The organism is Weeksella sp. HMSC059D05, assembly GCF_001809725.1.
In the GTDB taxonomy this organism is placed as follows: Bacteria; Bacteroidota; Bacteroidia; order Flavobacteriales; family Weeksellaceae; genus Weeksella; species Weeksella virosa.
On the sequence record NZ_KV798518.1, the window covers coordinates 1 to 57,671 of the forward strand.

Here is a 57,671-nt window from a genome sequence, read left to right on the forward strand (position 1 = left end):
AACCTTTTTTTAAAGTTTTATTCATATTACCTAAATATCAAATACTTACATCCTGAAATATTTCTAACTAAACCCTATTTCATCCTATCTCGAAAAGTTTTTACAATTTCTTTGTAACCTTTAGTTACCTCTTGCATCTTATAATTAGAACAACAAAGCGTGAATTTACTGAAGCGACATAATAATAAAGAAGCAAAACAAGTTGCAAGCCTGAAAACCGGATGTGCAAAAGCACAGAAAGAGGTTTTTGATTTGTATTCGCCCAAAATGCTAAGTATTTGCAAGGCGTACATCAGTGATTTTCATTATGCAGAAGATTGTTTGTTGAATGGATTTTGCAAAGTATTCAATAGAATCGAGCAGTTTCAGGAGAAAGGAAGTTTTGAAGGTTGGATAAGGAAAATAATCGTCAACGAATGTTTGTCCTTTATAAGAAGCAATCAGACGTTTATTTTTTTGGACGAAAGTTTTTTGCCTCCGATCAGTGAAACCATAGATGATGAAGAAATTTTCGAGTTTGATGTTCATCAACTTTTAGCACAACTGGATTATCCGTATCGATTGGTTTTTAATCTGTATGTGCTCGAGGATTATTCTCATCAAGAAATTGCAGACCAACTCAACATCACGGTAAACACGAGCAAAACCCAACTACATCGCGCGAAAGCGAAACTAAAAGAAATCGTCACACACCTCAACTACATTCGTCATGAAAAAGGATAAATTAGACCTATATATAAAGAAGCAACTAGAAGAAAGCACCATTGAGCCCAGCAAAACTGCTTGGAATCGACTGGAAGCGAGAATGGAATACTCTACCAAAACGACCCAAAATTTCTCTATGGTTTGGATGAGCGCAGCAGCGGTAATTGTTTTTGGAGTGATGATTGGATTATTTTGGATGAATAAGCAAACCGAAATCCAGCCGATGGAACTTGCCCAAGAGAAGAAAACAAACGAAATCATCAACAATAGCGAAACAAAACCTACAGAAAAACAAGTTTTTCATCCTACCGAAAACTTTGTCAGTTCGACTGAAAAAAGCGAGCCGAAAGAAAACACACATCCGAATCTAAAACAAAAACCAGAAGAGGAAGTATTGCTTTCGACTACCACCGAGTCACATGAACAAAGCAAAGATTCGTCGAACATCAAAATAGAAGTCGGAAAAGAACAAGAAAAACTTTTGGCGCATTCGTCGAGTGAGCAATCGTCTAGCGAGAATCCTCAGAAAGAAAAAAAGAAAAATTATGTTGATCCAGAAATGCTTTTGTATTCGATAGAAAATAAACAAAACATCGAAAAAAGCACAACACAAAGCGGGAATGCATTCATGATTTACAACTTCAATCGATAAAAGAAAAATTACTAATAAATAAAAAAATAAACCCGAGAATATGATAAAAAAATTTATTGTACTGAGCATGCTGTGTCTTTTTGGTATGCAAATAAATGCGCAAAGAATTTCGATTGACCTGAACAATGAAAAGGTGTACGATGAAAAAGTGAGTCCGAAAGTGAAAGAAGAAATCGAAGTATTTTCTACACAAATCAAAGATATTGTGAATAAAGAGAAAGTAAAAATGGATGAAGAAATTGCAAAAGTAAATCTGCAATTATCGGAAAAGAAAATCACGGAAACACAAGCAGACGAAGAAAAAAAGGCGATTGCCGAACGTTATGCAGAACAAATCAATACCAAAATTACTTCTTTAGGATTTGACTTGGACGATGTGATAAAAAAGCAAGTGAATTATGCGATCATGGGAAAAACAGAACCTTTGAGCGAAAAAACAATTTCTAATCTGAAAAAGAAATATCGTTCGGTAAACGAACTCAACGGTTATATGTCTTGGGGAATTATGAGTTTTGCCAACAATGACAACGAAAAACTCAACCAACATCTTGGCTTCTCGAGCAACTTAGAAGCTGGCTTGGTGTATCATCGACAATTCAACCGAACGTCTCCTTTCGAACTATTGACAGGTTTGGTCATGTCTTGGCGAACAATCCGTTTTGATGATAATCGCTACCTAACAAGAGAAGCGGACGGAAACGTAGATTTAATAGCTTCGACCGAATCGCTGAGCAAAAGTAAATTACGCGCCACTTACCTTATGGTACCTATTGGCGTAAAATACCACATGACTAGCAAATTGAAAGCGATTGGTGATGATTTTCAATATCGAAACATCAATAAAGGGCTTGCAGTAGGATTTAATCTCTACGGCGGTGCGAAAATATCCAACAATAATATCGTGAAAAGCGATCTGATAAAACAACGAGATAAAGACACCAATTACAACCTAAATCCTTTTGTTTACGGAGCTCAAGTAACACTTGCATTGAATTCGGTTAATATTTTTGCTCGTCAAGATTTCAGTTCATATTTCAAAGATAATACTTTCGATGACCGTAGAATGCTTCAATTTGGTTTGAATTTCGGTTTTTAGAAAAATTCGTTTTTAATCAAAAAAGTTCTTCATCTCTGAAGAACTTTTTTGCTTTTTATTATTTTTTTTGATTTCTAATAATCAACAATATATGTTGAACCATTAACACAGACCCAATGCATAGTAAGAATGTAAAACCAGTGTAAATGACAATTGTTTTGAAATCTGAACCAATCTGATTGAACAATATCCACCCCACCACAGTTCCTATAATTTGCATCACAGCACTTTGTAGGCCAATCGAATTTAATTGTTTCCTTTCTTTGGCTCGAAATCCCATAAAAAGCTGGTATAGCACTGGGAGAAGCAAGAATACAAAAACGAGTATATTCATCTAAAATGTTATTTTTTTGATTATTTTTTTTAAACCTTCATCTCTTTCATCATTTGTTCAACAACTTCGTAAGTTGCTGGACAAATCAAATTGTTTTTGAGGGTTAAATGATTGATTTGATGAAACTTCTTACGGTCTGTATGCGGATATTCTTTACACGCTTTCGGTCGATCTTCGTACACCAAACAATAGTTTTCTGAATCTAAAAACGGACAAGGCAATTGTTGTAACACATAATCATTATCCTCATCTATTCTAAGATATTTCTCGATGAACAGACTTGGTTTCATTCGAAAAACTTTTGCCAAACGTTCGATATCTTTTTGGGTAAAAAGCGGTCCGGTCGTTTTGCAACAATTTGCACAAGACAAACAATCTATCCGATCGAAAACTTCATCATGTATATTTTGCATCTGCTGATCCAAATTCTTGGGTGGCTTCTTTTTTAGCTTTGCTAAAAAAGCTTTGTGTTCTGCCTGCTTCTGACGTGCTTTCTGGTAGTATTCTTCTAAATTCATGCAATAATCTCAATCGGTTCATCCCCTCCTATCATCTGGAGAATTTCCAACAGTTATGCTCTTTTATAATTATTTAATTTTACTAGAATGATTAGTTCGCTTTTTTTATTTCATTAGGATGATTTACTCCTCTCAATCTACAAAACTCATTGATCACCGCATGGTGAGAAACTGTCTTATCTTTGAAATAATTCACAAAATAATGCTTCTCTTCTTCAGTTGCCTCTAATTGATTCAAGATATTCATCAAATGCATTTTCATGTGTCCTTTTTGGATTCCTGTTGTGACTAACGAGCGTAGTGCACCAAAATTCTGAGCCAAACCTGCAACTGCAATAAAGCCCATCAATTCTTTGGCATTTGGTTTACCTAAAATATCCAACGCTAATTTCACCAACGGATGCAAAGAAGTTAATCCACCAATTGTGCCAACAGCTATAGGCAAATCGATCCAAAACCTAAAAATTCCATCTTTCACTTCGCAATGCGTCAACGACGAATATTTACCATCTTTCGCAGCGTATGTATGCGCACAAGCTTCCACCGCTCGGAAATCGTTTCCGGTTGCAATCACTACTGCATCACAACCATTCATTATTCCTTTATTATGCGTTGTTGCACGGTAAGGTTCTATTTCTGCAATGCGAACTGCTCGGGTAAATTTCTCAACAAACTCTTCGGCCAAAACGTTTCCGTCTTTTAGTTCTTCTACCGCACAAGAAACCTCTGCACGTACGATACAATCGGGTGTATAATTCGATAAAATACACATCACAACTTGTAGAGAATCTTTTTCTTCGGCAGTAAATTCGGTTGCCATAGCCATTTCGTTTTCCATGGTTTTAGCAAATTGTTCTAAACACGAATTGATGAAGTTAGCGCCCATCGAATCTACCGTTTCGAATGATGCTTTGAGTTGGAAATAATCTTCTAACTCATCTGTTTTATCAACAAGTTCTATCGACATAATTCCCCCTCCACGAGCGCGCATATTGTGGGTAATCTCGTTGGTTTCTTCGATTAGTTTTTCTCGCAAATGTTTTTCGAAAAAGGACGTTAATTTTTCTTTATTTCCTGTGAACATAAAATGTACATGTCCTAATTTAGTGGTCGATAAAACCTCTGTTTTGAATCCGCCACGATTCAACCAAAACTTAGCCGCTTTTGAGGCAGCAGCAACGACAGAAGACTCTTCAATCGCCATAGGAATTGTATACAGTCGATTATTGACAAGAAAATTAGGAGCAAGACCGAAAGGCATATAAAAATTAGAAACGGTATTTTCCGAAAACTCGTCGTGCAATTGTTGCAAAGCTTCGTCTGTATTCCAGTATTGCTTAAGAGTTTCGATGGCTTTCTTTTCTCCTTGTAGAAATTCGTTTACCAACCATTCTATCTTTCCTTCTTTAGAAAGCTTCGAGAAGCCTTCGATCGGTTGTTTGTTCATAAAGGTGTTTTTTTTATGCAAAAATAAGAAGTCTCTTTCAATTAGATCAAAACTATGAAGACTTATTATTCTATTCAAATCCAATGCTAAAATTAGAACATTAAACTATGATATCCATGATATTTTTATATATTTGATAGTTTCTAAAGAATTTTCTAAGACAAATGATGAAAAATATTCTGACCATATTTTGTTTCATTCCTGCCGGCTTATATGCTTACGGACAAACAATTACTGTAGACAAAATCTACACTGGTCGATACTCTGAGAAAGGATTATACAACATTTTACCCATGCAAAACGGTGAAGATTACACCACGTTAACGTCGCAAGGAATCCTAAAAAATGCTTACACAAAAGTGGCAAACAACTCTACTGCGAGCTATGAAATTACGGGAAAATACGATAACTACACTTATTCTAAGGACGAAAGATACATTCTTTTACAAAGCAATACGAAGCCAATTTACCGAAGATCGTTTACTGCTACGTTCGAGGTGTATGATAAACAAAACAAGAAAAAAGTAAAAGTTTTTGGTGGTAAACCCATTCAAGAGCCACTTTTATCGCCCGACAACAGCAAGATTGCTTTTGTGTACGAAAATAATTTATACTACCAGAATCTAGATAATTTACAAACGACTCAAGTTACACAAGACGGAGAAAAAAATAAAATTATCAACGGGATAAATGATTGGGTTTGGGAAGAAGAATTTGGCTTTGTTCGCAATTTCGATTGGAATAGTGACGCTTCTGCTTTGGCTTTTGTTCGTTTGGATGAGCAAAAAGTGAAAGAAGTTTCCTTACCGATTTATTACAACAATTTGTATCCGAAAGAAATGCGATTCAAATACCCAAAAGCAGGAGAAGATAATTCATTAGCGAGTTTGCATGTGTATCATTTAGCCGATAAAAAAATAACGACTGTTGATCTTTCTTCGGTAGAAAATTATTATCTCCCAAAAATAAAATTTACTCCTCAAAAGGATGTACTTTCGGTGGTGAGCAGTAATCGTCATCAGAACAAAGTCGATATTTCGCTGTATTCGCTAAAAGACAATAAAATCCAAAAATTATTTACCGAAACCGATAATGCATGGATAGAAACCGATCAGCTCGACTTAGAATTTTTGCCCGACAATTCTTTTATTTGGGCTTCTGAGCGCGACGGAAATCGTCATTATTATTGGTATAATGCCAAAGGAAAACTCATCAATCAAATTACCAAAGGAGATTGGGAAGTGACAGATTTTTATGGTTTTGATGAAAAAAGCAAAACTTTGTATTTTCAGGCAAATGCATTTAACGGAAAAAGAACTTCTACCGAAAGACAAATTTATTCGATTGAGATGAACGGTAAAAATCTCAAAATGCTTTCGAAAGAGGTTGGGACAAACTCGGCTCGTTTCAGTGCAGACTATCGTTATTTCATTCAAACATTTTCATCGGTTAATCAACCAAAAATCATCAGTCTTATCGAGACTAAGAGTGGAAAAAATTTAGGAACGATAATCGACAACTCATCTATAAAAAATGTATATGCAACAGACAATGCCGGTAGCAAAGAACTTTTTACTTTGACAGCGGCTAATGGACAAGATCTCAATGCATATATCATAAAACCAAAAGATTTCGATCCTACCAAAAAATACCCTGTACTAATGTATCAATACAGTGGACCAGGCTCTCAGACAATCGCAAATACATGGCACAACGCAAATGATCAATGGCACATGCTTTTGGCACAGAAAGGTTATTTGGTTGTAGCTGTAGATGGGCGTGGTACTGGTTTCAGAGGTGCGAAGTTTAAAAAACAAACCTATTTACAACTAGGGAAATACGAGGTAGAAGACCAGATTGCAGCCGCACAAGCTTTGGCAAAATTACCCTATATAGACGCTTCGCGTATCGGAATTTGGGGTTGGAGTTATGGTGGTTTTATGGCATCGAATGTATTGTTCAAGGGTAACGACACCTTCAGGATGGCTATTGCAGTTGCTCCGGTAACCAATTGGCGATTTTACGACACAGTGTATACAGAACGATTTATGAGAACTCCACAAGAAAACACCAGTGGTTATGATGATAACTCGCCAATAAATCATGTGGATAAATTCTTGAAAGGAAACTTGCTTTTGGTGCATGGAACGGCCGACGACAATGTTCATGTACAAAATACATACGAACTAGCAGAAGCATTGACTCAAGCCAACAAACAGTTTAGTATGCATATTTATACCGATAAAAACCACGGAATTTATGGTGGAAAAACGCGTATACAACTATACGATATGATGACCAACTATATCCTCGAAAACTTATAAGCTCATTGCATAAAAACTAATTCTCACCCAGAAAAAAGCTTTAACCCATTAATCCACAATAGTTTTCGAAACAAAAAATAAAAATCAATAATATAAATTTAATATAATGAATGAGGATAAGAATTTAATTAGCCATCTACACAAATTGGGAATGGACGAAAAAATGGTCAATGGTCACCCAGCAGGTTTATTTGTATTGTTCTTCACCGAAATGTGGGAGCGATTTAGTTATTACGGGATGCGGGCTTTACTCACCCTTTTTCTCATTAGCACTATTGCAGAAGGTGGATGGGAGTGGATGCGTGAAGACGCAATGCATCTCTACGGCTGGTACACAGGTCTTGTTTATCTTACCCCATTGATTGGTGGTATGATTGCAGACCGATTAACCGGTGCTAAAAAAGCTATCTTACTTGGTGCACTGATTATGACCCTAGGGCATGCTTCGATGGCCCTCGAAGGCGTAGCCAACACCTTTTTCTATATCGGTTTAGCATTGATGATTTTAGGTAACGGGCTATTCAAGCCAAATATTTCATCTATGGTCGGGAACTTATACCCAGACAATAGCCCGAAAAAAGATGCCGGTTACACTATATTCTACATGGGAATCAACGCCGGAGCTTTCATCGGAATGATGCTTTGTGGGTATATCGGTGAAAAAGTTGGATGGCATTACGGATTTGGTTTAGCAGGTGTTTTTATGTTTTTTGGTATGATGCAATTCTACTTTGGCCAAAAAATATTCGGAATCACCGGCGAATCACCTGCCGAAGTAAAAAAATTCCAGGAACAAAAAGTAGCTAATCATGAAGAAGAAGTAGAAATCCCTACACCAGCAAATGTTGTACGTGATCGATTAATTGTAATCGTAGTACTCATGTTGGCAAGTATCGTTTTCTTCCTTGCATTTGAGCAAGCCGGAGGTTCTATGTCTATCTTCGCCAAAGATTACACACAACGCGTACTCGATGGACATGCTGCAACCACCTTCAAATGGGTCGATGCAATTCTCACCATCTTACCGATTGCTATAGTAACCGTTGTATTGAGTGCATTAGCTAAGAAAATTTACAAAGAATACCCACTAACCATTATATTTACAGGTATTTCTTTCGCCATAATTTGGGCACTAGGTTTATGGAAAATCTGGAAAGAGTTCGGTGCTGAACAAACCGAAGTTGCTGCATCGTGGTTCCAAATCCTAAACTCTTTATTTATTATCACCTTGGCATCAAGCTTTGGAAAGTTCTGGGAAAAGGTTTGGAATCCTTCTGGCCCAATAAAATTTGCCTTGGGACTTCTACTGGTAGGACTTGGTTTTGCGATTTTAGCCTACGGATCGATGTCTATTCCGCAAGGAGCTAAAACAGCTTCTGTTAGTATGCTTTGGTTAATCGTTGCCTACTTCTTCCACACCTCTGGAGAATTGTGTTTATCACCTGTAGGATTATCGTATGTATCGAAACTATCGCCCAAAAAACTACTTGGTCTATTGTTCGGATGTTGGTTCGGAGCTTCGGCTATCGCTAATTTCATCGCAGGACTATTAGGATCGACAATTGATAAAATTACGGCTGAGTATTCGATGTCATTTTTCTTTATGATTTTTGCTATCGTACCAGCTATTACCGCCTTGATATTGGTATTACTCAACCCAATGCTAAAACGCATGATGCACGGGATTAACTAATCAAAACACTTCTCATAAAAGCCTCCCTAGTAGAGGCTTTTATGTATAATCGGAAAAATATCACTTAATTTGGCAACATTAACATCAAAACAATATGGAAGAAAAAAAAACTATTTGGGGAACCTTAGGATCTTTCAATAAAAACTTCTGGACAGCAAGCTTCATGGAACTTATGGAGCGTTGGGCTTGGTACGGAATCTACACCCTTTTTGGTTTATACTTGGTAGGATCAACAGACGATGGAGCTTTAGGATTTAATCACATCCAAAAAGGTAGCATCATGGGAAATATTGTAGGAATTCTCTACTTTCTTCCACTGTTTTTTGGAGTTATTGCCGATAGAATTGGCTACAAACTCTCGCTAATTATTGCATACATCATCTTGATTATCGGATATTATTTACTTGGCGAAGTTACTTCATACTGGAGTGTGTATATGGTTTTCTTATTGGTAGCAGTTGGAGCAGCTTTCTTCAAACCTGTAGCTTCGGCCATTGTGGCTAGAAACACCAACGAAGTCACCGGGACTATGGGGTTCGGGATTTTTTATATGATGGTAAATATTGGGGGCTTTATTGGGCCGTCTATGTCATCCTACCTAAGAACAACTTATGGCTGGAAGCTAATCTTTATACAGGCAGCTATTGTAATAGGAATCAATCTTTTAGTAGTTTTGTTTTTTTATAAAGAACCAAAAGTTGAAAGACCCAAAGAATCGATTGGGAAAGCTTTGAAAGATTCTGTCTTGAACATTTTCTTAGCCCTAAAAGATAAAAAACTAAGCATTCTTTTAGTCTTGATGATTGGTTTCTGGACAATGTTCAATCAACTCTTCAATACATTGCCAAATTTTATCGAGGATTGGGTAAATTCGAGTGTAATTAGCCATTGGATCAATGCCAATTTACCTAGTATAGCCAACACTTTTACCGAGAACGGACAAGTTAAACCCGAATGGTTTACCAATATAGATTCGTTTATGATTATCATGCTGCAAGTAAGCATCTCTTTCTTGGTTATCAAAATGAGTCATTTACAAGCTATGATTCGTGGAGCAATTATAGCCTCTATTGGTGTTGGACTAACATTTTACACGCACAATGTTTGGTTTACAATTATAGGAACAATGATTTTTGCAATCGGTGAAATGATGTCGAGCCCAACGCTATCGTCTTTCATTGCCTTGATTACACCAAAAGGAAAAGAAGGACTTTACCAAGGAACCTATTTCCTCCCAGTGGCAGCCAGCTACTTTGTTACCAAATTTATCTCAGGAGATCTTTACCAAGCTTGGTCGGATAAACTTTCTCTTCTACAGCGAGAAATGAAACAACGCAACATCGATATGCCCAATGTCGTGAGTAAAGAAGAATATATAGAGTCGGGAGCAAAAGCGCTCAATATGTCTATTACTGACTTCGAAAATACTTTCGGAATCAAGGAAAATAATTTGGATTGGATTTCTATCGGACAAAAAGTTAACGAATTTGGTTTGCAAAAAGGTATCGATGTAAGTCACTTACAATTGCCTTTCTCTAAAAACGATTATTTTACCCTGGCAGAACAAAAACTAGGTATGGATCATTGGCAAGTAGTCGAAATGTTGTGGACGACATATCAACCCAATAAAATTTGGATGGTTATTTTTGGGATAGGATTATTCTCGGTAATATCTTTAACTATCTACGATCGCTTAGTCATTAAACCAGCCGAAAAAAATAGGCAATTAACAACTAAAAAATAAACAGAATTTATTAATATTCGACAAATAACTCACATGTTTTTCATATGAGTTATTTTTTTTACAAAAAATCTTCCTATTTTCGAGCATTCAAAATAAAATAGAACGAATAAAATGAATGTTGCTAAAAAACAGAACTTTTTCGACTCGAATGTTCTTGGTCATCCCTCAGGCTTATTTGTCCTTTTCTTTACGGAAATGTGGGAACGCTTCTCTTTTTACGGAATGCGTGTTTTATTAATACAATTTTTAACTGCAGCTGTTATAGGATCTAATCCTGGCCATGGCTGGTCTATAGAAAGTGCCACAGCTCTTTATGGTACTTATGCTATGTTGCTCTATATTACCCCTATTTTTGGTGGAATAATAGCCGATAAATATATTGGTTATCGTTGGGCAGTAGTCGTAGGGTCAATCATCATGACACTCGGACACGCTTTCATGGCTTTCGAAGGAATTAATTTTCTCTATCTCGGGCTTGCATGTTTAGTCATTGGTACAGGTTTCTTCAAACCCAATATGACATCTATCTTATCAGAAATGTACAAAAATTTCCCAGAAAAAAAAGACGGAGCCTACACCATTTTTTACATGGGTGTAAATGCAGGTGCGTTTTTTGGTATGATGCTGTGCGGATACTTGGCAGAAAAAGTTGGCTGGCACTGGGGCTTCGGATTAGCCGGAATCTTTATGCTCCTAGGTACGTTACAATTCTGGCTTGCAAAACCTCTTTTTGGCCATATCGGTGAAGTACCTTCTAAAAATAAAGAAGAAAACAAAGACAATACTCCTCTATATGGGGAAGACGAGAAACCAAACCCTTTTACAACCATAGAAATCATCCTGATTGCGATTATGACAGTATGTGGTTTAGGATATGCTTTTAGTGACCCTTTACGAGAAATAGCCGGAATAGACTTATTCCATGCTATGTCGATAGGTAAAGTTGCCGGACAAAATGTAGTGGCACTTTTGGCCTTGGTACTTTTCTTTTTTGTTGTAATCAAACGTCTAGCAAAATACACCAAAATCGTTAGAGATCGGATGATTGCCGTAATTATCTTTGCTATTTTTGTAGTATTCTTTTGGATGTCTTTCGAGCAAGGAGCTTCTTCTTTAGTAATCTTTGCTCGTGACAATATCGATCGCTCTTTAGAAGGAAATACAAAAACTATTTTCGATATTGTAAATATTTGTCTAACGATTATTCCACTAATCATCATAACCTATGTTTTGGTACAACTGAAAATCAAAACATGGACGGTTATACCTTTCTCTAATATCGTTTTAGCAATTTGTTTCTTAGGAATTTGGGGTGTAGCAATTTGGATGCTGAACCGTGAGTTACAATCAGAAACTTCAGAAATTACGGTTTCTTTCTTCAGTACGCTGAATTCTTTTTTCATCATTACTTTAGCATCTTTTGTTTCGAAAATTTGGGATTCTAAATATAATCCACCTGCAACCGTAAAATATGGTATGGGATTAATTATCATGGCATTAGGATTTGGAACCTTATATATCGGTACGAATGGAGTTGCAGAAGGCGTGAAAATTAGTTTCATGTTCCTTGTCGTAGCTTACCTATTCCACACCTTGGGAGAACTGTGCTTGTCTCCGGTAGGATTATCGTATGTGTCGAAATTAGTACCACCAAGAATGATTGCTTTCATGTTCGGAATGTGGTATCTAGCAGTAGCAATCGGAAATAAATTAGCAGCTTTGTTAGGAGGGCAAATCGAAAATATTACCAAAGAATATTCTCTATCAACATTCTTCCTTATCTTTACAGTGGTGCCAATCGTAGCTGGATTGTTGGTCATGGCTCTCAATCCATTAATAAAAAAATTGATGCACGGCATCAAATAAACCAATGTAGTATGAGAACAATTGCAGTTTTAGCCCTTTTGGTATGGGGAAGCATTAGCCAAGCACAAAGCATAAATTGGAAATCTTTCCAGGAAGCAAACGAGTTGAGTAAAAAAAATCCAGAAAAACCGATTTTACTCTACATCTATGCAGATTGGTGTGGTTTCTGTAAAAAAATGAATACAGAAACTTTTGTCGATTCAGAAACGGTTGATTATATCAATTCGACTTATATTCCCGTGAAATTTAATGGGGAATCGGATGAGAAGATTAACTTTTTAGGATACAACTATTCGTACATCCCAAAAGGGAGAGTTAACAGTTTAGCTTTCTTCTTTCTCAACGGCAGAGTAAGTTATCCAGGAATAGTTGTGGTAAACAAAGAAGGCCAAACTCAAAACTTTTTAATGGGCTATATGAAACCAACAGATTTTATTAATCGCCTCAAAAACCCAGTCTAAAATATCCATCACGAGCCGTATTCCAAATCGGCTCGTTTTTATTTTTGATCAATTCTACTTCTATATTATCCAAAACATTCGCCAAGTTGCTTCCATCTGCAACTATCTTCTTGCTCGTAAGTTGCCCTAAATTCTCACCCATTTCTTGGTTATTTCTAATCAAATAATAGTCGGCGGAGTGAATTGCAAGATCGTTTAATTTTTGCCAACTCAATGTAGAACTTCCAACAATTATTTCCTGATCATTTTTCTGAATATCCTCTAACCGAAAATTTGTTGCCCAATCTAAATAATAAATATTTTTGATACGTTGATGGTTGGCATAGGGCTCTATAATAAACTTTTTCCACTGAGAACTGTCGGCAAAAGCTGTACTAAAAACGACCAAGTTATTCCTTTTTTTCACCGAAATTGTACTTTCTCGATAATGCTGATAAACAATCAATTCATTTATTTTATCTTTTCGATAGATATCAACCAAACGATGCGACAAATTTCCTGTTAAAGCAATGAGCAGAACAATGAGTGCTATTTTCGACTGTTGCACAAATACAAAGCGCAAACACACCAAGGCTACGATTAACAAAAAAGAAGTGAACGGGCTGATGTAGAGATTTCGCCAAACTAACTTGTCCCAGGTTGCCAACCAGCCAATATAAGTATTAATCGTGTTGATAAAAAAATTATTCACTTCGACAATAAAAGTGGGTACAAAATCTATACCTACCAAAAGAATACTGAGTAATCCAAGAATCATCATTAAATAAGCAGCAGGAATCAAAACAATATTCCCAAACAAAAACAACCACGAAAATTGATTGAAATATAAGCTTGCAAAAGGCATGGTACCCAATTGTGCTGCAGTACTTGTCGTTAATAATCCTTTGAAACTTTGAGAGATAAACGACCCTCTTCTTACCCATTTCATGGTAATATCATTCAACCAAACAATAAAAAATACAGCAGAAAAACTTAGCCGAAAACCAATATCGAACAAGTCGTTTGGCCTAACAATCAGGATGACAAATGCACTTAATGCCAAAGTATGGAAGATATACGGTTTGCGCTTGAGCAGGGTGGCAAAATAGAAAAGGGTAATCATCAGTGAAGCCCGAAAAACAGGAGGTCTCAATTCTACGTAAAAAGCATATAGCCAAATAAACAACAAACAGAAAAGGATACGTATTGCTTTTCCGTGAGATAAATGAAGGAAGCTTTTTGTCAACCACATCAGCGTACCAAAAAGCATCATAACATGTAAGCCAGAAATTGCCAAAATATGAACAACGCCCGTGTTAACGTACGATTGATAGATTTCTTGATCTAGCTCTGAGTGAGTCCCTAGCAACATGGCGCCAATCAGCCCAATAGCTTCTGTACTAAAATGATGTTTTTTAAGTTGTTCTAACAAATGAATTTTCGATTTAGAAACAGCATTATAAAAGCCTTTACCTTCTTTTCTGAGTGTAGAAAATTTAGCGAAAAACTGAGCCGAAATCCCTTTATTCGCTAAAAAAGCACCATAATCAAACTGATATGGATTAAGTTTTTTGGGTAACGGTAAAAGCTTTCCATAGACAATGAGCTGGTCATTCGGATGATAATTTATGGTATCTTTCGGGAGATAAACAAGGATCTGATATGATGAAAAATGATCTGGATAAATAATTTTTGCTTGATATTTTTTATACTTTTCACTCGACTTGAAGCTTCGCTCAACCGACACTAAATAGGCTGTTTCTGTTATCGGCTCCTCAATGATTTTCAGTTGATTATCGGCATGAAATTTCAGGGCAATACCAAACGAGAAAAAGAATATTAGCAGTGTATTAATAAAAATTGCTGTATTTTTGTACACGAAAATTAGAATACAGAAAAGGATAATCGGCAAAAAATAAAGACCATTATTCGACCATGAGAAATACATTTGCGCTACAATTCCCAACGCAAAAGCACAAAGAATAAAGGCAAACAAATGATTTTTCATATAGATATCAGTAACGATTACCCTTGTTAATTTACTAATTTTCAAACATATATCAAAATGAAAAAAATAATTAGTTTCTTTACATTTCTATTCTGTTCATTGGTTTTTGCTCAAACACAACCTAAAGAATTTACCCTCAATATCGAAAACCTGAAGGGTGTTGATGGTTTCCTTAAGATTGATATTTATAGAAATGTAGAAAATTATACACGTGGAATAAATGCTTATAAATCGTTTTATATTCGGGTAGAAGATAAAGAAAAATACCAGTTGAGCATTAAAGATTTTCCGAATAATTACTATGCCATCAAGGTGTTTTTAGACACTAACCATAACAAAGTTTTAGACAAAACCTGGATCGGAATTCGTAAAGAGCCCTATGCATTTTCTGGTAATACAAAACCCTATTTCAGAGAGCCAACCTTTGAAGAGGCAAAGATTTTGATTGATGATAGCAACCGCGAAATTACCATGAAATTAAAATAATTTTTCAACGCACTTTTAGCTCATTCTATCGAAAATCCTTCGCGCGCAAATCGTCTACAATATGTTTGGCAGTTCGCATAGAAGCACCTTCTCCTCCAAGTTTTTCGCGTAATTTTCGGTAATCCTCAACAACTTGTGAGCGATACGGTTCGGTGAGTATTTTTTGCAGTTCTGTTCGTAAATTTTGGTGGGTTAACTCTTGCTGGATCAATTCCTTCACCACTTCTTTATCCATAATCAAATTCACCAACGAAATATAAGAAATATGCTTCACCAATCTTTTCCCGATCTCGTAAGAAATTCTACTACCTCTGTAACAAACCACTTCTGGGATATTGAGTAAAGCGGTTTCTAAGGTTGCTGTACCCGAGGTTACTAGAGCAGCTACTGAATTATTGAGCAGGTTATAAGTATCATTATTTATTACCTTTACACTATATTGATGCATAAATCTCTTGTAATAATCTATGGTTTGTGAAGGCGCACCTGCAATCACAAATTGATAGTCTGGGAAGTCGGACATCACCGAAAGCATAATCGGTAATTTGACTTTAATTTCTTGATTGCGACTACCAGGTAAAAGTGCAATAATTGTCCGATTGTCTAGCTGATATTTTTGCAGAAAATTGTCTTTAGACAAAAATTCTCTGGTTTCTAATGCATCCAATAATGGATGTCCAACAAAATCTACTTCCATTTCATATTTTCGGTAGAAATCTTTTTCAAACGGTAGGATGACAAACATCCGATCAACTACTTTTTTTATCTGATGAACCCGTCCTGTTTTCCAAGCCCAAATTTGCGGAGAAATATAATAGTATACCTTAATTCCTAGCTGTTTGATGAATTTGGCTACCCGAAGATTAAAACCTGGATAATCTATCAAAATCACTGCATCTGGTTTATATTCTTCAATATCTTTTTTGGCGAATTCTATATTCCTTAGAATTGTACGCAAATTCATAATCACCTCAACAAACCCCATAAAAGCAAGTTCTTTGTAGTGTTTTACACAAGTACCGCCAACTTCTTTCATCAAGTCACCTCCCCAAAACCGAAATTCGGCTTCTGAGTCTAAGGTTTTCAGTGCTTTCATCAAATTAGAACCATGTAAATCGCCAGACGCTTCTCCCGAAATAAGATAATATTTCACTCGTATTTTTTTTAGACAAACAAAGATACAATAACCTTCGGGGCAATTTTGTCAATTTATGCGTAAATTTGTGTAAGATATTTTTTTTGTATGGATGAAATTGTCAATAAAGTAGCAAAAAGCGGATTGGTAAATATCGATTTAGAAGAATGGTATCCTACCGATAAACGCGTGCTTTTTGATTTAAAAGATTGGCTATTTGAAGAGCTTATCTTAAAAGAAAAAGATTTTAGAGAAAATCTAAAAAACCATGATTGGACGCAGTATGAAAATTGCTTGGTCGCAATAAATTGTACGGTAGACGCCATCGTTCCGTCTTGGGCTTATATGCTGATTACAACCTATTTGCAACCGATTGCAAAAAAAGTAGTTTTTGGAGATTTCCATGAGATGGATTTGATTCTCTATCATGATATAATAGAAAACCTAGACATAGAACCTTATGTAGATCAGCGAATTATCATCAAAGGATGTAGCCACAAGCCTGTTCCAGAGAACGCTTACATAGAGTTGATTAATCGATTGCAGCCGATTGCAAAATCATTGATGTTTGGTGAGGCATGCAGTACGGTTCCTTTGTACAAAAAGAAATAAAAAAAGTGGCAAAAGCCACTTTTTTTTTCATGGATACGATTAAAACTTTTATCTTTTGATGCTCACTTCGTAGATTTTGTTCCAGAGTTTACCAGTAACCAACATATTTTCTCCTTTGAAGGCGATACCATTCAGAACATCTGCATCTGCTGCTTGCTCAGCTTTAAAAGCTTCTAAATTCATTTTACCAACTACAGCTCCACTAGCAGGATCAACCGCTACAATAATATTTTGTTGGTAAATGTTGATATACAACAAACCGTTATGGTATTCTAATTCATTGAGATTACTATAGGCTTGTTTATCATCTACTGCTTGTATTGTTCTTTTATAATTAAAATCTTTATCAAAGAAATGGATCTTTTGTGATCCATCGGTAATGACCAATTCTTGCCCCATGGTGGTTATCCCCCAGCCTTCTCTAATTTCACCTGGCATCGTAATTTTTCTTATTAGCTCGAAATTCTGATCATATTCATATATCAATCGATTTTGCCAAGTAAGTTGATATATCACACCATTTAATTCAGTAATTCCTTCTCCAAAAGAGGTTTTCTCTACTTCTCCCGTTAATTCTTCAGTTGTACTCCCCAACCGATATTTCACTAATCTCGATTGTCCGGTAAGGCCGGTTCCTTCGAAAATAAAGCCATCTTTATAATAAAACCCTTGTGTAAAATCAGCAGGGTTGTGTGGATACGTATTCACTAAATTGTATTGCCATTCTTGCGCCGGATGATCTGCGAAAACTAGGATATTAAATTCGCGTGTAGCTGTTAACTCCGAACCATTAAAAAACTTTACATTCACATTATGTTGACCTAAACCTACATTTTCTAAGGTTATTTTACCCGGATTAGGAAAATCTTTTCCGTCTATTTCTACCTTCACCTCAGTAATATTAGTCAATCCTTCTAATGTAATCTCTAGTGAATCTCCTATTTTATAATGTTTTTCTTCTATAGCAGAAACTTGTTGCGTGATTAATGGATTATTGACCGATGCATCATCTTTACAAGCGGTAACACTCAGTACCAACAAACCGAAAAGGATATAAAAACGTTTCATGATTTGGATAATTTGCTAACAAATATGAGGATTTTTTATTAAAACTGAATTGTTCTCACAGGATATTTCCTTTTTGTAGGGTAATGATTTTTAATAGGATTTTAGGTAATAGAGCTTATAAAAATTTATTTGGTATGTTTTTTGAAAATACAAGAAAAAACCACTAAAACGCTTTTAGCAACCAAACCATTACAGTAACGACTAAAAATATCTAAAAAAGAACATTAATGATATCACTTTTCAGAAGTTCGAAAAAGAAAGAAGAAAAGAATCCCTTTCGATTTCCTGCTCAATTTATAGATATACACTCTCATCTTCTTCCAGGGATTGATGATGGTTCTAACTCTATTGAAGAATCGATAGAAATGCTTATCAATATGAAAGCTTTAGGAATAGAACATTTTGTTTTTACTCCTCACGTAATACAAGGTGTGTGGGAAAATTCTACCGAGACTATTTTGGCGAAAGAAAAAGAGTTTCTAAAAGAAATAAAAACGATTCCAGAGTTACAAAACATCACAATTCGTGTAGCCGCTGAATATATGCTGGATGAACACTTCAAAAATGTTCTTATCCCGAACAAAGATTTATTGACAATCAAAGACAACAAGGTCTTGGTAGAAATGTCTTACATGGCGCCGCCGATACATCTTTACGAAACCCTGGCTGAACTACAAGTTGCTGGATATCGACCTATTTTAGCACATCCCGAACGGTATAGAGCTTTTCATAATAACTTTTGCGAATATCACAAATTAAAAGATGCTGGCTGCGAATTCCAGATTAACCTGCTTTCGCTTACCAATTATTATGGTATAAACGTGCACGAAACTGCGGTAAAGTTACTAACCGAAAACATGATTGATTACTGCGGATCGGATACACACAACGATCGTCATATCAAAACTTTCGAGACGTTTTCTTCACGAAAAAAGATGTTGAAATTAATGGAACCTATTTTCGTAAACAATAAAAATTTGATTTAATATCTGTCCCCCGAAAATCAACTCAACTACCATAAAAAAAGTTCTTGGAAGGAATCTTCCAAGAACTTTTTTTATGTGTAGACCTTACTTTTACGGTAGAAACCTATTTTCTGAGCATAATATTACCCTATACGCCCTGGATTATCTTTCAGGAAAGCTCCCCAACCCGAATAACTTTTCTGCGTTCCACCAACTACATTCATATTAAAGTAATGACATACTGCTGCTGCCAAACCATCTGTTGCATCTAATCTTTTCGGAATTTCTTTCAAGCCCAAAAGATTTTTTAGCATTCCTGCAACCATTTCCTTCGATGCATTTCCGTTACCAGTAATCGCCATTTTTATTTTTTTGGGCGAGTATTCTGTAATTGGAATCTCTCGATACAAGCCTGCTGCCATGGCTACACCTTGTGCTCTCCCTAGCTTCAGCATCGATTGTACATTCTTTCCAAAAAAGGGGGCTTCTATTGCCAATTCATCGGGATGATACTGATCGATAATCGCTAATGTTTTCTCGAAAATACGCTTCAATTTCATTTCGTGATTTGGCAGTTTATGCAAGAGCAATTCATCTAATGTAATGAGTTTTAATTGTTTATTTTCTATCGCAATCACTCCGAATCCCATCACTGTTGTTCCGGGATCTATCCCTAAAATTATCTTTTCCATGTTGCGTTTTTATGTATTTTTAGAAGAAAGCTTTATAAGCATTGTCGATTATTTTTCTTGTGATTGATTGAGTGCTATCAATGGTTCTATATATTCTCTAGTATTCGACAATCTCGGTATTTTATTTTGCCCTCCTAATTTACCTCTCCTTTTCATCCAATCGATAAACAAACCTTTTCTTGCCTTGTGAATAAGTGGTCGGTTGAGCGTCATATTATTATAGCGTTTGGCTTCATAATCAGAGTTGACGGACTGCAATCCTCTATCGAGCTCATCAATAAACGTTTCGAGATCGGTAGGATCCCTCGAAAACTCGATCACCCACTCATGTGCTCCTTTTTCTTTTCCTACCATATAGACAGGTGCTGCCGAATATTCTGCTACCATTGCATTGGTTTTCTCGCATGCGAGCTTTAGTGCTTCTTCTGCATTCTCGATCATCAATTCTTCACCAAAGACATTGATATGATGTTTTGTACGCCCTGTAATTACGATTCTATGTGGTGAAGTCGAGGTAAAACGTACAGTGTCGCCGATGATATAGCGCCACAAACCACCGTTGGTTGAAATGACCAAAGCATAGTTTTTCCCGATTTCTACTTGATCGATTGTGAGACATTTCGGATTTTCTTGACCGAAATTTTCCATTTCTATGAATTCATAAAAAATTCCATTATCCAACAGAAGCAACAATTCTTTTTTGTCTAATTGATCTTGGATGGCAAAAAAACCTTCAGAAGCATTGTAAATCTCAAAGAAATTAAGTTGTTTTTTTGTGATATTTCGGTAGTTTTCTTCGTACGGTTTGAAACTTACCCCACCATGAAAAAAGACTTCGATATTGGGCCACAATTCATCGATATAGGTAGAATTGGTATCGGTCAACATTTTATTAAGTACGACCAACATCCAAGAAGGTACACCGGTTAGCGAGCCAACATCCTCATTTTTTGTAGCTTGGATAATGGCATCCATTTTCAGATTCCAATCGGCCATCAACGAAATTTCTTTATTGGGAATATTTTTCAGTTCTGCATAAAATGGAAGATTTTCAATTAAAATTGCCGATAAATCACCAAATTGTGTTTGATAATGCCGGTATAATTCACTACTCCCTCCGATTCTTAGATTTTTATGCAAAAAGATTTCTGTTTCTGGGTAGGCATTAAGATAAAGTGCAAACATAGATTTACCAGCCGAATAATGGCAATCTTCTAAAGATTCTTTACTAATTGGTATAAATTTGCTTTTTGCATTCGTAGTGCCAGATGATTTCGCAAACCAGCGAATTTTGCCTTGCCATGTTACGTCTTTTTCTCCTTTTCTTGCCAGTTCGATATAGGGCTCGAAATCTTCGTAAGTTACCAATGGCACTCGTTGCTGAAACTGTTCTATATTCTTTATCTCATCAAACCCAAACTCTTTTCCATAAATTGTATTTTTAGCAGTTTCTATATTGGATAAAAGCACATTGAGTTGAGTAATAAAAGGTTGTTTGATGCTTTGTTCGATTGCTTTCAACCGGCTACGCATCATAATCTCCATTACTTTATTCACAATTCTCATTCGTGTATTTTTTTGTAGATTTAGCACAAATTTAAAAAAAAGAAAACGCAACTATGGTGTTCCAAGGTCAAATCCGTAAAATGATTTCTGAGAATGGGGATCCAATCCAATATTACCTAAATTTTTCCGAAGATTTTTTATCGATGAATCAGTTGATTAACCGTACAATCCAAATTTCATTCGATCATTACGAATGTTTAGGTTGCCAGCAAGATATAGAAATCTATCGAATGGGTTATTGTAGAAATTGTTTTTTTACGCTTCCACAAACCAATGAAAGCATCATAAGACCAGAACTTTCTACCGCTCATTTAGGTATTGAAAAACGAGATCTGAAGTGGGAGCAAACCTTCGAACTCCAACCTCATGTTGTTTACTTATCAAACACTTCTGGTGCAAAAGTTGGTGTGACTCGTGCTACCCAACTCCCGACCCGTTGGATAGACCAAGGTGCTACTGAAGCTATGATTATTGCACGGACAGATAATCGCTATCAAGCAGGAATGATAGAAGTTGCGCTTAAAGAACATTTAACCGATAAAACAAACTATCAGCGCATGTTGAAAAACATACAAGTTGATGTAGACTTACACAAGATTTTGCAAAATGTTCGTGAATTTATAAGTGAAGAGCAACAACGATTTCTAGTTGACGATCAAGAGATTTACTTTTTCAATTATCCCGTTACAGAATATCCTACCAAAATAAAAGTAATCAATCTTAGCAAAGAACCTAGTTTTGAAGGAAAATTGCTCGGCATAAAAGGTCAGTATTTAATTTTTGATGACAATCGCGTATTAAATGTGCGTAACCATGAAGGTTTTTATTTACAATTTTTGGTATAAATTTTCAGGCTATTAAGAGAAAAACCTACACATAAAATCGACAAAAATATTATAATATCTTTAACAATATTAAATTTTTTTTGTATATTAGTAGTATTAAAGTCTAAAAAAATGGTTGTCTTATGAAAATTTCACATCTATTAATTGTTTGCACAACAGGCCTATCGTTTTTGTCATGTACAGAAGCGGGAAAATTACCACAATACAAAGTAGAATCTGCAGTACAACACGCTTACCGTTATCGTACCATGAACTTACAAGACTCTTTAGCAAAATATGTACATAATTTTGATGACAAAGAATTTCATGCAACGCAGTCAGAATTTGGTGAAGTAAAATTATATAACCTCGACAACGTAACAGAAGAAGGCACGGGCAAAGACTTAACGTATATTGCGACCTATAATGTAGAATATTCGTCTGCAGAGGGCAAAGAAATTTTCCAAGTAAAGTCGATAAATAAATTACCCAAAATTGTAGGTTATTCTCGTGATTTACACACAGTTTCTACACCTATGGACAGTATAAGCATACAAACAGCTGACAGTCTTCGATAATAAGGGGAGACGAAAGTAAATTTTTCATTTTATTCGATCACCAAAGCTTTCTTTGGTGATTTTTTTTCCTCATTATTCTGCTCTTATAGCTTAAAAATCATTTTTATCAAAATTATTATCTTTGCCCTGTTTTGGAACAAAAGACTTTAGATAACCTTATGAACCTTTACCAAACCTCAGGTTTTGTAAAGGATTTAGTGGCTTATAGCCAAAAAGAAGAAAAACAGAAAATCCATATCAAAGGATTTTTAGGTTCGGCGTTGAGTTTTGCAATTGCACAACTGTATTTGCAAACCAATCGTTCTATTTTGATGGTGACCGATGACAAAGAAGAAGCCGCCTATTGGCTAAATGACCTCGAAGCACTACTCAACCAGGAGCAAGTACTCTTCTACCCAAGTGCTTACCGAACTCCATACCATTTAGAAGAAACCAACAATGCAAATGTAGTGATCCGTACAGAAGTTCTCAATCAATTAACTTCACACAGCTCACCAAAAATTATTGTTGCTTATGCCGATGCACTCACCGAGAAAGTTATTACCAAAAAAGCACTTTCTACAAATACCTTAAAAATAAAAGTAGGCACCGAACTAGGCTTGGATTTTATCCGAGATATGTTGTTTTCGTACAACTTTCGGCAAGTAGATTTTGTTAACGAACCAGGAGAATTCTCTATTCGCGGTGGAATTATCGATATTTTTTCTTTTGCAGACGAACACCCTTATAGAATTTCTATGTTTGGCGATGAAGTGGAAACGATTCGTTCTTTTGATACCAGCACACAACTCTCGATTTCGACAACCAAAGAAATCAAAATCATTCCAAATTTAGAAGATAAACAATTCGATGAAAAACGAATAAGTTTTTTAGAATATCTCCACAAAGACACCATGATTATCGCCAAAAATTTGGGAGTTATCACATCGAAGTTAGAAAATAATTACTCTTTAGCAGAAAATGCCTTTGCAAATCTATCTAGTGAAATATCTCGATTGGCTCCGGCCGATTTATTTTTTAGTTCGGTACAGTTTCAGGAGAAACTCGAACTATTTACCGTTTTCGAGATGTCATCAACTCCCCATTTATCAATAAATCATACTCTAGAATCTCCCTACAAACCACAACCTTCCTTCAACAAACAATTCGATTTTCTGATCGATGATCTCAACTACCACACCCAGCAAGGTTACAAGAACGCACTGGTTTGTTTTAATGAAACACAGGTGAAACGATTTGCAGAAATTTTTGAAGATGTAGGAAAAGAAGTGAGTTATATTCCTGTAATCGGTTCTTTGCATCAAGGTTTTATCGATGAAGAACTGAAAATTACTTGCTATACAGATCATCAAATTTTCGAGCGTTATCATAAATTCAACCTAAGAAATTCGTTTTCGAAAAAAGAAGCGATTACTCTAAAAGAAATCAACTCTCTTCAGGTAGGTGATTATGTGACGCATATCGACTATGGTATCGGGAAATTTGCAGGATTAGTTAGGATAGAAAACAACGGCGTACATCAAGAAAGCATCAAGCTATTCTACCAAAACAATGATATTTTATATGTCAATATCCACTCTTTGCACAAGATTTCTAAATTTAGAGGAAAAGATGGTGTCGAACCCAAAATCAGCAAATTGGGTTCCCCAGCTTGGAGAAACCTTAAAAACAAAACCAAAACAAAAGTAAAGGAAATTGCTTTTGATTTGATAAAACTATACGCCAAAAGACGCACCCAAAAAGGATTTGCTTTCTCACCAGACACCTATTTACAAAATGAACTAGAAGCATCATTCATTTACGAAGACACACCCGACCAAGAAAAAGCAACATTGGATGTGAAAAACGACATGGAGTCTGAGCGTCCCATGGATCGTTTGGTATGCGGCGATGTAGGTTTCGGAAAGACAGAAGTCGCTATAAGAGCAGCTTTCAAAGCTGCGGTAGATGGAAAACAGGTTGCTGTTTTGGTACCTACAACAATATTAGCATTTCAACATTTCAAGACGTTTACAGATCGACTAAAAGAGTTTCCCGTGCAAATAGAATACCTCAATCGTTTTACGACAACCAAAAAGAAAAATGCAATTCTTGCAGATTTAGAAGCTGGGAAAGTCGACATCATTATCGGGACACACCAATTGGTTAATCCTAAAGTGAAATTCAAAGATTTGGGACTTTTGATTATTGATGAAGAACACAAATTTGGGGTAAGTGTAAAGGATAAATTAAAAACCTTACGAGCAAACATCGACACCTTAACTCTAACAGCCACCCCAATTCCGCGCACTTTACAATTCTCGCTTATGGCTGCCCGTGACCTGTCAGTTATCAAAACTCCACCACCGAACAGACAACCAGTTGAAACCAACTTAATAGAATTCAATGAGGAAGCAATTCGCGATGCGATTTTGTATGAAATGCAACGCGGCGGTCAAGTTTTTTTCATTCATAATCGAGTACAAACTCTTAAAGAAATTGCCGGGATGGTCCAACGTTTAGTTCCTGATGCCCGTATTGCAACAGGGCATGGGCAAATGGACGGGAAGCAACTCGAAGCCATCATGCTCGATTTTATTGACGGACAATACGATGTGCTTATCTCTACCACCATCATCGAGTCTGGTTTAGATGTACCAAACGCGAATACTATCCTAATAAACGATGCACAAAACTTTGGCTTAGCCGACCTGCACCAGATGCGTGGACGTGTAGGCCGAAGCAACCGAAAAGCTTTTTGTTATTTGATTGCCCCTCCTGTTTCTGTCTTGACCAATGAAGCAAGAAAACGCTTACAAGCTATAGAACAATTTTCTGATTTAGGGTCTGGGTTCAACATTGCTATGAAAGACTTAGAAATTCGTGGCGCTGGAAACCTTTTGGGTGCCGAACAAACTGGTTTTATGATGGAAATCGGATTCGAAACATACCAGAAAATACTTAATGAAGCAATTGAAGAGCTAAAAGAAAGTGACTTCAAAGAACTATTCGAACACGAAAAGACATCCAACTTTATAGAATACGTTAAGGATGTACAAGTCGACACCGACTTAGAGATTCTGATTCCGGATGAATATGTAAACAATGTAGAAGAACGTTTGGCATTATATAACGAACTAGCATCGATAGAGACAGCTGAAGAGCTATCGAAATTCGAAAATAACCTCATCGACCGTTTTGGCCCAATACCCTCGCCAGTTGAGAATTTACTCCAGTCGATTAAACTCAAATGGAAGGGTAAAGAACTAGGCATGGAACGTATAGTATTGAAAAATGGGAAACTTACTGCATATTTTGTCAATAAACCAAACAGCAACTATTTCCAATCAGAGAAATTTAGACTGATTTTAAATTATGTTCAATCTTACCCTCAAAATGTTAACTTCAGAGAAAAACCTGCAAAAAATTCGTCTGAATTACCAGGTTTACTTTTGAAGATTGATCACGTAAAAAATGTAAGTAATGCACTAAAACACTTCGAAAAAATGCTAAATCAACAATAAAACTAACGAATATTTAATAATTGTTAAACTATTTAACATTTAAACTTTAAAACAAAATCATTTTTTATTGTCACAAGCAAGATCAAATGCCACCGAAAAAGATACTGTTTGAAAACTGATTTTGTCATCCTTCTGAAATAGAAGTATTAGGCAGAAAAGTAATTATTTTCTATTTTTACATGTTGAAAAATTAGCACGTGTAAAATTTAAGAAATTATGGAAACTTCTTATAGTTATATTCCCATTTTGATTTTGTTTTTGGTGGCTGCCGGTTTTGTAGGTTTTACAATTGTTGCGACTCATTTTTTGGGACCATCAAGAAAAACAGACGAAAAATTAGAAAACTTCGAGTCGGGAATAGAAAAAGTTGGGAATGCACGACAACCTTTTGCTATTAAATATTTCTTGGTAGCAATCTTATTTGTGTTGTTCGATGTAGAAGTTATTTTCTTCTATCCGTATGCGGCCAATTTCAAGGCCCTAGGATGGGAAGGATTTGCAGCAGTAGTCACATTTATAGGTTTATTTCTAGTGATGTATATGTATGCCCGAAAAAAAGGTGCTTTCCGATGGGAGAAATAAAATAGATAAGCAGCTTTAGCAATAACATTAAATATTCTATCAAAAATGATTCATAATAAAAGACCCGTTACCCACAACACCAATGTAAAGGTAATCGATGAGCTACCAGAAGGTTATCAAGGTGAAGGGTTTATGGCAATGCAACTTTCTAAAGTAGTTGGTTTGGCTAGAAAAAATTCGATTTGGCCTCTTCCGTTCGCCACTTCTTGTTGTGGGATAGAATTCATGGCAACCATGGGTTCTAAGTATGATTTGGCTCGTTTTGGATCGGAGAGACTAGCCTTCACTCCACGCCAGTGTGATTTATTAATGGTGATGGGGACAATCTCTAAAAAAATGGCCCCTGTCCTCAAGCAAGTCTATATCCAAATGGCAGAACCTCGCTGGGTAATCGCTGTAGGAGCCTGTGCTAGTTCTGGAGGAATTTTCGACACCTATTCTGTATTACAAGGAATCGACGAAGTTATACCGGTAGACGTATACGTCCCTGGATGCCCGCCAAGACCAGAGGGAATTATAGAAGGAGTAATGCGTATTCAAGAGCTAATAGAAACCGAAAGTGTTCGTAGAAGAAGTAGCGAGGAATACCAAGCATTGTTATCAAGTTACGGAATACAATAGAAAACGAGTCATGGAGAACACAAAGATACAGCAACTACTTACTCAGAAGTTCGAAGATAAAATATACGGATTCCAAGAACATTTTGGTGTTCTGAAAGTCTATGCTGATAAAAACATCAACCTCAAATTGATGCAATTTTTGTATGATCATGAAGAATTGGCTTTCCGATTTCTTACCGATCTTACAGCAGTTCACTACCCTAAGCATAAAGGAGGTGAAATAGAGGTTACCTACCTCATGTACAATATGTATACCAACCAATCTATCCGATTGAATTTTGCTATCGACATCAAACAACCCGATATATTTACGGCGACCAAACTATTCGAAGCAGCCAATTGGTTAGAGCGCGAATGTTATGATTTTTTTGGTGTTAACTTCATCGGACATCCAAATCTTATCCGTATCATGAATGTAGAAGAGATGGATTATTTCCCGTTACGCAAAGAATTTCCATTAGAAGATCAAACCAGAAAAGACAAAGATGATGAAATGTTTGGTCGTGGAAATAATTTCAATTACGGTTCAATGAATATTAAAGGTTAAGTTATGGGAAAAACAAAAACTAAAAAACATCAAAACATCAACTTGCCAGAAGGATCGCTCGAGAAAAAAACCGTTACGCTGAATTTGGGTCCAACACACCCTGCAACCCATGGTGTTTTCCAGAATATTCTAGAGATGGATGGTGAAATTGTAAAATCTGCAATACCTACTGTAGGCTATATTCACCGTGCTTTCGAAAAAATTGCAGAACGACGTCCGTTGTATCAAATTACCCCTCTCACAGACCGTTTGAACTATTGTTCTGCTCCACTCAACAACTTAGGATGGCATATGACGGTTGAGAAATTTATGGGAATTGAAGTACCAAAAAGAACGTCTTACTTGCGTATTATAATCATGGAGCTAGCCAGAATTGCAGACCATATCGTTTGTAACTCGATTATGGGAGTTGATACAGGAGCATTTACCGGCTTCTTGTACATGATGCGTTACCGTGAGTTAATATACGAAATTTATGAAGAGATTTGCGGATCACGACTCACAACTAACATTGGTAGGATAGGAGGATTCGAACGAGATTTCACACCGGATGCCTGGTCGAAAATCCACCGATTTGTAAAAGAATTTCCAGATGTATTAGCGGAGTTCGAAAATCTTTTTGTTCGTAACCGTATTTTTATGGACCGCACGCAAGGAATTGGTGGAATCTCGGCAGAACGTGCCCTCAGTTATGGTTTTACAGGTCCTAATCTACGTGCGGCTGGGGTAGATTATGACATACGTGTAGCAAAACCTTATTCACGATACGAAGAATTTACCTTTGATATTCCTGTAGGAACTACCGGAGACTGTTATGATCGTTTCCAAGTGAGAACACAAGAAATGTGGCAAAGTTTAAGTATCATTCGACAAGCACTCGAAAAAATCGATGCCCTCGAGGGCGAAGAAGCGACCCTTTACCATGCCGACGCTCCTGACTTCTATTTGCCATTAAAAAAAGACGTCTATACTAAAATGGAGGCGCTCATTTATCACTTTAAAATTATCATGGGAGAATTAGAAATACCCGAAGGGGAAATCTACAACTCGATAGAAGGAGCAAACGGAGAATTGGGTTATTACCTAATTTCTGATGGTGGACGCTCACCCTACCGTTTGCATTTCCGCAGACCATGTTTCATATACTATCAAGCATATCCAGAACTTATTGTCGGATCAATGTTATCAGATGCAATTATCACAATGAGTAGTCTGAATTTGATAGCTGGAGAATTAGATGCTTAACATTTAAGTTTAAAAAAAAGAAATGGAAATTCAATTTTCAGAAGCAACCCAACAAAGAATAAATCAAATTGTTGCACGATATCCAGAGGGTAAGCAAAAAAGTGCATTAATTCCTGTGTTGCACATTGCACAAGAAGAGTTTGGTGGATGGTTAGACGTTCCGCATCTAGACTATGTTGCCAAAGTTTTAGACCTTTTACCAGTAGAAGTTTATGAAGTTGCATCGTTTTATACGATGTTTCAACTCAACCCAGTTGGTAAGTATGTTTTACAAGTTTGTCAGACAGGACCATGTATGATAAAAGGCGCTGATCACATCATCCAACATATCAAAAACAAACTCAATATCGACATCGGAGGAACAACCGAAGACGGACTTTTTACCCTACAAACTGTGGAGTGTTTAGGAGCCTGTGGATACGCACCCATGATGCAACTCGGGAAAACTTATCGCGAATTTCTTACCACAGAAAAAGTAGATGAATTAATAGAAGAACTGAAAAAACTAGCCTAATGGGACAAAAACTATTGTTAAAAAATATTGATGTTCCTGGGATAAGACACTACCAAGTGTACCGCGAAAACGGAGGATACTCTAATGCCGAAAAAGCTTTCAAAATGAAAGAAGAAGAAATCCTCGAAGAAGTAAAAACGTCTGGTTTACGCGGCCGTGGTGGAGCAGGTTTCCCGACCGGAATGAAATGGAGTTTCTTAGCAAAACCAGAAGGAGTTCCACGTCACTTAGTAGTTAATGCAGACGAGTCGGAACCAGGAACTTTCAAGGATCGTTACCTAATGGAGTATATACCTCACCTTTTGATTGAAGGTATTTTGATCTCTTCTTTTTGTTTAGGATCGAACACTTCTTTTATCTATATCCGCGGTGAATATGCGTGGATTGCAGAAATTCTAGAACAAGCCATTGACGAAGCAAAAGCAGCCGGATGGTTAGGGAAAAATATTCAGGGAACTGGATTCGACCTTGAAGTTTACGTACAGCGTGGAGCTGGAGCTTATATCTGTGGCGAAGAAACCGCCTTGCTAGAATCATTAGAAGGTAAACGTGGAAACCCTCGTATAAAACCCCCTTTCCCAGCAGTAAAAGGTCTTTGGGGCAGACCAACAGTAGTAAACAATGTGGAAACAATCGCAAGTGTAGTTCCGATTATTGAAATCGGAGGCGATGCTTACTCGAAAATTGGTGTAGGACGTTCTACTGGAACAAAGTTGATCTCTGCTTGCGGTAATATAAATAAACCTGGCGTGTATGAAATAGACATGACCATCACAGTAGAAGAATTTATTTATTCTGATGAGTATTGCGGTGGAATAGCCAACGGAAAACGCCTAAAAGCCTGTATACCTGGCGGAAGTTCTGTGCCAATTCTACCTGCTAATTTACTATTAAGAACTACCAACGGACAACCGCGATATATGAATTACGAAAGTCTAGCCGAAGGCGGTTTTCAGTCGGGTACCATGATGGGGTCTGGTGGTTTTATCGTATTAGATGAAGACCAAGACATTGTCTACCACACCTACACCCTAGCCCGATTCTATCGTCATGAGTCGTGCGGACAATGCTCGCCATGCAGAGAAGGAACTGGCTGGATGGAAAAACTTCTGAAACGTATCGATGAAGGAAAAGGAAAAATAAGTGATATAGAATTGCTTTGGGATATACAGCGAAAAATAGAAGGTAATACCATTTGCCCATTAGGAGATGCAGCTGCTTGGCCTGTTGCCTCAGCAATTCGGCATTTCCGTGATGAATTCGAGTGGCATATCAATCATCCAGAAGAATGCTTAACTCGCAATTATGGCTTAGCACATTATGCTGATCCAATCGAACCAAAAGTAGAAACTGCAAACTAGATTTATATGGCAGAAGAAAATAAACAACAATTGCTTACCGTTACAATTGATGGACATACCACCCAAGTACCAGCAGGAACAACAATTCTACAAGCCGCTCGTAGCATAGGAAAAGAAGTTGCACCACCTGCTATGTGCTATTATGGCAAACTAGAAAATACCGGTGGAAATTGTAGAACGTGCATGGTCGAAGTTACCAAAGGAAGTGATGCTGACCCACGACCAATGCCCAAATTAGTTGCCTCTTGTAGAACAACAGTTATGGACGGGATGGTAGTAGGAAATAAAACTTCTGAGCGAGCAGTAGAAGCTCGAAAAGGAGTGGTTGAATTTCTATTGATCAATCATCCACTCGATTGCCCAGTTTGTGATCAGGCAGGGGAATGTAAATTACAAGATTTAAGTTACGAACACGGAGAAGAAGCAACGCGCTACGATTTCGAACGTAGAACTTTTGCTCCAGAAGATTTAGGACCTAATATACAATTGCATATGAATCGCTGCATTCTATGTTACCGTTGTGTGAAAACCGCAGACCAAATCACAGGTTGTCGCGAACATGGCGTGATGTTCAGAGGTGATCATGCCGAAATCTCTACCTACCTCAATAAAACACTCGACAATGAATTTATTGGTAATATAATCGATGTATGTCCGGTTGGTGCTCTAACCGATAAAACTTTCCGATTTAAAAATCGCGTTTGGTTTTTGAATCCAGTGGATGCTCATCGCGATTGCCCTACCTGTTCGGGTAAAGCACAAATCTGGTTCCGTGGAGAAGAAGTTTTCCGTGTTACTGCACGTAAAAATGAATGGAACGAAGTAGAAGATTGGATTTGTAACACTTGTAGGTTCGAGAAAAAAGATATCAATGATTGGACGCTCGAAAAACCCTCAGATATTGCCAAAGACTCGGTGATAAGAGCAAATCATTATACCATAAACAAAGTAAAACCAAAAGAAACTTTACCAAAAGTTATTCATAGAGACCCGAAAGTTTTATTAGATATCCATACCGTGAGTGAGGTAAACGAGCCCAATCGTAACCTATCGAAAATTCATGGTCCTGCAACTAGTAAAGATTTTAAAAATTAATAACGACGTTATAACTATACACAATGACGGAAGAATTTATTGCAGATGCACTCGAAAAATTAGCTTTGGTAGGAATACTAATTGCTTTGGCTTTGGCCGTTGCTGCATACTCTACTTGGGCAGAACGTAAAGTTGCTGCATTTTTACAAGATCGTTTGGGTCCGAACAGAGCTGGGATATTTGGTTTATTACAACCATTAGCAGACGGTCTAAAACTCTTTTCGAAAGAAGAAATTGTCCCAAAAGATGCCAACAAATTCCTATTTATAATGGGGCCAGCAATGGCAATGTTAGTAGCTTGTATGACTGGTGCCGTTATCCCTTGGAGTAGTAGTTTCACTTGGGGAGATCGTACTATTGTCCCACAAATTGCCGATATCAACATTGGTTTTTTATACATTTTAGGAGTGTTGAGTTTAGGCGTTTACGGTATGATGATTGGCGCTTGGGCATCGAACAACAAATACTCCTTAATGGGAGGATTACGTGCAGCATCACAAATTATCTCGTATGAGTTACCAATGGGACTAGCCCTGATTACTGTTTTGATGATTACAGGATCGCTAAAACTAAACGAAATCGTTGCCTACCAACAAGATAACTATTGGTTAGTATTTTTACAACCATTAGGTTTTATGATATTTTTGATATGCTCTTTTGCAGAAACGAACCGTACACCATTCGATTTACCTGAGGCAGAAAACGAGTTAATCGGTGGATACCACTCAGAATACTCATCAATGAAAATGGGTTTCTTTTTGTTCGCAGAATATGTCAACATGTTTATTAGTTCGGCTATTTTAGCCACCTTATTTTTCGGTGGATACGACATTCCATTTATAAATGATGCAAAACTAAAAGAAAGTATTGGAGAGAATTGGTTATCGGCAATCCATTTTGCAGTATTGTTTACCAAAACTTGCTTCTTTATTTTCTTTTATATGTGGGTACGATGGACAATTCCACGTTTTCGTTATGATCAATTGATGAATCTCGGCTGGAAAACTTTAGTACCACTTGCGATTTTTAATATGTTAATTACGGGATTGTTTATCTTACTTTTTAATAATTAATCCTCTTAGAAAAAAATTATGAAAGCACTTACCAATAGAGCAAAAGCAGTAGATAGACGCCCTATGAATTTTTGGGAAAAAATCTATTTGGTTGCGATTTTCAAAGGTTTAATGATTACCATCAAACACTTCTTTATGAAGAAACAAACCATTAATTACCCTGAAGAAAAAAGACCTTTTAGTCCGGTATTTAGAGGTTTGCATATCTTAAACCGTGATGAAGAAGGAAGAGAAAACTGTACTGCATGTGGACTTTGCGCCTTGGCCTGTCCGGCGGAAGCAATTACAATGGAAGCCGCAGAACGATTGCCAGGAGAAGAACACTTATATCGAGAAGAAAAATATGCAGCAAAATACGAAATCAATATGTTGCGTTGTATTTTTTGTGGTTTCTGCGAAGAAGCCTGTCCTAAAGATGCGGTTTATCTCTCGCAAACAGTTCCACCACCAAGTTTTGACAGAAAAAACTTTGTATACGGCAAACAAGATTTATTAATTCCGCATCCGAAAAATAAATAACTATGGCTATAGAAGAAATTTTATTTTATGTTTTGGCTGGATTAACAGTACTTAGTGCTTTATTAATGGTTTTTAGCCGTAATCCGATTCATTCTATTTTATATCTTATTATCACCTTTTTCTGTATTAGTGGACACTATATACTACTCAATGCGCAGTTTTTGGCAGTAGTAAACATCATTGTGTATGCAGGTGCAATAATGGTTCTGTTCCTTTTTGTGGTTATGTTGATGAACCTCAATTCGGAGAAAAAATCCTTTGGTACACCGATAAAAATAACTGTTGCAAGTCTGGTTTCTCTCTTGTTTATAATCCTTACGGTTGGTATTATTACCGAGAACGGTACACCACAAACCCAGGTAGAAATGGCCAAAGGAGAAATTGGACTTATAGAAAACCTTGGAAGTGTTTTGTATTCTGAATATGTATTACCCTTCGAGTTGAGTTCTATTCTCTTTATCTCGGCCATGATTGGTGCGGTAATCTTATCCAAAAAAGACAAAGAATTACTAGATTAATATAGCCTAGAAAAATTATCTCATGTTACCGATTAGTTATTATATTATTTTCGCATTAATCTTATTCACCATCGGGGTTTTTGGCGTTTCGATTCGCCGCAATGCCATCGTTGTTTTTATGTGTATAGAATTAATGTTGAACTCTGTGAATTTACTCTTGGTGGCTTTCTCTAAAATGCACCACCAACTTAATCCAGCCTCAGCAGCTGGTACAGATGCTCAGTTGCTAGTTTTTTTCATTATGGTCGTGGCCGCAGCAGAAGTTTCAGTTGGTCTATCGGTCATTATCCTTTTGTTTAGAAAAGTTTATAATGTGGATATCAATTTGTTAAACCGTTTAAAGAATTAAGAATATGGCACAGTATATTTGGTTAATCCCGCTTCTTCCGCTTATCGGATTCTTTATCAATGGTTTAGGACGTAATCATTTACCAAAAAATCTTATTGCTTCGATCGGATCATTTAGTGTTTTAGGAAGTTTTATTATTTCATTAATTGTTTTCTTTACGATCCCCACGGGAGAAAACGCTCAACCCATTGTTTTTAAAGCATTTGATTTAATAAATATCCCAACGTTTCATGTACCGTTTGCATTCCAGATCGATGCATTAACCAGTTTATTTTTACTCATTATTACTGGTATCGGGTTTCTAATACACGTCTATAGTGCGGCGTATATGGTGACCGATAAAGGATATGGTAAATATTTCGCTTATCTCAACCTCTTTGTTTTCTTCATGCTTTTATTAGTTATGGGAAATAATTTAGTTGTGATGTTTATCGGATGGGAAGGTGTTGGTCTATGCTCGTTTTTACTAATAGGCTTTTGGTTTACCAACCCGAGCTATGTAGCCGCAGCTAAAAAAGCATTCATCATGAATAGAATTGGTGATGTTGGCTTTTTATTAGCAATGTTTTGGATTTATAAAGAATTCAACACTTTCGAATATCAAGGAATAGCACAAGCGGTAAGCAGTTTCGTAACCGCTACAGATGCCTATACGGTACAAATAGTTTTGGTAGGAATCACCTTGTTACTTTTCTTGGCAGCTACAGGTAAATCGGCACAATTACCTCTATTTACTTGGCTACCGGATGCGATGGCTGGTCCTACGCCTGTTTCTGCACTTATCCATGCAGCTACAATGGTGACGGCTGGGATCTTTATGATTACTCGCCTCAACTTCTTATTCGATCTGGCACCCATCACCATGACGGTTATTCAATGGGTAGGAATTATTACTGCTCTAATAACTGCCTCGATTGCAATGAAACAAAACGATATTAAAAAAGTATTGGCTTATTCTACCGTATCTCAATTAGGACTTATGTTCGCTGCAATAGGTTCGGGTGCCTATATCGCTGCTGTTTTCCACGTATTGACACACGCATTCTTCAAAGCTTTATTGTTCTTGGGTGCTGGTTCAGTTATTCACGGTATGAACAACGAGCAAGATATGAGCAAAATGGGTGGACTGAAAAACTACATGCCAATTACCAATGCAACAATGCTTATCGGTTGCTTAGCCATATCGGGGATACCAGGTTTATCGGGTTTCTTCTCGAAAGATGAAATGCTTGTGGTTATGTTTGCTTCTAATAAGCTAGTTTATGCTCTAGGCTTCACTGTTTCTGTGATGACTGCTTTTTATATGTTCCGAATGTATGCATTAACATTCTTGGGTAATTTACGCTCAGAAGATATACATCCACACGAAAGCCCAATACCGATGACTTTACCATTGATAATATTATCAGTTCTTTCTATTATTGGTGGATACATCGGTATTCCTGCTATTTTTGTAGAAAATGCTCATACACTCAATACGTTTTTGGCGGGTGTAGTTCATCCTACCGAAATACACTTAACACACACAACCGAATATATTATGATGGGTGCTCTTTTTGTTGCAGTGTTGATTGCAATTTATTTTGCTCAGAAAATGTATACTAATCGACCAGAAACAGAATTTACAGGTATCGGAAAATCGATGGCTGATAAATGGTATTTCGATCAACTATATCAAATGGCAATTGTAACTCCTCTAATCCAATTAGGAGATATTCTATATACCTATATGGAAAAAGCTGGATTGCAAAAATTTATTTCGGGTATCGGAATTTTGAGTAATAAACAAGCATCGTTTATACGCACTTTGCAAAACGGAAACGTAGGTTTCTATATCGTTTGTATGGTGATTGGGTTTATTGCATCTATCGGAATCTTTTTTATTGGCACTTTATTAAAATAACGAAAAATGGTTTTATCATTATTTATTCTATTACCGGCACTCGTTGGTTTACTGCTATTGCTAATGAAACAACAAAAGCCTTTCGTTTGGCTAGGTGCTGTTCTTAGTGGTTTTCTTTTAGCGTTAATGACCTTTCTGTTCTATAGAGGTGGATCGAACGAATTACAATACACCGCAGAGTGGTTTAATTTTAACCAACTCAAAACCTATTATGCATTAGATGCAACCAACTTAGGAGGATTAATGGTTTTTCTATCGACCTTAGTGTACAGCTTATTGTTTATTTATTTGGCAGCTAGCAAACAAAAATATTCGAATGTATTTTATGGTTTAATGCTCATAACACTCGCTGGACTCAATGGCGTTTTCTTAGCAAAAGATCTTATTTTATTCTATTTTTTCTGGGAGCTTGTACTTATCCCAACCTATTTCTTAATCGGGATTTGGGGCAAAGGATATAACAAAATTATGGCCAATATGACCTTCTTTTTGTACACCGTGTTTGGCTCGATGCTGATGCTCGCTGGCATCATTTTTATCGGATTTCATCTACAACCAAAATCATTCCTTTTTTATGATGTACAAGCGGTAACGGCACAGCAATATTGTGCTACAAGTTTATTAGCACTTTTATTTTTAATTGCTTTTGTAATCAAAATACCAATTTTCCCTTTCCATACCTGGCAACCGACCATCTACAAAACCTCACCAACTCCCGTAACAGTTGTATTGAGTGCATTGATGGCAAAAATGGGACTTTTTGCAGTGGTCAAATGGTACATTGGCTTATTCCCAATGGCATCAGAATACTTACCATATTTCTTGATTCCTGCTCTTATCGGTATTCTCTATGCTTCGCTTATTGCATTAAGCACTAACAATGTGAAAAAAATTATAGCCTATAGTTCCATTGCACACTTAGCACTAATTTTCCTTTCATTATTTACCAATGAACCTACTGGTTTCACTGCGGCATTCTTCCAAATGTTTTCGCATGGATTAGTTGTTCTAGGTTTATGGTTGATTGTTGATATAATGGAAAAACGCTATCATGTAACCAACCTGAAATCGTTGAGCGGTATAGCAACGGTAAATCCTACCATTGCAATATTCTTTATGGTATTTGCAATGGCCAATATCGGCTTACCACTTACCTCATCATTCATTGGAGAATTTATGATGTTATCTGCATTATTCAAATACAATATGTTTTGGGCAATAATTGCTTCATTGGGCGTAATTTTATCAGCAGTATATACCCTACGAATGATGAGCGCCCTTATGTTTGGCAAAACAACTTATAGATACGCAGGAAAACACCATACAGAAAAACCTGGTGTAATCATTGTTCTTAGCCTTATCACAATTTTGATTATTTATTTTGGCGTACATCCAAATGCCATTTTCTCATTATTAGCACACTAAATACTCTAGAAATTATTTGATATGAATATTATAATATTATCAGCACTTTCCGGGATAGTCTTCATGTTTAGTGGGTTCTACATCAAGAATCATAAAGCACTAAATCTCTTGTCGATTATTCTTTTATTAGGAATGGTAATCGGCGGAATTTGCCAATTGGCAGGCTACGAAATATTAGCTGATCGGTATAACAACATGATCAAACCGTCGCCCTATGGTGTTATATTTTTCTGTGTTTTGGCTGGTTTAGCAATATTGTATATGCTCATCAACCGTAATGAGTTTCACAAAGTCGGGAAACATTTAGGAGAATATTATGCTTTGATTTTCTTTTCATTTGTTGGGATTTCTGTTTTGGCACAATTTGCTAACCTAATAACCATGTTTTTGGCAATCGAATTACTATCGATACCAATGTACCTTATAGCAGGAACGGCAAAAAATAGTTTGAAAAGTACAGAAGCATCCGTAAAATATTTTTTGATGGGAGCTTTCTCAACAGGGATATTACTTTTGGGTATCAGTTTCGTATATGGATCAACAGGTACATTTCTTATCCAAAACATCCAAACCTTCTTGCCAGAATTACAAAATTTATACTATATCGGCTGGGTGCTAATTTTCACCTCATTTTGTTTCAAAGTAGGTGCTGCGCCATTCCATTTCTGGGTACCAGACGTTTACGCTGGCACACCAACAGTTTTCACCACGTACATGGCAACAATCGTAAAAGGAGGTTCTTTTTTAGGCTTTATCCTAATCATGCAATCGTTTCCGTTTAACGAAGAAAATTATGTATATTTCCGTTACCTGCTAACCGTAATTATTTTCCTAACATTATTTATCGGGAACTACGGTGCATTAAACCAACGCTCTGTCAAGAAAATGATGGCATATTCATCAATTGCACAAGCCGGTTTTATGTTATTTGTACTTTTCAATATCAACTGGGTTGCAAAAGAAGCACTAATGTATTATACCATTTCTTATAGTTTGGCATCATTCATTATTTTCTACGCGATTAACAATATGGGTAAAGGCAATTACGCAGATTTTGCCGGACTCGGAAAAGCAAATCCTATCTTAGCTTTTAGCGTTACAATTGCCCTTATTTCATTGGCCGGAATCCCTCTCACTGCAGGTTTCATAGCCAAATTTATGACCCTGAGTATTGGTGCAATGGACGAAAACAATTTGGCAATTATAATTCTTGGTTTGATAATGGCTGTAATGGGAATGTTTTACTATTTCAAAGTAATAGTACAAATGTATTTCCAGAGAGGTAATCCGAAACATAAACAGCAAGATGGTATGACCAATTTCTTATTGTTAACATCAGTTATTCTTATTATTGTTTTGGGTATTATCCCAGATCTTTTAACACGATGTCTTAATACGCCGATGTGGTAAAAAATATTTTCTCTCGATAAAAGTCCGAAAAATTATTTTTCGGACTTTTTTATATCGTTTTATATAATCTCTCAAGCGAATAAGCACGATTAAATTCAGTATTTTTGTATGTTTGAAAAACATTAAATAAAACAATATAACATGAGATCGATTATCTTTTTGCTAACATTTTTTGTGTTACAATATTCTAATGCACAACGAAAAGGATATTGGCAACAAAAAGTGGACTACCAAATTCAGGTGGATGTTAACGAAAAAAACTATCAGTATGATGGAAAAATGCAATTGAAATACACCAACAATTCTGATGATGATTTACAAAAAGTATATTTTCATTTGTATTTTAATGCCTTCCAACCAGGTAGTATGATGGATTACCGCTTAGCAAATATCAAAGATCCTGATAGGAGAATGGTCACGAATAAAGGAAGTAAAGAAAAACCCATCTACGAAAGTAGAATTGCTCGTTTACAACCCCACGAAATTGGTTACCAAAAAATAAAATCTATTACCTATAACGGTAAAAAAGTCAACTATATGGTCGATGGAACAATCTTAGAAGTTTCCTTACCAACACCTCTAAGAGCAGGTACTTCGGCAATCTTTCTACTCGATTGGCAAGCACAAGTACCGGCACAAATTCGCCGCTCTGGTCGTCAATCTTCTGAAGGTGTCGAATTTTCGATGACACAATGGTATCCTAAAATGGCACATTATGATGAATTTGGATGGCATTTGGACGAATATATCGGTCGAGAATTTGTTGCCCCATTCGGTAATTTTGATGTGCAAATCAACATCCATAAAGATTATATAGTAGGTGCCTCTGGAGTACTACAAAACCCGAATGAAGTAAAAGGATATGTGAAAAATGCTAAACCCAAAGTAAAAAACGGAAAAGTAACGTGGCATTACAAAGCAGAAAACATACATGATTTTGCTTGGGGTGCAGATCCAGATTATATCGTAGAAAAAGGGAAATCCAAAGGAGGAGTTGAGCTGTATTTTGTGTACCAACCTGGTCCCAAAACCACACAGAATTGGCATAAAGCAATTAACATTACCGCAGACTTTTTCGATTTTGTAGGAGATCGTTTCGGAGCTTATCCTTGGCCAACATATACAATAGTGCAAGGCGGTGATGGTGGAATGGAATACGGAACTGCAACCCTCATTACAGGAGAACGCAGTTTGGATAGTTTGATTGGTGTAATCTTCCATGAAGCTGCACATTCATGGTATCAACACCTTTTCGGTATCAATGAAACACATGACGAATGGTTTGATGAAGGTTTCACTTCTTATATCGAGCAACTCGGCTCATTGAACTGGAAAAAAGAAACCATCCTACCCAACCCAAATCCAGAAGCATACGAAGGCTATTTTAATTTGGCAAAATCGGGTTTAGAAGAACCAGCAAGTCTATTAGCCGATTATTATAATACCAATTTTGCATATAGTTTACAAGCATATTATAAAGGTCAAGTTATGGCAATTCAATTGGGTTATATAATTGGTGAAGAAGCACTAAAAGAGACTTTCAAGCAATTTTACAAAGAATGGAAATTCAAACATCCTACACCGAACGACTTCAAAAGAACAGCCGAAAAAGTTTCAGGTATCAACCTGAAGTGGTATTTTAACTTGTTTATTAATACAACACGTTTTATAGATTATGGGATTGAAAAAACAAACACTAACGAACTAAAAATCAGTAATCTTTCTGATTTTGCTATGCCAATAGACGTTTTGGTAGAATACCGAGACGGAAGCAAGGAACTATTTTACATACCATTACGCGAAATGAGAGGCGAGAAAAAACCAGAAACCTTTGCTCTATACCAAAGCATAAAAAGAACTGTGCTTACCGATTGGTTTTGGACAAATCCTACCTATACTATCAAAACAAAAAAAGAGATTAAAAAAGCAGAAATCGACCCAACCAAACGTTTGGCCGATGTAAACCCTAATAACAACATCACACAATAATGCTATTAGCCGTAAATATAGGAAACTCTAACATGCGCTTTGCCGTTTTTGATGGAGAACAACAACTAAGAACATGGACAATCAACAGTAAACCATACCGTACAGAAGATGAAATGTTTGCTAAATTTAGCAGCATGTATATACCTTTCGGTATTGATTATAAACAAATTACCGACATCGTAATTGGTTCGGTTGTTCCTGTTCTCACCCTGCGTATTCAGGGTGCTTTGAGGGACATTCATGGTATTGAGCCTATGATTGTTGATCGTAATACACCGTCAGCTGTTAAACACAAATCGAACCAAATGGGAACTGATTTGTATGCCAATGCTGTTGCTGCACATTATAGTAGTTATCCTGACTATAAAGTTATAATCGACTTTGGTACAGCTCTAACTTTTTTAGGCATAGATTCTACAGGAGAAGTGGGCGGAGTAGTAATTTCTCCTGGTATCAATACGGCAATGAAATCATTGGTGGGTGAGACAGCGCAACTACCAGAAATAGAACTCATCCGACCCAATAATGTCTTGGGTTTAGACACTGTTACTTGTATGCAAAGTGGAATGGTTTACGGTTATCTAAGTATGATAGAAGGAATGATAGACCGTATAAATAAAGAAGTTGGTAGCAATGCATTTGTAATATCTACCGGTGGATTGGGTGGTGTTTTTTCTCCCCTTACAACCAAAATTCACGTAGATGATCGACTACATACCATAAAAGGTCTAAAGAAACTTTATGAATTGAACCGATAAAAAAAAGCAACTTTAGAAATCTAAAGTTGCTTTTTTTAATTGCATTATATTATACTTTAATAGAAATATTATTATCCAAATAAAGCATCATCTACTTTATTTGGTAAAGTAACTTTCAACAATGGCTCTGTTTCCATTGCTCTTTTTATTGCAAAAATAGCCTCATCATTTCTTGCCCACGAACGACGAGCGATTCCGTTATTCACATCCCAATGTAACATCATTTTCAATCGTTTACTGGCTTGCTCAGTCCCATCGAGTAATAATCCAAAACCTCCATTGATAACTTCGCCCCAACCTACTCCACCACCATTGTGAATAGAAACCCATGTTGCCCCTCGGAAACTATCTCCAATTACATTATGAATAGCCATATCTGCAGTGAACTGTGATCCATCGTAGATATTAGAGGTTTCTCTGAACGGTGAATCTGTACCAGAAACATCGTGATGATCCCGCCCTAAAACTACTTCACCGATTTCTCCTCTAGCAATTGCTTCGTTAAACGCTTGTGCAATTTTTATACGTCCTTCTGCATCTGCATATAAAATTCTGGCTTGCGAACCTACTACCAATTTATTTTCTTGTGCCCCTTTTATCCAAGTAATATTATCTTGCATTTGTTGTTTGATTTCATCTGGCGAATGTTGCATAATTTCTTCTAGAACTCGACAAGCAATTTCATCTGTTTTCTGTAAATCATCAGCTTTCCCCGATGTACAAACCCAACGGAAAGGCCCAAAACCAAAATCAAAGCACATAGGTCCCATAATATCTTGTACATAAGATGGATACTTGAAATCGACCCCATTTTCTGCCATTACATCTGCTCCAGCACGTGAAGCTTCTAATAAAAAGGCATTCCCATAATCGAAGAAATAGGTTCCTTTTGCGGTATGTTTATTGATTGCTGCTGCATGACGACGCAAACTTTCTTGCACTTTTAGGCGAAATGTTTCTGGATCTTCTGCCATCATTTTATTGGCTTCATCGACACTCATCCCTACAGGATAATATCCTCCTGCCCATGGATTATGTAAAGATGTCTGATCTGATCCTAAATCGATGTATACATTTTCTTCATAGAATTTCTCCCAAACATCTACCACATTTCCGTCATAAGCAATAGAAACAACTTCTTTATTTTCTTTTGCTTTTTTCACTCGTACAACCAATTCATCCAAATCTTTGATTACCTCATCTACCCAACCTTGTTCGTATCGTTTGTAGGTTGCTTCTGGATTAACTTCTGCTGTAACCGAAATAACACCAGCAATATTTCCGGCTTTTGGCTGTGCCCCCGACATCCCGCCTAAACCTGCGGTTACAAAAAGTTTTCCTTTGGTTCCTAATTTTTTTCTTTCTTTTGTATCCATGATTTTTCGACAACCGTTGAGAACCGTAATTGTGGTACCGTGAACGATCCCTTGCGGACCGATATACATATAACTTCCGGCAGTCATTTGCCCGTATTGTGTTACGCCTAAAGCATTGTATTTTTCCCAATCATCTTGTTTAGAGTAATTAGGAATCATCATACCATTGGTTACCACCACGCGTGGTGCGTTTTTGTGCGAAGGGAAAAGCCCCATCGGGTGTCCTGAATACATTACCAAAGTTTGTTCATCGGTCATTTCTGAAAGATACTTCATAGTAAGACGATATTGTGCCCAGTTCTGGAAAACTGCACCATTACCACCATAGGTAATTAATTCTTCTGGATGCTGAGCAACTGCAGGATCAAGGTTATTTTGAATCATCAATTGTATGGCTTTTGCTTGATCAGATTTACCTGGATATTGATCCAATGGGCGGGCATACATTTCGTAATCGGGCATTAAACGATACATATAGATGCGGCCATATTTTTCTAGTTCTTCTCTGAATTCTGGTAATAAGGTCGAATGATCTTTTGGGTCGAAATAACGCAATGCATTTCGTAAAGCTAATTCGATTTCGGTATTCGAAAGAATTTCTTTGCGTTTAGGTGCATGTGATAGTTCTGGATTTCTTTTCTTTGGTTGAGGTAGTTGAGTAGGTATTCCGGATTGTATTTGTTCTTGAAATGTCATGATTTTGCATTTTTTCGTCTCGAAATTAATCATTTATTCTCGAAATAAGAAATGAATATGCTGTGAGCTAGTAAGAATATTCTTTTCAAAGGATTTGATAGAATCCTTGGCCAAATAGGTAGTTTATAGTTTTAGACAAATAAATTCTTGGACCCAAAGAATTGTATCCTGCCAATTATTGTTTGATCTTGATTTGCATCAAAAATAAAAACATGGATAATTAGTATCTTAGGTTCATTAAGTAGAGAGAAAATGAATTTGAAGCATCTTACGAACCTAACGAAAAATTTACCGAATACACCGACAATGCCTGTACTTTTTATGGGGCACGGAAATCCGATGAATGCAATAGAAGAAAATTCTTTTGTTCAAGAAATGCGTAATATTGTAAAGAGAATTCCCCCTCCGAAACTTATTTTATGTATTTCTGCGCATTGGGAAACACTTGGCACGAAAGTTACTGCAATGGAAACACCACAGACTATTCATGATTTTTTTGGATTTCCGCAAGCTTTGTTCGAGGTGCAATATCCTGCTCCTGGATCGAGGGAATGGGCAATCTATATAAAAGATTTATTGAGTGGCAATAGTGTAAGTTTAGATGAAACATGGGGTTTGGATCATGGTGCTTGGTCGGTGATAAAGCACATGTACCCTGAGGCAAATATTCCGGTAATAGAACTAAGTCTTGATTATAGAAAGTCGCCTAAAGAACATTATGAGTTGGCGCGTGATTTACACAGTTTGCGTAACAAAGGTGTGCTTGTTTTGGGTAGTGGAAATAATGTACATAATTTACGAGCGATCGATTGGAGGAAAATCAATGATAATTTTGCTTTCGATTGGGCCCTAGAGGCCAATGAAAAAATGAAGGATTTTATGCTGAGGCACGAGCATGAGAAATTGATTAATTTTTCTGCTCAAGGGACTGCTTTTCAGTTATCGATTCCGACTCCAGAACATTACCTTCCTATGCTTTATACATTGAGCTTGCAAAACGAAAACGACCAATTATCATTTTTTAATGATGCTCCTGTTGGTGGCTCATTGTTTATGACTTCTGTGATTTTGGAAGCTTCTTAATCGGATAGAAAAGCCATAAAATAGCAATTGCTATAAGTGCTCCTAGTGCATTTGCCAACAAATCGTACCAATCGAAACTCCTACCGAAAGGTAATAGGTGTTGAGCAATTTCTACCAGAAAACTAACAGTAAATGTAACGAAAAACACTTCTAAATAGCGTAATTTATACGCATTATAGACCAAGATTGCCAAGCAAAAGAATAGGATGAAATGAACAATCTTATCGGTATGTTGAAAGGTAAAAAAAAATTTAAAAAACGATATTTTACTGAAACTTCCTGCTGATCTTGATGGCATTTGAGTCACCAAAATAAGAAAAGTTAGGTAACAATAAAATATCGTTTTAGGATAGTTTATTTTATGCGCCAACCAATTCTTTGTATGCATCGGCATCCAATAAATCGTTCAGTTCATCTGCATTTTCGATTTTTACTTTGATAATCCAACCTTCTCCGTAAGGATCTGTATTGATATTTTCTGGTGATGACTCTAAATCTGCATTGAAAGAAATTATTTCTCCACTGATTGGCATAAACAAATCAGAAACTGTTTTTACTGCTTCTACAGTCCCGAAAACCTCTTCTTTGTTTAGGGTTTCGCCTTCTGTTTCTACGTCAACATAAACGATGTCACCTAACTCTCCTTGTGCGAAAGCGGTGATCCCGATGGTTGCAATATCTCCTTCAACGGCCACCCATTCGTGGTCTTTACTGTACTTTAAATTTGTTGGAAAACTCATACTATTATTTTTTTGGTTTGTTAATATTTGGTTTATTAATTTCCGAAGGTAAAGGTAGCACTTAATCCTGTACGAATTGTAGAAATTGGATAAGCGGTAGAAAGTTTATACTTCGAAATATTCTGGTCCCAATAGAATTTGATGTTTAAGTTTTGACTTAAGTTATAATCTGCCGAAAACATAAATTTCATAATTTTCTGTCCACCAACAATTTGCGAATCTTCGTTTCCGAAACTGAACTTACGCAATCTACTTTCGTTATCTCTTACCGAAAAGTCACCACGAATATTCAAATCTCCTCGTACAGTTTTGGTTCTGCCTTGGTAACGCATCTTGAATTTTAGATCTTTAAAAATATATCCAAAACCAGCGATAATTTCGTTTCCGTAGTCTTCATTTATGGTATAACTATCAAAATTAAGCTGCAGCAAACGATCGCGGTTATATTGTGCTCTAAACTGAAAGTTGTTTCGCAAAGTTACATCTACACCTACTAGTGGATTGAAAGCTTCTACCATTGCTACCGAGGTAAACAAATATGGAGAATTACTATTGGCCGATGGTAAATGTACGCTCGGATTATTGTAGAAAATATTCGATTGTACTCCGGATACTGTATAGGATGATAAGTAGCTATGTGTAATTTCTACCTGATCGAACCATTTACTGATAATAGGCATATTGGTAAGTCCTGTGTACGCAATTCGCCAATTAGGAGCTGGGATTTTTCGGTTCCAATCTTTGCTTTGTTTTTTGGCCGATTTTCCTTCTATTGCAGAAACAAATGCTGGTAAGATTACATCATACCTAGAAAAAGATTCTTCGTTTTCACCAGATCCGATAACCACTACATTAGTACGGAAATTTTGGTACATTTCGTCTCGATTGGTAAAAGCAGTTCGTACGCTGATATTACTAATATTAAGGTTCGCCATCTCGTTGATAAACCCATTGTATTGGTTACCTAAAAGATTGAAGCCTGAATGATAGTTTCGGTAATCTTTGTTGCGTTTAACATCTAAATCTATACGGAAGTCTGGCATCGGTTCGATGAGTGCTGTTGCTGTAAAATTACTCGACTTCATTATCTGATACGGCTCTAACATCAACTCGTCATTGGTAATATAACCTCGCTCTACAAATGTACGTTTGATATCGAAATCGGTTCCGTACACAAACCCGAAGCCTGGCATACCAGACGCCATTCCGAAGAAGCCTGGTTCGCCATATAAACCTGGAACTACGGCTCCGTTATTTTGGCTATAATTGAATTGTGATTTCTTCAATGATCCTAAAACCATCCAAGCAATATCTTTCATTCGATATTGATTTTTGAATTTGAATTTTTGGTTATTGAGTCGACGTCTGAACTTAGAGTTTGCTCGTTCTGCATTGGCATTGTTGATAGAATCTATTTCGCTTTGTCTACCTTTTCTTATCGAGTCGTATTGGCGATAACCTTTGAACTCTGGATAGAACTTCTGGAAATCGAAATCTCCTAATAATGTAATTGTATTCGAGTTTTGTGCTGTACCATTTCCTAAATTTCTCATTCGACCATTTTCATCTTCGAATATACTCATACCTCTAGAGTATGCACGCCAATTATAGGATGAGGTGAAACCAAATTCCATATTCACCCAATTGGCATACGGCAAGAAACGGAATGGTAACTTATAATTCACTTGCAATTGTTGATCATAATTGACAGGTCTACCTACCGAGAACAAATTTTGCCAGATTAGGTTTTGATCTAATTTGTAAAAAGCCGTTCCATCATTCAGGGTTTGTGTAGAAGAAGTGAGATCTACACGCAACGAGCGAGTAAGATCAAACCCAAGATTATACTGCCAGCCGAATAAGAAATTACTACTGTACATTGCAGGCATCAACAAGCTATTTCCTCCGGTATAAGAGCTTAGATCCCGGTACTGATTCTCGGTATAGGTACGATTAATATCGGTACGGAAAGAGAAACGAGTTGGGACAGGATTGAGATTGAACTCTTTGATAAATCGTAAATACTTCGCCGATTTTGCCGTGTCGTGCACTGCATGCCAACTCTTGAATGGCTCTATCGACTTAAATCGGAATCCGTAGTTATAGTTCAACGAAGCTCGCAAGTTCTGGTTGATATTGTATTTGGTATAAATATCTCGGTAATATTCGTCTGCATACGAAAAAGACAAAGCAAAGTTCGATGGATCGTAGAATCGGTGCGGTTGACGACTGTTCGGGTTACGTATCTTTCTAATGTTGCTAAAAGAATAACTCTTGTATCGAGTATATTGACGAACCGTTTTGGCTAACTCTTTTTTGTTCGGTGCTTCATTCATCAAAATATCATTATCCAAAGGATTGTATTTCGGGTCGATAAAACTTTCCGTCATGGTAAAGTTAAACGGCACTTCCATATTCCATTTCTTGGGCATCAATTTATCCAACTTTGCATCTACATTTACCGAATATTCTTTGATATCTTCTTGGCTGCGTTCGATTGGCCCCTGATCAACTGCTCCGAAACCATTGGACAATACACGACCAGCCAATTGTACATTGGCAAAATCACCCAAATTGAAGGTAAGACTTGCATTGGCCGCATAACCTCCTTTGTTGTCGATATCACTCAAACGCAATTCGTTTACCCAAACAAGAACTTCTTTTTCAGCTGCTCCTCCGACCGAACGTAAACCAATCATCAAAGAGGAAACATTTCCTAAAGTCGGACGACCTTTTACATAAATAATCTTGTTAGGATTTGTCTCATCTACCGTGTAAGCAAAACGTTGATTATTGACAAAGTTTTCGGTATCTCTAAGTTTTTTAGCATCGATGAAATAATCTGATAATAATGATATAAAGTTTTCTTCTGGCCAAATATCATTGACCGAGGTTGCTGACCTTGGTGTGTATTTCAGCGGCAACTCATACTCGTAATAGTTGTCTGCATAATCAGACCCGAATCGTATGAACAGTTTGGTGGTTTCATCCAACTGATTATTTGTAACATCTAATAGGTTTTGGGCAGATACAAACATTTCTATTTTTTTGTATCGGCGTAAGTCTAAATTTACATTCTTTATGACTCCTTTTGCAGAACTTGGTCCTCTGAATTTTGTTTTGATGGTCATCGAAGACTCATTCATATTCTGATAGCCTGTTGCACCTTGTAAATGTTCCCGAGAAACTCCCGGAGGCAATGTATAGCGTGGTTGAGAATTACTATTTTGTTCTAAGTTTACTTCCCCAATTTCTAGATCTCCAACAAAACTATCTTCTGCTTGTCCTTCTGCACCAGCAATCCCTTGATCAGGATAAATATTTTTGGTATAACGTCTCCATTCGCTTCGCACCATATCAAAAGTACCAAAACGCAAGGTTGTTTCTTCTTGGAAACCACGCATCACCATTCTCATATAGCGAGCAGAAGTAAGAACACTTTGTGCCTGATCTATATTATCTTGTAAGATGTCATCTACCCCGTCATTGTCTACATCAAGGTCAAAACCATCAACAGGAATCCGAACTTGGTACCATTTTACGGTAGAATCTTTCCCGTTGGCAAAACGTACTTTTACTTCTTTTCGGGCAACAATTTTCGAGTTGTTAGGATCTTCCAACGCTTGACGATTAATTTTCAGGGTATATTGAAGATAATTTTCTGTCTGGTCTAGATTAAAATCTTCATTAATATCTTCTGTATCGGGACGCAAAGTAGAAGCATGCAGTGGATTATCGGTTGAAGAGTTTCCTTGTGGATTTCGATAATATTGATAACGTCCTTGTACCGTTCTCCCATTTTGATGTCCATCATATCGTTTATCTAGAAAGAAAAGATAATTGTCGTTCGCAGGGTCAAGTTCTCCTGTAATCGGATTGGTTTCGGTGAAATTATATTTTGTTGCTTCTTCGGCATCCGTTAACCCATTGAAACCTAAATCTTGGATTTTTCTGTTTTCTCCTTCCGTTTCGAAAGTATAGAGAAGTGGTGTCGATTTTGGCGTTTTACCCCAAGAAGTTTCTTTTGCTTCGTACGAACTTCCTGGGAAAGGCATTCCATTCTCGAAAGCCAATTCACCATCTTTTAGAATATCTTCTGATACGCTTCCTAAATGGATTAATAATTCACCATCGCCACCATGACCGTCTGCGTATGGATCCATCATCCAAAACTCTATATATTCTACATTGTTTTCGACAAGGTTAGAAACCGTCAAAGCACGCATCGTTGCTCCCCAGCTCTCGGTATCATTTTGGTTCGGATTGATGTTGTACGGCCCTCTAATTTGTGGATAAAACGTCATATCAAAGGTACTTAGGTAGGATTGGGTTCCTGCCATAATATCGCGTTGATCGAATAATTCTTTCATCTCTACACGTCGAGAACGATGATTAGAAATATCATTATCCGAAAGAGGTGACGCACCTCCTAATCCATAGAAACGGGGATCAATCGTATACCAAGACAACATTTTTCTACCATTGTTGAATGCCAAGTTATCGGTCTGGTTGCCGTTCGGGAAATAGGGATGTATATTGAAGCTCACTCCGGCTGGTCTTCCTGGTGTACTGGCAAACTTCCAGCTGTTGGGATCCATCAAACTGATGTTGGTTTGTGCATCTTCAAAATCGTCAATATACGAGTAGCCTTCTGTCGCTTTATTGATACCTGGCAACAAATATGCTCCTTCTGCATTGAAGGTAATATTCGACGGATCTTCTGTTTGTACGCCCGGTAGATAATTTGCCATTCTGGTTAACCATTCGCTTTGCGTATTGATCTGGGTATTAACCCCAAAAATTGTGTTGTTTACAGCTTCACTACCAAATTGTGTTTTCTGGGTCATCGGTCTCTCTTGATAATTGACCATGGTTGCACCTACGACAAACTTTTCCGAGAAGTGATGTTCAGCATTCAACCCAATGAAGCGTTTTTTTTGTAGGTTGAATGTTGCCTGATTCTCCATACTAATATTGATCGGTGTGCCTGAGTCTTTTAATTGTTGATTAATGATTTTCACACGTCCCAATTGGTAATCCACAGTATAATCTACTCCTTCTGTTAGGGTTTGCCCATTGGCCGTAACCACAACCGAACCTTGCGGTACGTTGAAAGCGCCTAATGCTACTCCATCGCCAACGGTACCTTTGTATCGACCAGTAAGACTATATCGGTTGGCTAGTTTTTCTTGAATTAAGGTTGCGGGTAGTTTGGTATATATTCCATCAAACACATACTGATCGGCGATGTTTGGATCTAGTTGATTGCGAAGATATTTACCAAATGGTTCTACTGTTGTAAAGATAATTGCACCACGTTGTACATCGACTGTTATTCCACTTACAAAGTCGAATTTACCATCTCCGTACGTTGTTGTCGTTCCTTCTCTATTTTCTTGTGGTTGACCAGATTGGTTTAGGCGGTCCATATGGAGGACTTGCAAGAGTGTCTGATCTGCTATATTGGTATTTGGTAAATAGTTGACTGTACCTGATGAATTTTGCCCGTTATCTTTGAACATGATATTCATCGTAAAATCCTGAGGATCTAACCCATATGCATTCAGCGAATAAATATTTTTCATCATCAAATCCCAGGTTGGTGATTTTGTATTGATCACTGCATTTGGTTTGATGAGTTTGGTAATTAATGTACTGCTTCCACCATCTGACATATCCCCGACACTGTAAACCTGATTTCCTACTTGGTATTGGTAAGAAATTGCTAATAAATCATCTCCATCTACCAATGGTGAATTTAAAGTTATGTAGCCCAGCTGTGGATGAAAGGTATACTCACTTGGGTCTAATTTCCTAACATTCTCATTTATTGCGTAGTGTTCTCCATCGACAAAAGTTTGTCCGTTATACGAATAGCCGTTAAGTAGATTTCGTGCATTGCTAATATTTCTATCGCTACCGATAAGCGATGAAACAGAATTATATATCGCTCCATTTACTGGATAAGATGTTGTATTGTCCTCACCCAAATCTCGCAGAGCAATAATCGAGCGTCGATTATTTACATTTCCTCCAGATCGATCAATTTTCCAAACTTCTATGCGTGTAATGTTGGTTTGGCTTGCTATACCTGGATAGTTCTTCAAGGCGCGGTCATAGTTATTTCTGAAGTAATGCCCTAAGAAGAAGTGCTTGTTGTACTCGTAGTTTTCTGCGTAGATTGTAAACTCACTCATCACACCTCCACCTTGCACGGTGATGCTTTTCCCTTCTGATCTTTGTTCAGAAAAAACAGCTGTCACGTTGGTATTCCCGAATTTCAGATCGGTTCGTACCCCAAACAGAGATTGCGAGCCTTTGATCAGTGAGTTTGTTAATGGCATGGAAATGTTTCCTAGTTCTACATTTTGCAAAATATCATCATCTCCTGCAAAAGGGTCTAACTTATTGGCTACGGCTTTACGCCATTGTAGCTTAGTCTGGTTCTCGAAAGCAAACCCTGATTGTGTGTCGTAATTCATTTTGAGCTGTAGGTTTTCTCCTACTTTACCCAAAACACTAAGCTGCATTCTTTGTTGTAGATCGATTGTTAGTGTGTTTCTGTTTTGTGGCAGCAACATTGGGTTGTCTATTTTTTGTAAAAAAACACCTAAATCTATGTTGGCATATCCTTGTGGAGTAAGTGAAATTTCATTCCCACCGAAAATACTTTCGAATGCTCTTGATTTTACTTGAAAGGTCGGTATAATATTGGCTAATTTATCCTGTTCCTTATCACCAAACTGTAATTCTCGATAGTATTGATCGTTGGTTTGCGATTTTATTCGATAATATTTATTGATTTCTTGGCTTTGCACTAAAGCTAAATATTCTTTTCTGGATAAATAAATCGGTTCGGCAACCATAGAGGTTCCTATCATTGGATATAAAATATATCGACCATACACAGCATCATATTCTACCGTATATTCGATTTGATTATCTAGAAATAATCCTCCCGATTGATGATTAAACGGAAATTTCAGGGTGTCTTGTTCTTGTGCATCTACGACATTACATAAACCAAAAAATACAAGTAATGTTTGTAGAACAAAGGCGATAGAGTATATATTTTGTCTCAAACTAATCAAAGTTTTTTTAGGGTTTCTTTTACTAAAGTTTCTACAGTTGCATCCGCATTTTTGTCTAATACTTGATCGATAGTTTTTTCGGCCACCTTACGCGGAATTCCTAAAACTTCTAATGCTGATAACGCTTCTATGCGTGTTTTATTTTTGTGAGGTAAAGAATTAACATCTTCTAGGTTGATTTCTTCTAGCTTATCTTTCAGATCTATAATAATTCTTTGGGCAGTTTTGGCTCCAATCCCTTTAACACTTTGTAACAACTTTGCATCTTCTGTGTAGATTGCGGTTTGTATTTCTTTAGGTGACAAAGTCGATAGCATCATCATTGCAGAAGCAGGCCCTACTCCGTTTACACTAATGAGCTTCTGGAAAATAGACCGTTCTTCTATGGTGTTGAAACCGTATAATAGATGTGCATCATCACGAATTATTTGTTGTGTATAGAGGGTAATCACTTCATCAATTACCAAGCTAGAATATGTGTTTAGGGATATGTTTACCCAATAACCAACTCCATTACAATCAACAACTGCGTACGAAGGATGAACTTCTACAAGTCGCCCTCTAAGTTGTGTTATCATCCGAATAAATTTATATCTATGGTGTTAATGAAATCCAAAAATACAATTTATTTAATGATTAGAAAATATTATATTTTTGATTATTGGCAATACTCTGCCGCATCAATTTGTAAGACTTCTTTGCTCGGAGAAATATAAGGAATATTGAGCTCTAATCCTCGTAGAATAAACAATATACCTAAAACTAGGATGATAATAGGTAAGATTTTTAGGATTTTTTGACGCCACTCTAAGCTGATAAAATTCCCAAACATAACCGTAAGAAACATCAATGGAATTGTTCCTAACCCGAAAAAGAACATAAACAGTGTACTTTGCTCAAAAGAGCCCACACCGATGGCTGCAGTAAGTGCGGCATATACTGCTCCGCAGGGCAATAAGCCATTGAGTAATCCGGTAGTATAAAGTGACGAGAAATCTTGTCTTCTCAAATAACGACCAAGACCAACTTTTACTTTTAGCAAGATGGCCTGCAAAGGCTTTGTATTGATGCTCTGATTATCGAAAAACTTGGGAATCAACACCATAATAATCATCAATACACCGATTGCAATACTTAGATAATTTTGGAATCCTACAAAGCTAAATCCCTCGCCTATCAATCCAAGTATAAGCCCCAAAATCGTATAGGTTGTTACACGCCCGAATTGATAGGTGAGATTTTTTAGCGTAAATTTTAATTTATTTTTAGCACTCAAACCAATCGATAGAGCAATCGGACCACACATGCCAACACAATGTAGGCTTGTGGCAAAACCTAATCCGAGTGCTAAGAGGATTAATGTTTGTGCCATCTAAGTGGTTTTTTCAACAAATACTTTTTGCCGTTCATTTCCCATGATAGGGCCAAATCGTATTCGCCTGGAACCAAATTTACTGAGGATATTAGCATTTCTTTTCTTTCGTTTAGTTTTAGTGGTTTAAGATAATCTAGCTCTTGATTATTTGGACGCAAAAGATAAACAGTACCCTCGGTAACAGTAAAATCTTCTGGGAAAATTAGCTTGAAACCGTTGGCTTGCTCTACAATTTGTGGATGTTTTGCTAAAAGATTCGCTCGTGATTCGGCTTCGATATCCTTCTCAAATGTTAAAGATTTTTCGTAATAATTATCGGTTACTAATTCGCCAACATCACCAGCAAAAAATAGTAAACTTAAGATAAAAATCATGAACATACCAAGGGCAACGGCAACACCGTGTGCCCATGTAAATTTAAACTTCATACAACTAATATTTAAAAGGTGAAGAGAAGCTTGTTTTATATTTATCAACTACCTCTCCCTTGTCATTCACCAACCCTATTATTATTCTTTCTTTATACGAACTAACTTCTTTTTTAGGAATTTTTAGTTTGAATTTTCCTTGTACAATAGCACCTTTCTCTAATTGGATATGGTTGGTACCTTGATACATCTCCACAACCGATTGGTCATGAGACAATAATTTTATTTTTACTTCTTGGGTATTATTGGTTTTATTGGTTAATGTATATTCAAACTGATTTACATAATATTGTCCTTCTTCTACATAATCAGACCCAACGACCTTTAGGTATTTTGACTCTACCATAGGACGATTAATAACAAAGGTTGTCATTACACCTAGAAGTGCGATTAAAGCAACTGTATAAGCTATCATTCGCTTATTGAAGTGGAAAGGTTCTCCTTTCTTGATGTTATCTTCTGATGCATAACGAATCAATCCTGTTGGGAGGTTTACTTTCTCCATTACTTCATCACAGGCATCTATACAAGCGGTACAGTTTACACATTCTAATTGGATTCCGTTTCGGATATCGATTCCTGTAGGACAAACCACAACGCACTGTCCGCAATCTATACAATCTCCTTTGCCGGCAGCTTTTCGGTCTTCATTTTTTCTAAATTTTGCACGTCCTATTCTTCCTTCTCCACGGCGGTAGTCGTAGGCAACATTAATCGTGTGTGAGTCAATCAACACTCCTTGGAGTCGACCGTATGGGCACACTAAAGTACAGGCTTGCTCTCTAAACCATGTAAAAACAAAATAGAATAAGCTCGTAAAGATAACCAAACCGATAAAAGTTGAGGCATGCTCAATTGGCCCTTCTTTCACTAAATTTAGTAACGCATCTGCACCGATAATATAAGACAAAAAAACGTTGGCAATCAAAAATGAGAGTATAGCGTAGATGGTCCACTTCATTAGTTTTTTTCTAATCTTTTCTTCGTCCCATTCTTGTTTATCTAAGCGTATTTGCTTTGGTCTGTCTCCTTCTATCAAATATTCGATGGGGCGAAAAACCATTTCTAAAAATATGGTTTGAGGGCAAACCCAACCACAAAATAGTCGACCATATACCATGGTGAAAAGTACGATAAAAATAATGGATGTAATCATCCCGATTGCTAGAAGAAAGAAGTCGGAGGTGAAAAACGGAAATCCAAACAAAATAAATTCTCTGCTTAAAATATCAAATTTAAATAAAGGGTTGCCGTTTGGTAACTTAACAAATGGCGTAACCACCAAAAAAGTAAGGAGTATATAGGCTACTATCTTCCGACGATTGGTAAACTTACCACTTGGTTTTTTTGGGTACACCCACTTACGTTTACCAGACTTTTCCATTGTCCCGATTGTTGAGCGTACAGATTCATCCATCTGATGAAAATCTTTTTCTTTACTGTCTTTTATATTGCTCATGATTTTTAATAATTGATTTGTTTTATACAACAAAGAGAGAAAACCATGCCAGTTCCCTCTCTTTGCTTATGATACATATTATCTGATATTGTGTCGTTAGAAATCTTAATTTTTAGCTTTCCACGCTTCTACCAATTCTCCTTGTGGAGCAGCAGCACCATCGGCAGGTGTTAATGTTTTTTCTACTTGGTTAATGTAGTAAACATACGATGCTACTTTTTCTATATTTAAGCCTGACAATTCACCGCGCTGGCCGAATGCTCTCATCTGAGGGTTTGTAGGAGATCCGTCATATATTACTGCATATATATTATAGAATAAACTGTCATTTACTTGGCTTATCCAATAGTCATCTGTTAAGTTTGGTCCAATACCTCCCTTTCCACCTTCCATGTGACAAAGCGTACATTGTGTATTGAAAATTAATTTCCCTTGCTCTACAACAGCTGGATCGTTAAACTTATTAACTGCACCCTCGATAGTGATATCATTTTCTACAGCCCAAATAGAGTCTTTGATGTTGAGAATTTTTTCTTCTTGTGCATACTCTACATCAGAATGCGCGAAATCCGTGAACCCATAGGCTAATAAATAAACAACGCAAAATACTATTCCCAACCAAAAAAGTGATAGCCACCACTGTGGTAAAGCATTATCTAATTCTTTGATTCCATCAAAACCATGATCGATAATAATTGCTTCTTCTTCTTCTTTAGTTTGACGTTGATTAGCAGAGCTTAAGAGGTTTTTAATATAGCCTTTTTTCTTCTTTGCTAAATATTCTGCTTTTTCATCTTCTGTTAATTGTTGAAACTTTTGTGATTCAACTAACTTATTTATTGCATTAATAATCAACAACATCACCAAAGAGATAGCCATTACTGCCCATACAACTCCTTGTTTTAGAGCTGCTACAATATGTGCAATCGAATTATCAATCATCCCTTTGAAGCCTGGTTCTACGATATTTTCTACCGGAGTCACCATTGCGAATGTTAGCAAAATCGCTAACATGGTAAGCGGAATAAAGATGTAGGCGGGTGTACGTAATTTCATAGTGTTTTAAATTTTGTCTTCTGTATCATCATCTTCTAAAGGTAAATTCTCTGCTTCCTCGTAATATTTTTTTGGCTTTTTCCATACTAAATAAAATGTTCCGAGGAAAAACATTACAAACAACAATAATGAAATGGTTTGTAATATTGATGAAAAATCATAATTAGAGAATGACTCTTTGAAATATTTTAACATTAGTTAC

49 protein-coding genes (1 of these 49 running past the window's edge) are annotated in these 57,671 nt (G+C 36.8%); 31 read left to right on the forward strand and 18 right to left on the reverse strand.

From position 1 onward, the window contains the following. Positions 1-159 precede the first annotated feature (159 nt). Genes HMPREF2660_RS00880 through HMPREF2660_RS00890 form a run of 3 tightly spaced genes read left to right on the forward strand, consistent with a single transcriptional unit; the run spans position 160 to position 2,453 of the window. Positions 160-723 (forward strand): RNA polymerase sigma factor, encoded by a 564-nt coding sequence (locus HMPREF2660_RS00880; protein ID WP_070485255.1) that lies wholly within the window; start codon positions 160-162, stop codon positions 721-723. Then, positions 710-1,357, forward strand: a complete 648-nt coding sequence (locus tag HMPREF2660_RS00885; protein WP_070485258.1) for a hypothetical protein — start codon at positions 710-712, stop codon at positions 1,355-1,357. The genes HMPREF2660_RS00880 and HMPREF2660_RS00885 overlap by 14 nt, the downstream gene beginning before the upstream one ends. Positions 1,358-1,397: 40 nt before the next feature. Then, complete coding sequence (locus HMPREF2660_RS00890; protein ID WP_013597887.1) at positions 1,398-2,453, forward strand: hypothetical protein; 1,056 nt, start codon at positions 1,398-1,400, stop codon at positions 2,451-2,453. A 363-nt stretch (positions 2,454-2,816) separates the two neighbouring features. Here HMPREF2660_RS00890 and HMPREF2660_RS00900 read toward each other — a convergent pair whose 3' ends face one another. Beyond that, complete coding sequence (locus HMPREF2660_RS00900) at positions 2,817-3,305, reverse strand: YkgJ family cysteine cluster protein (RefSeq protein ID WP_013597889.1); 489 nt, start codon at positions 3,303-3,305, stop codon at positions 2,817-2,819. Between the two features lie 91 nt (positions 3,306-3,396). After that, the gene (locus HMPREF2660_RS00905) at positions 3,397-4,773 is read right to left on the reverse strand and encodes a hydroxymethylglutaryl-CoA reductase, degradative (protein ID WP_255356388.1); all 1,377 of its coding nucleotides are present in this window, start codon (positions 4,771-4,773) and stop codon (positions 3,397-3,399) included. A 143-nt stretch (positions 4,774-4,916) separates the two neighbouring features. Between HMPREF2660_RS00905 and HMPREF2660_RS00910 the strand changes: the two genes are divergently transcribed. From HMPREF2660_RS00910 to HMPREF2660_RS00930, 5 genes are all read left to right on the forward strand, one after another. After that, positions 4,917-7,076, forward strand: coding sequence for a S9 family peptidase (locus tag HMPREF2660_RS00910; RefSeq protein WP_083299035.1), 2,160 nt, complete (start codon positions 4,917-4,919; stop codon positions 7,074-7,076). A 106-nt stretch (positions 7,077-7,182) separates the two neighbouring features. Continuing rightward, the gene (locus HMPREF2660_RS00915; protein ID WP_083299036.1) at positions 7,183-8,769 is read left to right on the forward strand and encodes a peptide MFS transporter; all 1,587 of its coding nucleotides are present in this window, start codon (positions 7,183-7,185) and stop codon (positions 8,767-8,769) included. Between the two features lie 94 nt (positions 8,770-8,863). Further along, entirely contained in the window at positions 8,864-10,513 is a 1,650-nt protein-coding gene (locus HMPREF2660_RS00920) for an MFS transporter (RefSeq protein WP_013597893.1), read from the forward strand. Positions 10,514-10,624: 111 nt separating this feature from the next. After that, positions 10,625-12,379 (forward strand): peptide MFS transporter, encoded by a 1,755-nt coding sequence (locus tag HMPREF2660_RS00925; protein ID WP_013597894.1) that lies wholly within the window; start codon positions 10,625-10,627, stop codon positions 12,377-12,379. An 11-nt stretch (positions 12,380-12,390) separates the two neighbouring features. Continuing rightward, positions 12,391-12,840: a thioredoxin family protein gene (locus HMPREF2660_RS00930; protein WP_013597895.1), complete on the forward strand. Its 450-nt coding sequence runs from the start codon at positions 12,391-12,393 to the stop codon at positions 12,838-12,840. Here the strand turns inward: HMPREF2660_RS00930 and HMPREF2660_RS00935 are convergent. Further along, positions 12,824-14,827 (reverse strand): ComEC/Rec2 family competence protein, encoded by a 2,004-nt coding sequence (locus tag HMPREF2660_RS00935; protein ID WP_070485264.1) that lies wholly within the window; start codon positions 14,825-14,827, stop codon positions 12,824-12,826. The two genes, HMPREF2660_RS00930 and HMPREF2660_RS00935, sit on opposite strands and share 17 nt — an antisense overlap. Positions 14,828-14,884: 57 nt before the next feature. On the opposite strand from HMPREF2660_RS00935, the gene HMPREF2660_RS00940 reads away from it, so the two are divergent. Then, on the forward strand, positions 14,885-15,313 hold the full coding sequence (locus tag HMPREF2660_RS00940; RefSeq protein WP_013597897.1) for a DUF2141 domain-containing protein: 429 nt from the start codon (positions 14,885-14,887) through the stop codon (positions 15,311-15,313). Positions 15,314-15,338: 25 nt separating this feature from the next. On the opposite strand, the gene lpxB is transcribed toward HMPREF2660_RS00940, so the two are convergent. Further along, a complete protein-coding gene (lpxB, locus tag HMPREF2660_RS00945; protein WP_070485266.1) occupies positions 15,339-16,466 on the reverse strand; it encodes a lipid-A-disaccharide synthase in 1,128 nt (375 codons plus the stop codon). Between the two features lie 90 nt (positions 16,467-16,556). On the opposite strand from lpxB, the gene HMPREF2660_RS00950 reads away from it, so the two are divergent. After that, the gene (locus tag HMPREF2660_RS00950) at positions 16,557-17,060 is read left to right on the forward strand and encodes a DUF2480 family protein (protein ID WP_013597899.1); all 504 of its coding nucleotides are present in this window, start codon (positions 16,557-16,559) and stop codon (positions 17,058-17,060) included. Between the two features lie 48 nt (positions 17,061-17,108). Here HMPREF2660_RS00950 and HMPREF2660_RS00955 read toward each other — a convergent pair whose 3' ends face one another. Then, positions 17,109-18,128, reverse strand: coding sequence for a glutaminyl-peptide cyclotransferase (locus tag HMPREF2660_RS00955; protein ID WP_013597900.1), 1,020 nt, complete (start codon positions 18,126-18,128; stop codon positions 17,109-17,111). A 227-nt stretch (positions 18,129-18,355) separates the two neighbouring features. Between HMPREF2660_RS00955 and HMPREF2660_RS00960 the strand changes: the two genes are divergently transcribed. Continuing rightward, complete coding sequence (locus HMPREF2660_RS00960) at positions 18,356-19,114, forward strand: tyrosine-protein phosphatase (protein WP_070485267.1); 759 nt, start codon at positions 18,356-18,358, stop codon at positions 19,112-19,114. 122 nt (positions 19,115-19,236) lie between these two features. On the opposite strand, the gene ruvC is transcribed toward HMPREF2660_RS00960, so the two are convergent. Both ruvC and HMPREF2660_RS00970 read right to left on the reverse strand, forming a co-directional pair. Further along, positions 19,237-19,785 carry a crossover junction endodeoxyribonuclease RuvC gene (gene ruvC / locus HMPREF2660_RS00965; protein ID WP_013597902.1) on the reverse strand — a complete coding sequence of 183 codons (549 nt, stop codon included), beginning with the start codon at positions 19,783-19,785 and terminating at the stop codon, positions 19,237-19,239. A gap of 48 nt (positions 19,786-19,833) precedes the next feature. Next, positions 19,834-21,351: a GH3 auxin-responsive promoter family protein gene (locus tag HMPREF2660_RS00970; RefSeq protein ID WP_070485269.1), complete on the reverse strand. Its 1,518-nt coding sequence runs from the start codon at positions 21,349-21,351 to the stop codon at positions 19,834-19,836. Positions 21,352-21,404: 53 nt separating this feature from the next. On the opposite strand from HMPREF2660_RS00970, the gene HMPREF2660_RS00975 reads away from it, so the two are divergent. The 19 genes from HMPREF2660_RS00975 to HMPREF2660_RS01065 all read left to right on the forward strand — a co-directional run bounded on the left by HMPREF2660_RS00975 (position 21,405) and on the right by HMPREF2660_RS01065 (position 42,165). Next, positions 21,405-22,196, forward strand: a complete 792-nt coding sequence (locus HMPREF2660_RS00975) for a DUF2797 domain-containing protein (protein WP_070485270.1) — start codon at positions 21,405-21,407, stop codon at positions 22,194-22,196. A 122-nt stretch (positions 22,197-22,318) separates the two neighbouring features. Beyond that, positions 22,319-22,753, forward strand: coding sequence for a hypothetical protein (locus HMPREF2660_RS00980; RefSeq protein ID WP_070485272.1), 435 nt, complete (start codon positions 22,319-22,321; stop codon positions 22,751-22,753). Between the two features lie 158 nt (positions 22,754-22,911). Next, positions 22,912-26,256: a transcription-repair coupling factor gene (mfd, locus tag HMPREF2660_RS00985; RefSeq protein WP_070485275.1), complete on the forward strand. Its 3,345-nt coding sequence runs from the start codon at positions 22,912-22,914 to the stop codon at positions 26,254-26,256. Positions 26,257-26,472: 216 nt separating this feature from the next. Then, positions 26,473-26,838, forward strand: coding sequence for an NADH-quinone oxidoreductase subunit A (locus HMPREF2660_RS00990; RefSeq protein ID WP_070485277.1), 366 nt, complete (start codon positions 26,473-26,475; stop codon positions 26,836-26,838). Between the two features lie 45 nt (positions 26,839-26,883). Further along, on the forward strand, positions 26,884-27,459 hold the full coding sequence (locus HMPREF2660_RS00995) for an NADH-quinone oxidoreductase subunit B (protein WP_013597908.1): 576 nt from the start codon (positions 26,884-26,886) through the stop codon (positions 27,457-27,459). 10 nt (positions 27,460-27,469) lie between these two features. Further along, a complete protein-coding gene (locus HMPREF2660_RS01000; RefSeq protein WP_070485279.1) occupies positions 27,470-28,006 on the forward strand; it encodes an NADH-quinone oxidoreductase subunit C in 537 nt (178 codons plus the stop codon). Between the two features lie 3 nt (positions 28,007-28,009). Further along, a complete protein-coding gene (locus HMPREF2660_RS01005; protein WP_070485281.1) occupies positions 28,010-29,251 on the forward strand; it encodes an NADH-quinone oxidoreductase subunit D in 1,242 nt (413 codons plus the stop codon). A gap of 22 nt (positions 29,252-29,273) precedes the next feature. After that, positions 29,274-29,765, forward strand: a complete 492-nt coding sequence (nuoE, locus tag HMPREF2660_RS01010; protein ID WP_013597911.1) for an NADH-quinone oxidoreductase subunit NuoE family protein — start codon at positions 29,274-29,276, stop codon at positions 29,763-29,765. Continuing rightward, entirely contained in the window at positions 29,765-31,126 is a 1,362-nt protein-coding gene (nuoF, locus tag HMPREF2660_RS01015; RefSeq protein WP_013597912.1) for an NADH-quinone oxidoreductase subunit NuoF, read from the forward strand. Before nuoE ends, nuoF begins: the two co-directional genes overlap by 1 nt. Before the next feature lie 6 nt (positions 31,127-31,132). Next, entirely contained in the window at positions 31,133-32,221 is a 1,089-nt protein-coding gene (locus tag HMPREF2660_RS01020; protein WP_070485283.1) for an NADH-quinone oxidoreductase subunit G, read from the forward strand. Between the two features lie 23 nt (positions 32,222-32,244). Then, a complete protein-coding gene (nuoH, locus tag HMPREF2660_RS01025; protein ID WP_013597914.1) occupies positions 32,245-33,294 on the forward strand; it encodes an NADH-quinone oxidoreductase subunit NuoH in 1,050 nt (349 codons plus the stop codon). A gap of 18 nt (positions 33,295-33,312) precedes the next feature. Next, positions 33,313-33,813, forward strand: coding sequence for an NADH-quinone oxidoreductase subunit NuoI (gene nuoI, locus HMPREF2660_RS01030; protein WP_013597915.1), 501 nt, complete (start codon positions 33,313-33,315; stop codon positions 33,811-33,813). Positions 33,814-33,815: 2 nt separating this feature from the next. Continuing rightward, a complete protein-coding gene (locus HMPREF2660_RS01035) occupies positions 33,816-34,331 on the forward strand; it encodes an NADH-quinone oxidoreductase subunit J family protein (protein WP_070485285.1) in 516 nt (171 codons plus the stop codon). Positions 34,332-34,353: 22 nt separating this feature from the next. Continuing rightward, a complete protein-coding gene (gene nuoK, locus HMPREF2660_RS01040) occupies positions 34,354-34,680 on the forward strand; it encodes an NADH-quinone oxidoreductase subunit NuoK (protein ID WP_013597917.1) in 327 nt (108 codons plus the stop codon). 4 nt (positions 34,681-34,684) lie between these two features. Next, on the forward strand, positions 34,685-36,583 hold the full coding sequence (nuoL, locus tag HMPREF2660_RS01045; RefSeq protein ID WP_070485286.1) for an NADH-quinone oxidoreductase subunit L: 1,899 nt from the start codon (positions 34,685-34,687) through the stop codon (positions 36,581-36,583). A gap of 6 nt (positions 36,584-36,589) precedes the next feature. Further along, positions 36,590-38,008: a complex I subunit 4 family protein gene (locus HMPREF2660_RS01050; protein WP_013597919.1), complete on the forward strand. Its 1,419-nt coding sequence runs from the start codon at positions 36,590-36,592 to the stop codon at positions 38,006-38,008. A 21-nt stretch (positions 38,009-38,029) separates the two neighbouring features. Beyond that, a complete protein-coding gene (locus HMPREF2660_RS01055) occupies positions 38,030-39,418 on the forward strand; it encodes an NADH-quinone oxidoreductase subunit N (RefSeq protein WP_070485288.1) in 1,389 nt (462 codons plus the stop codon). Between the two features lie 141 nt (positions 39,419-39,559). Beyond that, positions 39,560-41,407, forward strand: a complete 1,848-nt coding sequence (locus HMPREF2660_RS01060) for a M1 family metallopeptidase (protein WP_070485290.1) — start codon at positions 39,560-39,562, stop codon at positions 41,405-41,407. Then, entirely contained in the window at positions 41,404-42,165 is a 762-nt protein-coding gene (locus HMPREF2660_RS01065; protein WP_174254463.1) for a type III pantothenate kinase, read from the forward strand. Before HMPREF2660_RS01060 ends, HMPREF2660_RS01065 begins: the two co-directional genes overlap by 4 nt. A gap of 71 nt (positions 42,166-42,236) precedes the next feature. On the opposite strand, the gene HMPREF2660_RS01070 is transcribed toward HMPREF2660_RS01065, so the two are convergent. Next, entirely contained in the window at positions 42,237-44,237 is a 2,001-nt protein-coding gene (locus HMPREF2660_RS01070; protein ID WP_070485340.1) for a urocanate hydratase, read from the reverse strand. A 252-nt stretch (positions 44,238-44,489) separates the two neighbouring features. Between HMPREF2660_RS01070 and ygiD the strand changes: the two genes are divergently transcribed. Continuing rightward, entirely contained in the window at positions 44,490-45,320 is an 831-nt protein-coding gene (ygiD, locus tag HMPREF2660_RS01075; protein ID WP_013597924.1) for a 4,5-DOPA-extradiol-dioxygenase, read from the forward strand. Here ygiD and HMPREF2660_RS01080 read toward each other — a convergent pair. The 10 genes from HMPREF2660_RS01080 to ccoO all read right to left on the reverse strand — a co-directional run. Next, on the reverse strand, positions 45,289-45,714 hold the full coding sequence (locus HMPREF2660_RS01080; RefSeq protein WP_013597925.1) for a VanZ family protein: 426 nt from the start codon (positions 45,712-45,714) through the stop codon (positions 45,289-45,291). The two genes, ygiD and HMPREF2660_RS01080, sit on opposite strands and share 32 nt — an antisense overlap. Then, positions 45,680-46,060 (reverse strand): glycine cleavage system protein GcvH, encoded by a 381-nt coding sequence (gene gcvH, locus HMPREF2660_RS01085; RefSeq protein ID WP_013597926.1) that lies wholly within the window; start codon positions 46,058-46,060, stop codon positions 45,680-45,682. Before gcvH ends, HMPREF2660_RS01080 begins: the two co-directional genes overlap by 35 nt. 35 nt (positions 46,061-46,095) lie before the next feature. Beyond that, the gene (sprA, locus tag HMPREF2660_RS01090; RefSeq protein ID WP_255356390.1) at positions 46,096-53,142 is read right to left on the reverse strand and encodes a T9SS outer membrane translocon Sov/SprA; all 7,047 of its coding nucleotides are present in this window, start codon (positions 53,140-53,142) and stop codon (positions 46,096-46,098) included. Positions 53,143-53,147: 5 nt separating this feature from the next. Continuing rightward, on the reverse strand, positions 53,148-53,729 hold the full coding sequence (ruvA, locus tag HMPREF2660_RS01095; protein WP_013597928.1) for a Holliday junction branch migration protein RuvA: 582 nt from the start codon (positions 53,727-53,729) through the stop codon (positions 53,148-53,150). Between the two features lie 80 nt (positions 53,730-53,809). Beyond that, entirely contained in the window at positions 53,810-54,523 is a 714-nt protein-coding gene (locus HMPREF2660_RS01100) for a sulfite exporter TauE/SafE family protein (RefSeq protein ID WP_070485294.1), read from the reverse strand. Next, entirely contained in the window at positions 54,508-54,954 is a 447-nt protein-coding gene (locus HMPREF2660_RS01105; RefSeq protein ID WP_070485295.1) for a FixH family protein, read from the reverse strand. The genes HMPREF2660_RS01100 and HMPREF2660_RS01105 overlap by 16 nt, the downstream gene beginning before the upstream one ends. 4 nt (positions 54,955-54,958) lie before the next feature. Beyond that, complete coding sequence (gene ccoG, locus HMPREF2660_RS01110) at positions 54,959-56,413, reverse strand: cytochrome c oxidase accessory protein CcoG (protein ID WP_070485298.1); 1,455 nt, start codon at positions 56,411-56,413, stop codon at positions 54,959-54,961. Between the two features lie 105 nt (positions 56,414-56,518). After that, on the reverse strand, positions 56,519-57,469 hold the full coding sequence (locus HMPREF2660_RS01115) for a cbb3-type cytochrome c oxidase N-terminal domain-containing protein (RefSeq protein WP_013597932.1): 951 nt from the start codon (positions 57,467-57,469) through the stop codon (positions 56,519-56,521). Positions 57,470-57,475: 6 nt separating this feature from the next. After that, positions 57,476-57,664 carry a cbb3-type cytochrome oxidase subunit 3 gene (locus HMPREF2660_RS01120; RefSeq protein ID WP_013597933.1) on the reverse strand — a complete coding sequence of 63 codons (189 nt, stop codon included), beginning with the start codon at positions 57,662-57,664 and terminating at the stop codon, positions 57,476-57,478. Further along, a protein-coding gene (gene ccoO, locus HMPREF2660_RS01125) for a cytochrome-c oxidase, cbb3-type subunit II (protein ID WP_013597934.1) crosses the window boundary here: on the reverse strand, positions 57,664-57,671 show its end. 2,251 nt of this gene lie beyond the right edge of the window; 8 of the gene's 2,259 nt are visible here — the last part of the coding sequence; its start codon lies off the right edge, out of view — the gene reads right to left on this strand; its stop codon occupies positions 57,664-57,666. Before ccoO ends, HMPREF2660_RS01120 begins: the two co-directional genes overlap by 1 nt.

Bases quoted from the DNA above. Each gene is read 5' to 3' on its own strand.
- HMPREF2660_RS01035 (WP_070485285.1), top strand. From the start codon at position 33,816: ATGGCTATAGAAGAAATTTTATTTTATGTTTTGGCTGGATTAACAGTA.
- HMPREF2660_RS01080 (WP_013597925.1), bottom strand. From the start codon at position 45,714: ATGCCGATGCATACAAAGAATTGGTTGGCGCATAAAATAAACTATCCT.
- gcvH (WP_013597926.1), bottom strand. From the start codon at position 46,060: ATGAGTTTTCCAACAAATTTAAAGTACAGTAAAGACCACGAATGGGTG.
- HMPREF2660_RS01070 (WP_070485340.1), bottom strand. From the start codon at position 44,237: ATGACATTTCAAGAACAAATACAATCCGGAATACCTACTCAACTACCT.
- ruvA (WP_013597928.1), bottom strand. From the start codon at position 53,729: ATGATAACACAACTTAGAGGGCGACTTGTAGAAGTTCATCCTTCGTAC.
- HMPREF2660_RS00995 (WP_013597908.1), top strand. From the start codon at position 26,884: ATGATTCATAATAAAAGACCCGTTACCCACAACACCAATGTAAAGGTA.
- HMPREF2660_RS01100 (WP_070485294.1), bottom strand. From the start codon at position 54,523: ATGGCACAAACATTAATCCTCTTAGCACTCGGATTAGGTTTTGCCACA.
- HMPREF2660_RS01120 (WP_013597933.1), bottom strand. From the start codon at position 57,664: ATGTTAAAATATTTCAAAGAGTCATTCTCTAATTATGATTTTTCATCA.
- HMPREF2660_RS01050 (WP_013597919.1), top strand. From the start codon at position 36,590: ATGGTTTTATCATTATTTATTCTATTACCGGCACTCGTTGGTTTACTG.
- HMPREF2660_RS01055 (WP_070485288.1), top strand. From the start codon at position 38,030: ATGAATATTATAATATTATCAGCACTTTCCGGGATAGTCTTCATGTTT.
- nuoH (WP_013597914.1), top strand. From the start codon at position 32,245: ATGACGGAAGAATTTATTGCAGATGCACTCGAAAAATTAGCTTTGGTA.
- HMPREF2660_RS01005 (WP_070485281.1), top strand. From the start codon at position 28,010: ATGGGAAAAACAAAAACTAAAAAACATCAAAACATCAACTTGCCAGAA.
- HMPREF2660_RS01115 (WP_013597932.1), bottom strand. From the start codon at position 57,469: ATGAAATTACGTACACCCGCCTACATCTTTATTCCGCTTACCATGTTA.
- HMPREF2660_RS00940 (WP_013597897.1), top strand. From the start codon at position 14,885: ATGAAAAAAATAATTAGTTTCTTTACATTTCTATTCTGTTCATTGGTT.
- nuoK (WP_013597917.1), top strand. From the start codon at position 34,354: ATGTTACCGATTAGTTATTATATTATTTTCGCATTAATCTTATTCACC.
- HMPREF2660_RS00890 (WP_013597887.1), top strand. From the start codon at position 1,398: ATGATAAAAAAATTTATTGTACTGAGCATGCTGTGTCTTTTTGGTATG.
- HMPREF2660_RS00920 (WP_013597893.1), top strand. From the start codon at position 8,864: ATGGAAGAAAAAAAAACTATTTGGGGAACCTTAGGATCTTTCAATAAA.
- nuoL (WP_070485286.1), top strand. From the start codon at position 34,685: ATGGCACAGTATATTTGGTTAATCCCGCTTCTTCCGCTTATCGGATTC.
- nuoI (WP_013597915.1), top strand. From the start codon at position 33,313: ATGAAAGCACTTACCAATAGAGCAAAAGCAGTAGATAGACGCCCTATG.
- HMPREF2660_RS00960 (WP_070485267.1), top strand. From the start codon at position 18,356: ATGATATCACTTTTCAGAAGTTCGAAAAAGAAAGAAGAAAAGAATCCC.
- ruvC (WP_013597902.1), bottom strand. From the start codon at position 19,785: ATGGAAAAGATAATTTTAGGGATAGATCCCGGAACAACAGTGATGGGA.
- ygiD (WP_013597924.1), top strand. From the start codon at position 44,490: ATGAATTTGAAGCATCTTACGAACCTAACGAAAAATTTACCGAATACA.
- HMPREF2660_RS00955 (WP_013597900.1), bottom strand. From the start codon at position 18,128: ATGAAACGTTTTTATATCCTTTTCGGTTTGTTGGTACTGAGTGTTACC.
- HMPREF2660_RS00925 (WP_013597894.1), top strand. From the start codon at position 10,625: ATGAATGTTGCTAAAAAACAGAACTTTTTCGACTCGAATGTTCTTGGT.
- HMPREF2660_RS00885 (WP_070485258.1), top strand. From the start codon at position 710: ATGAAAAAGGATAAATTAGACCTATATATAAAGAAGCAACTAGAAGAA.
- HMPREF2660_RS00900 (WP_013597889.1), bottom strand. From the start codon at position 3,305: ATGAATTTAGAAGAATACTACCAGAAAGCACGTCAGAAGCAGGCAGAA.
- mfd (WP_070485275.1), top strand. From the start codon at position 22,912: ATGAACCTTTACCAAACCTCAGGTTTTGTAAAGGATTTAGTGGCTTAT.
- HMPREF2660_RS00975 (WP_070485270.1), top strand. From the start codon at position 21,405: ATGGTGTTCCAAGGTCAAATCCGTAAAATGATTTCTGAGAATGGGGAT.
- HMPREF2660_RS01105 (WP_070485295.1), bottom strand. From the start codon at position 54,954: ATGAAGTTTAAATTTACATGGGCACACGGTGTTGCCGTTGCCCTTGGT.
- HMPREF2660_RS01020 (WP_070485283.1), top strand. From the start codon at position 31,133: ATGGCAGAAGAAAATAAACAACAATTGCTTACCGTTACAATTGATGGA.
- nuoE (WP_013597911.1), top strand. From the start codon at position 29,274: ATGGAAATTCAATTTTCAGAAGCAACCCAACAAAGAATAAATCAAATT.
- HMPREF2660_RS00935 (WP_070485264.1), bottom strand. From the start codon at position 14,827: ATGAAAAATCATTTGTTTGCCTTTATTCTTTGTGCTTTTGCGTTGGGA.
- HMPREF2660_RS00930 (WP_013597895.1), top strand. From the start codon at position 12,391: ATGAGAACAATTGCAGTTTTAGCCCTTTTGGTATGGGGAAGCATTAGC.
- nuoF (WP_013597912.1), top strand. From the start codon at position 29,765: ATGGGACAAAAACTATTGTTAAAAAATATTGATGTTCCTGGGATAAGA.
- HMPREF2660_RS01060 (WP_070485290.1), top strand. From the start codon at position 39,560: ATGAGATCGATTATCTTTTTGCTAACATTTTTTGTGTTACAATATTCT.
- HMPREF2660_RS00990 (WP_070485277.1), top strand. From the start codon at position 26,473: ATGGAAACTTCTTATAGTTATATTCCCATTTTGATTTTGTTTTTGGTG.
- HMPREF2660_RS00970 (WP_070485269.1), bottom strand. From the start codon at position 21,351: ATGAGAATTGTGAATAAAGTAATGGAGATTATGATGCGTAGCCGGTTG.
- ccoG (WP_070485298.1), bottom strand. From the start codon at position 56,413: ATGAGCAATATAAAAGACAGTAAAGAAAAAGATTTTCATCAGATGGAT.
- HMPREF2660_RS00950 (WP_013597899.1), top strand. From the start codon at position 16,557: ATGGATGAAATTGTCAATAAAGTAGCAAAAAGCGGATTGGTAAATATC.
- HMPREF2660_RS00980 (WP_070485272.1), top strand. From the start codon at position 22,319: ATGAAAATTTCACATCTATTAATTGTTTGCACAACAGGCCTATCGTTT.
- HMPREF2660_RS00915 (WP_083299036.1), top strand. From the start codon at position 7,183: ATGAATGAGGATAAGAATTTAATTAGCCATCTACACAAATTGGGAATG.
- HMPREF2660_RS01000 (WP_070485279.1), top strand. From the start codon at position 27,470: ATGGAGAACACAAAGATACAGCAACTACTTACTCAGAAGTTCGAAGAT.
- HMPREF2660_RS00910 (WP_083299035.1), top strand. From the start codon at position 4,917: ATGATGAAAAATATTCTGACCATATTTTGTTTCATTCCTGCCGGCTTA.